The sequence below is a fragment of the Streptomyces sp. NPDC058307 genome, from assembly GCF_042880295.1.
Lineage (GTDB): Bacteria > Actinomycetota > Actinomycetes > Streptomycetales > Streptomycetaceae > Streptomyces.
The window spans coordinates 57672-115342 of record NZ_JBHVYZ010000022.1; the positions used below are offsets into that span (position 1 = coordinate 57672).

Here is a 57671-nt window from a genome sequence, read left to right on the forward strand (position 1 = left end):
GCAGGGTAAGGGCCGCGTAGCGCAGGAGCTCGCGGTCGGCCCCGGTACGCACGTGCGGGGCAGCACGCAGTCCGTACGCCACCGCCGCGACCCGCCGCGCCGGCCGCTCGTCGTGCGCCCACCGGTCCACGGCCCGGCACACCGCCGACGGCTCCTCCTCGGCCAGCACGGCGAGCAGTTCGTCGGCCCGCGGGTGCGCACAGCCCACGAGCACCTCCGCGAGGTCGTCCAGGGCCCGGGTCCGGTGCGTGTGCAGCAGCGCCTGGGCTGCCTTCGCCACGGTGGCGTGGGGGGTCGCGGGCAACGGCCGCTCGTCGTCGAACCAGCGCGTGAGCTGCGGTTGTACGGCGGTGGGGTCGGCGGCGAGCAGATCCGCGACGGCGTCCAGGAACCGGGGACCGGGTTCGTGCGGCGGCCCGTCGGCGAGGACGAGACGGCGGAGCAGGTCGAAACGGGTCCCCTGCGGAAGCCGCAGGGCGGTCCAGAAGGCGGGACCGAACGCGGCCGGGACCGGTTCCCCCCGGCGGCGCCGGGCCACCAGACGGTCGGTGAGCTGCCGCAGGACATCGGTGTACGGCGTGGCGTCGGGCACGCGCAGCAGGGTCTCGGTGAGCAGACGGGCCGCCCACCAGGAGTCGGGGTCGGCGTCGAGGGCGTGCAGCAACTCCTCAAGCCGGTAGGCCAGTTGCGGTGCGCCGTGCTGGCGGGCGACGAGGAGCAGGGCCTCGACGACGGGTCCGATGCGGTGGTGCGGGACGGGCAGGGGGTGTCGTCGGCCGGTGCGGCGGTGGACCAGGGCGCGCAGGGCCTCGTCCAGGTCCAGGTGCATGCCCTGGAGCCAGTCGGCGAGCTCCTCGTGGGCGAAGCGGTAGCCGCTGCCGGCGGGGACGAGGAGACCCTCGGTGAGGACGGCGGAGGCCCAGCCGGTGCCGCCGAGCCGCTTCGGGGCCGGGCCCCAGGGGAACACCGCCTCGAACGACTCCCGGTCCAGTTCGCCCTGGCCGGGGCCGAGGCTGCGGCGGGCGGCCTCATGGACCTGCCCGGAGACCTTCGCGGCGAGCCGGCGGACGGCGGCGCCGCGCAGGCCGCTCGGGGTGGCCAGCCGTACCGCGATGCGCAGGCACATCAGGTCGAGGTGGGCCTCGAAGACCTGGTCGCGGTCCGCGGGGGCGTGGGGCGCGTCCGGGAGTGCGGTGCGGACCTCGGAGAGGAGGCGGAGGGTGAGGGGGTGGCGGGCGTCGGAAGCGGCGAGCGTGCCGTCCGGGAGGGCGTAACGGGCCCGGGCGCGGCGGGCCTCGTCGTCGGTGAGGTCGCCGAGCCGTACGCAGGGCGGGAAGTCCCCCTCCGGATCGCCGTGCAGCAGTTCCTTCGGGAAGGCGGCCCCCTCCCAGTGCTCCGCCCGGCACGCCACCACCAGCCGCGCCCCGGTCTCCCCCAGCCACTTCGCCGTGCCCTCGGTCCACTCGGCGAGGCGGTGGGCCAGGACCGGGGGCATCTCCTCGGGTCCGTCGAGGAGGAGGAACAGGGGGCGCCCGGCGGTGCCGGAGAGCCGGGCCAGCCGCTCGGGGGTGATGTCGCCCAGGTCGGCGGGGACGGTGTCCGTCGAGGCCGCCACGATCCGGGCCGCCCTGGTGAGCGCGCGGCGGGCCGCGTCGGCCACCGAGGTGTCGGTGTCCTCCAGGTCGGCGCCGCGCAGCCAGAGCGTGGGCGCCGGGGCGGGGCCGCGGTGGCGGTCGGCGGCGAGGGCCGCGAGCTGTGTCGTACGGCCGCTGCCGGGCGGTCCGACGAGACCGAGGACGGGGGCCGGTCCCTCGGTGAACGCGGCGAACTCCCGGGTGACCGCGGCCCGTTCGACCGGTGCTGTCTGGTCGTCCGGGGATCCGTGACCGGCAGGGCCGTCCTGACCCACCGAGGTGGCCGTCAGCTCCAGCACACCGGCGAGGTTGAGGTCGGCGCCGTACGCCGGGACCGTCGCGGCGTTCTCCGCGAGCAGGTCGGCGAGGGGGCCGGTGCGGAGGGAGCCGATCGGGACCGCGTAGCCGCTGTCGCGGTGGGCGCTGTGCAGGGCGGTGCCGAGGACGGCGACCACCGCGCCGGTGGCGGCGTCGAGCACGGGTCCTCCGGCGGCCCCGCCGCCCAGCCGCAGCGCGTCCCGTCCCGCGGTGCCGATCGCCAACTCCAGTGCTCCTTCGAGGAGATGGCAGCGGTCGGTGGCCGTGTAGGTCACGGCGGCCGCACCGAGCACCCGGGCCTCGCGCCAGCAGCCGGCGGGAAGCCTCACATAGGCGCCGGTCTCGACGGTGTCGCGCACGGAGACGGGCAGCGGGTCCACGCCGAGGCCCTCGGTCCGCACGAGCGCCAGGTCCAGCTCGGGCAGCGGGGTCACGGCATCGGCGGCCACCACACAACTGCGGTCTCCGGCCTGCAGTACGAGCCGGGCGAGCCCGTCGACCGTCTCGTGACTGGTGACGACGGTGCCGTGCTGGTCGGCGACGAAGCCGGTTCCGCGCAGCCGCCCCGCCAGATCGTGAATCCGCACGAGCTCAGCGTCCCGCCCGACTGCGGAATCCTGCTCCTGGCCCCCGGTCCGCCGCCCCCCAAGATGCCGGGAGCGACCGCCCTTCCCGTCGGCCCGAGCCTGCTCACACTCACGCCCGCCGGCCAGACCGGCATCGCCAGGTCCCTTGGCCCGGCCCGCGCCCCCGCTCCGGCCGGACCGCGTGGTCGTGACTGCCTCGCGATGCCCTTGCCCAGGCTCGCGACGGACGTTTCCGGCGGTCCCGCCCGTCTCCCCGTCCTCCCGGGCCGCCTGCCGGGCCTCCGGCCCCGACTCACGGTCACCACGCCAAGTGGCCCGAGCCGGCTCCCCCGCCGTACGGCCACCCCGGCCACCCCGGTCGGCCCGTCCGTCGGTCTCGTCCGCCGTCCCGTGCCCCGGTCGCACCGGTCGAGCCGGGTCCCCCACAGCCCGTTCCCCCCGGCCCTGGCTCTCCCCGTCGGAGCCGGAGACGAGAGGCACTGTTCCCTCGACGGAGTCACCCCCTGCCGCCATGGCCGAACCTCCCCGCCGTACGCACGTTCCTGTTTCGACGGTAGGCGTGTGGTGATCGGCGGGACAGATCGCGTGGTGAACGCGCCCCCTTCCGCTCCCCCGGTTCACTCCGAGCGCCTGCCCGCGCGGGTGAATGGAAGGGGGACGGCGGATACACCCTAGGGGTGGGGGAACCGAGGGGGGACCGTGGAGCGGCGGCACAACCCCGTGATCGCCGCTCCACGGGCAGACTGCCTCGGTGCCCCCCAGGGTCCGGTGTCAGCCGAAGACGGCCAGGCTCTTCGCCTTGCCCTTGTGCTCCTCGACCAGCGCCAGGAAGTGGCCCTCGGCGTCGAAGACGGCCACCGTGCCGGCGCCGGCGTACTCGTCGGGCATGTCGAGCCGTACGCCGTTGGTGAGCAGCTTGGCCCGGTGGCCGTCGACGTCCCAGCGCCGGAAGGCGGCTGCCGCGGCCTCGGCGATCGGCATCACCGTCAGCTCCTGCTGGAGCTGGTCGAGGGTCCTGGCCGAGTCCAGTTTGTACGGGCCCACGCGCGTGCGGCGCAGAGCCGTCAGATGGCCGCCCACGCCCAGGCCTGCGCCCAGGTCCCGGGCCAGGGCCCGGATGTAGGTGCCGGAGGAGCAGACCACCGACACGACCAGGTCCAGCACGGCCGTGCCGTCGTCGGCGACCGCGTCCCGGACGTCGTGGACAGCGAAGGACGAGACGGTGACGGGACGGGCGGGGATCTCGAACTCCTCGCCCTCCCGTGCCCGCTTGTACGAGCGCACCCCGTCGATCTTGATGGCGCTGACCTTGGACGGCACCTGCATGATGGCGCCGGTCAGCTCGGCGATCCCGGCGTCGACGGCGTCGCGGGTGACCTTCGAGGCGTCGACCGACCCCGTGATCTCGCCCTCGGCGTCGTCGGTCAGGGTCGTCTGGCCGAGCCGGATCGTGCCCAGGTACTCCTTCTCGGTCAGCGCGAGGTGCCCGAGGAGCTTGGTCGCCTTCTCGACACCGAGGACCAGCACACCCGTCGCCATGGGGTCGAGGGTGCCGGCGTGTCCGACGCGGCGGGTCCTGGCGATCCCGCGCATCTTGGCGACCACGTCGTGCGAAGTGAAGCCCGACGGCTTGTCGACGATGACAAGGCCGTCGGGCGTCCGGTTCTTCTCGGTCATTCGGCGGCGTCGTCCGTCTCGTCCTCGTCGTCCGGCTTCCGGTACGGGTCGGCGTCGCCGGCGTACTTGGCGCCGGCCGAGACCTCGCGCACCTTCTCGTCGGACTGGCGCGCCTTGTCGAGGAGGTCGTCGATGGTCTTGGCGGTGTCGGGCAGTGCGTCGGCCACGAAGGTCAGCGTGGGGGTGAACTTCACGCCCGCCGCCGCGCCGACCGCGGAGCGGAGCACGCCCTTGGCGCTCTCCAGTCCGGCGGCCGCGGCCGCCCGCTCCTCGTCGCCGCCGTACACCGTGTAGAAGACGGTCGCCTCCCGCAGGTCACCCGTGACCCGGGTGTCCGTGATGGTGACGTGTGAGCCGAGCCGCGGGTCCTTGATCCCGCGCAGCAGCTTCTGGGCCACCACCTCTCGGATGAGGTCCGCCAGCCTCTTGGCGCGCGCGTTGTCGGCCACTGGTCCGTCTCCTTAAGTACTTACTTGTTGCTTCAGTCTTCGTCGCTGTGGAGCCTGCGTCGAACCGCGAGCAGTTCCACCTCGGGCCGCGCCGCGACCAGCCGCTCGCACCGGTCCAGTACGTCGGTGAGGTGTCCCGTGTCCCCGGAGACCACCGCGAGCCCGATCTCGGCCCTGCGGTGGAGGTTCTGGTTGCCCGTCTCCGCCGCGCTCACCGCGTACTTGCGCTGGAGCTCGGCCACGATCGGACGGACGAGAGAGCGTTTCTCCTTCAGCGAGTGCACGTCGCCGAGGAGCAGGTCGAAGGACAGAGTCCCCACATACATAGGTGTCCGGATGTCCCGCCGGTTCGGGGTACGGGCGCCACGCTTCGACGCCGATACGACCGTACACGCAACGGCCGGGGCCGATCGACGGATATTACGTCCGCCGACCGGCCCCGATCGCGTGCTGTGACGGTCAGCCGCGCGGCTTCTCGCGCATCTCGTACGTCGCGATGACGTCGTCCACCTTGATGTCGTTGAAGTTTCCGAGGTTGATACCGCCCTCGTAGCCTTCGCGGATCTCGGTGACGTCGTCCTTGAAGCGACGCAGACCGGAGATGGTGAGGCTCTCCGCGATGACCTTGCCATCGCGCAGCAACCGCGCCTTGGTGTTGCGCTTGACCTCGCCGGAGCGGACCAGCACACCGGCGATGTTGCCCAGCTTGGACGAGCGGAAGACCTCGCGGATCTCCGCCGTACCGAGCTCGACCTCTTCGTACTCCGGCTTGAGCATGCCCTTGAGGGCTGCCTCGATCTCCTCGATCGCCTGGTAGATGACCGAGTAGTACCGGACGTCCACACCCTCGCGCTCGGCCATCTGCGCGGCACGACCGGCCGCACGGACGTTGAAGCCGATCACGATGGCGTCGGAGCCCATCGCCAGGTCGACGTCCGACTCCGTGACCGCACCGACACCGCGGTGCAGGACGCGGATGTCGACCTCTTCGCCGACGTCGAGCTGGAGCAGCGAGGACTCGAGAGCCTCCACCGAACCGGACGCGTCGCCCTTGATGATGAGGTTGAGTTCCTGCACCAGACCGGCCTTGAGGGCCTCGTCCAGGTTCTCCAGGGAGAACCGGACGCCCCGGCGGGCGAAGTTGGCGTTCCGCTCACGAGCGGCGCGCTTCTCGGCGATCTGGCGGGCCGTACGGTCCTCGTCGACGACGAGGAAGTTGTCGCCGGCGCCCGGGACGTTGGTGAGACCGAGGACGAGGACCGGAGTCGACGGACCCGCCTCTTCCAGGTGGTCGCCCTTGTCGTCGAGCATCGCGCGGACTCGGCCGTACGCGTCGCCGACCACCATGGTGTCGCCGACCCGCAGAGTGCCTCGCTGGACCAGGACGGTCGCGACCGCACCACGGCCGCGGTCGAGACGGGACTCGATCGCAATACCCTGCGCGTCCTGCTCCGGGTTGGCCCGCAGGTCGAGCGAGGCGTCCGCGGTGAGGACCACGGCCTCCAGAAGAGCCTCGATGTTGAGGCCCTGCTTGGCGGAGATGTCGACGAACATGGTGTCGCCGCCGTACTCCTCGGCCACCAGACCGAACTCGGTGAGCTGACCGCGCACCTTGGTCGGGTCGGCGCCCTCGACGTCGATCTTGTTGACCGCGACCACGATCGGCACATCGGCCGCCTTGGCGTGGTTCAGCGCCTCGATCGTCTGGGGCATCACACCGTCGTTGGCCGCCACCACGAGGATCGCGATGTCGGTCGACTTGGCACCACGCGCACGCATGGCGGTGAACGCCTCGTGACCGGGGGTGTCGATGAAGGTGATCTTGCGCTCTTCGTCGTTGACCTGAGTCGTGACCTGGTACGCACCGATGTGCTGCGTGATACCGCCGGCCTCGCCCGCGACGACGTTCGTCTTGCGGATGGTGTCGAGGAGGCGGGTCTTGCCGTGGTCGACGTGACCCATGACGGTCACGACCGGCGGACGCGCGACGAGGAACTCCTCGCCACCCTCGTCCTCGCCGAACTCGATGTCGAAGGACTCGAGCAGCTCGCGGTCCTCCTCCTCGGGGCTGACGATCTCGAGGACGAAGTTCATCTCGTCCGCGAGGAGCCTCAGCGTCTCGTCGGAGACGGACTGCGTGGCAGTGACCATCTCGCCGAGGTTCATCATCACGCCGACGAGCGACGCCGGGTTGGCGCCGATCTTCTCGGCGAAGTCGGTCAGGGACGCACCACGCGACAGGCGGACGGACTGTCCGTTGCCGCGAGGCAGCATCACGCCGCCGACCGACGGGGCCTGCATGGCCTCGTACTCCTGGCGCCTCTGCCGCTTCGACTTGCGACCGCGACGCGCGGGACCGCCGGGACGACCGAAGGCGCCCTGCGTGCCACCACGGCCACCGGGACCACCGGGACGACCACCGAAGCCGGGACGACCGCCGCCGCCACCGCCGGGACCACCCGGACGGCCGGCGAAGCCGCCGCCACCGCCACCGGGACCACCGGGACGACCGGCGAAACCGCCGCCACCGCCACCGGGACCGGCCGGACGACCGGCGAAGCCGCCGCCGCCGGGACGACCGCCGCCACCGCCACCGGGACGACCTGCGCCGCCCGGACCGCGACCCCCACCGGGGCCACCGCCGGGACGCGGGCCGGCAGCGGGACGCTGCGGCATCATGCCGGGGTTGGGACGGGCGCCGCCGGGACCGCCGCCGGGACGGGGACCGCCCTGCGGACGGGGCATGCCGCCCGGGGTGGGACGGGCGCCGCCCGGGGACTGCGGACGGGGACCGCCCGCCGCGCCCTGGGGACGGGGACCGCCCTGGCCCTGGCCCTGCGGACGCGGAGCGCCGCCGGGACGCTCACCGGGGGCACCGGGGCCACCGGGACGCGGGGCACCGCCCGGACGGGGCGCCTGCGGGCGCGCCATGCCGGTGGAGCCACCAGAGGTGAAGGGGTTGTTGCCCGGACGGGGACCGGCCGGACGAGCACCGGGACGAGCGCCCTGGCCGCCCTGACGCGGAGCGCCGGGACGGTCGCCGCGCTCACCGCGACCCTGGCCGCCCTGACCGGGACCGGCGGCCGGACGCGGGGCGCCCGGACGCGGGGCCTGGCCGGCCGGACGCGGAGCACCGGGACGCGGGCTGGAACCCTGGCCCTGGCCCTGACTCTGGCTCTGGGGGGCCGGTGCGGCGGGAGCCGACGGCGGTGCCGTGAACTCGGGCGTGGTCGGAGCCGGGGACGCCGGGGCGGGCCGCGGCGCGGGCTTCGGGCCCGGGGTGGGACGGGGGCCGGAGGAGGCCGGCGCGGCGGGAGCCGCGGGCGTCTCGGCGGCGGCCGGCTTGGGGGCCGGCGGGCGCGGGGCGGCCGGACGGGCGGCCTGCGCGGGAGAGGGGGCCGCCGGACGAGCCGGGGCGGCCTTGCGTGCGGAGGCGGGCTTGCCGCCTCCGTTGCCCTGCTGGAGGGCGTCCGTCAACTTACGGACAACGGGCGCTTCGATGGTCGAAGACGCCGAACGGACGAATTCACCGAGTTCCTGGAGCTTGGCCATGACGACCTTGCTCTCCACTCCGAACTCCTTGGCGAGTTCGTATACCCGGACCTTAGCCACTTCGCTCCTTTTAGGTCCGGGTTGCGTCCGGACCGTCGCTACTTCATGGGCGTACTCATCGCGTGCTCATCGAGTGCTCATCGCAATCTCGACCTACTTCCAACTCGCGGGGTACCTGGGCCGCACGGGGGTTCCGCGCGACGCTTCTTACGGTGTTGCCTGCTCAGCAACTGTCTGTCTGCTCGACGTACTGGCGCAACGCCTTTGTGTCGAGTGCTCCCGGGGCGCGCAACGCCCGCGTGAACACCCGGCGGCGTACCGCCTGGTCGAGACAGACCAGGGCGGGGTGGATGTACGCACCCCGGCCGGGCAGCGTACCGCGAAGATCAGGGACGCATGCGTCCTCGATCGCCACGATGCGCAGCAGATCGGTCTTGGCCGCTCGCTGCCTGCAACCCACACAGGTGCGTTCAGGGCGTGCTCGGGCGGGCGTCCGGCCAGACACTCTTAAGTCTACCTCCCCGAAGCGACCTCACCCCTTGGGGGCAGCGATCGAACGGTTGTTGTCGTGATCTAAGCCACGTGCGGCTTGGATCTATTCCCCGACGCTGGTCCCGGCGCCGGTCCCGGCGCTAGTCGCCGGCCTGCTCGGTGTCCGGCCGGATGTCGATCCGCCAGCCGGTGAGCCGGGCCGCGAGCCGGGCGTTCTGCCCCTCCTTGCCGATGGCGAGGGAGAGCTGGTAGTCGGGGACCGTCACGCGCGCGGAGCGGGCGGCCATGTCCACGACCTCGACCTTGGAGACGCGGGCCGGCGAGAGGGCGTTCGCCACCATCTCGGCCGGGTCGTCCGACCAGTCGACGATGTCGATCTTCTCACCGTTCAACTCACCCATGACATTGCGCACACGGCCGCCCATGGGGCCGATGCAGGCGCCCTTGGCGTTCAGACCCGAACGGGTGGACCGTACGGCGATCTTGGTGCGGTGGCCGGCCTCACGGGCGATCGCGGCGATCTCGACGGACCCGTCGGCGATCTCCGGCACCTCCAGGGCGAAGAGCTTCTTCACCAGATTGGGGTGCGTGCGCGACAGGGTGACGGACGGACCGCGGACACCCCTCGCCACCCGTACGACGTACGACCGGAGCCGCATGCCGTGCGGGTAGGTCTCCCCGGGGACCTGCTCCTGCACCGGCAGGATGGCCTCCAGCTTGCCGATGTCCACGAGCACGTTCTTCGGGTCGCGGCCCTGCTGGACCACGCCCATGACGATGTCGCCCTCACGCCCCGCGTACTCGCCGAGCGTCGCGTCGTCCTCGGCGTCGCGCAACCGCTGCAGGATGACCTGCTTGGCGGTGGTGGCGGCGATACGGCCGAAGTCGGACGGGGTGTCGTCGAACTCCCGCGGCTCCTGGCCCTCTTCGAGGTCCTCGGGGTCTTCCTTCGCCCACACCACCACGTGCCCGGAGTCCCGGTCGAGTTTCACGCGCGCGTGGCGGTGGCTTCCCTCGGTGCGGTGGTACGCGATGAGGAGGGCCGACTCGATCGCCTCGACCAACAGGTCGAAGGAGATCTCCTTCTCCCGAACCAAGCCCCGCAGGGCACTCATGTCGATGTCCACGGCTACGCCTCCTCTTCCTGCTCGTTCTCGTTCTTGCTGTCCTTGCGGCTGAACTCGACCTGCACGCGCGCCTTGTCGACGTCGGAGAAGACGAGTCTGCGGGCGGTGGCCTTGCGGCCCTTCACGCCGGGTACTTCGACATCGAGGCCCTCGTCGTCGACCTTCAGGATCCTGGCGACCAGCTCGTCGCCCTCGGTCAGCTGGAACCTCACCAGCCGGTCCACGGCGCGCACATAGTGCCGGTGCTCCGTGAGAAGGCGCTCCGCGCCCGGGGTGCCGACCTCGAGGGTGTACTCCCCCGCGCCCATCGCGTCGGTCTCGTCGAGCTTCGCCGAGAGCGCGCGGCTCACATCGGCGATCTGGTCCAGGTCGGCACCGGTGTCCGAGTCGACGACGACGCGCAGCACTCGCTTTCGTCCTACGGAGTCCACTGCGATCTCTTCGAGATCCAGACCCTGGGAGGTGACGAGCGGTTCCAGGAGCTCTCGCAGCCTCTCGCTCTGGGTGGTGCTCATCCGGGTGACTCCTCGGCCGCGTGTGCTGTTGTGGGTAGGTCGCGTGTCTGGTCAAAGGGTATCCGGTCGCGGAGGGTGTTGCCGTCCAGGTGACACCGGATGCGCGGGTACCGTGATCGCCGGCGGGCCCGACCTCCCGCCCGTGTGTTCGTTACAAGCTTTTGAGGACGTCTGTCGTGCCGTACCCGCCTTCGCCGCGCGTCCCCCCGGGACCCCGCAGAAGATCCCTGCTCGCCTCGGTCGCCGGGGGCGCCCTTCTCGTCGGATGCTCCGACGGGACCGGGAGCGGCGAGGAGGGCACCGCCGGCAGCCCGTCCGTCGTCGAGCGGGCACGCGCGCGTGCGGCCCGGGACAGTCAGGGGATCGTCGGGCGGTACGACGCCGTCCTCGCCGCCCATCCGGCGCTGGCGGGACTGCTGGGGCCGTTGCGGTGGGAGGCCGCGCGGCACGCCGAGGCGTTCGGGGCAGGCACCGCCGCTCCCACGGCCACTGCTTCCCCGACCCCGACCCCGACCCCGGCCTCGTCCCCGCCCCCGGCCTCGTCCCCACCGGTGGCTGTTCCCGCGACCGAGAAGGACGCCCTCGCCGAGCTCGCCGCCGCCGAGCGGGCGCTCGCCGACCGGCGGGCCAGGGCCCTGCTGGAGGTGCCGGGTGAGCTGGCCCGGCTGCTGGCCTCCGTGGCGGCGGCCGGCGCGGCGCACGCCTATCTGCTGACGGAGGGTGCCCGATGAGCGAGAAGCAGGAGCTGGAGGCCCTCCAGAAGGCACTGGCCGCCGAGCACGCCGCCGTCTACGGCTACGGCGTCGTCGGCGGCCGGATCCGTGCGGGCCGGCGCGTGGAGGCCAGGGCCGCCTATGACGCCCATCGGGCCCGCCGGGACGCCCTGGTGCGCGTGGTGCGGGGCCTGGGCGGGACGCCGGTGGCCGCCGCGGCGGCGTACGCGCTGCCCTTCCCGGTGCCGGACTCGGCCGCGGCGGTACGGCTCGCCGCCGACCTGGAGGACCGGGTGGCCGGGGTGTACTCCGACGTGGTGCGGGCAACCGGGGGCGGGCGGCGGAGCACGGCCGCCGAGGCGCTACGGGAGGCCGCGGTGCGGGCCGTGCGCTGGCGCGGCGAGAGCGTAGCCTTCCCTGGACTCGCCGAGCGGGCGACCACGGGGTCGCCCTCGTCCTCCGCCTCGGTTTCTTAGGAAGGGAACGACTCGCGCATGGCTTTCGAACCACCGCAGCGGTTGGTGCGGGCGCTCGGCGAGAGCGTCCCGGACGCCGACGACTGGGTGGACAAGCTGCCCGAGACCGCCCGACAGGCCGTCGCGCGGCGCGAGTTGACCGTGGAACGGGTCCAGGTGCCCGGCGGGCGCAGCAGCCTCGTCGTGCTCGTGCGGCGGCCCGACGGCACGCCGGCCGTGCTCAAGCTGGCCCCGCCCCGGGCCCGGCCCGAGAGCGAGCGGGCGGCTCTCGCGCACTGGGACGGGCGGGGGGCCGTACAGCTGCTGGAGCCGTTCGCCGCCGAGGGGGTGCTGCTGCTCGAGCGGCTGCATCCCGATGTCTCCGTGCGGTCGCTGCCGGAGGCGAAGGCACTGCTGGAGGCGGCGGGGGCGCTGCGGCGGCTGTGGGTCCCGCCGCCCGAGGGGCCGGTCTTCGAGACGGTGGCCGAGCGGACCGGGCGCCAGGCCGCCGCCATGCGCGGTGCTCCCGCGCACGTGGCGGGGCTGGTGGACGCGGCTCTCTCGGCCCGGGAGGAGCTGCTGTCCGCACCGCCCGAACTGCGGTTGCTGCACGGGACGTTCCGGCAGAGCAAGGTACTTGCGGGCGAGCGGTCTCCCTGGCTGGCCGTGGGACCGGATCCGGTCGTCGGGGAGTGCGCGTTCGACCTGGCCCGGCTCGTGCGGGACCGGGTGGAGGACCTGATCGCCACGCCGTCGGGGGCGGCGACGACCCGCCGGCGGATCAAGCGGCTCGCGGAGTCGCTGGAGGTGGATCAGGACCGGCTCCGGGGATGGACCCTGTTCCGGGCCGTGGAGTCGGGGGTCCGGGCACTGCGGGTGGGGCGGCCGAAGGATGCCGAGCTGCTGCTGGAGTTCGCCGGCTGGCTCTGAGGCCGTGGGGCGGCGACCGCCGCCCCACGCTCTTTCTCAGGCGGTCAGGCGGTCAGGCGGGCGATCGCCTCGTCCACCGTCAGCTCCTCGCGCTCGCCGGTGCGGCGGTCCTTGAGCTCCAGGACCCCCTCGGCGGAACGGCGGCCCGCGACCAGGATCTTCGGTACGCCGATCAGCTCGGAGTCCGTGAACTTCACGCCCGGGGAGACACCGGCGCGGTCGTCGACGAGGACCCGGAGGCCCGCCTCGCGCAGCTTCTCGGAGACGTCGAGGGCCAGTTCGATCTGCAGGGCCTTGCCGGCGGCGACAACGTGCACGTCGGCCGGGGCGACCTCGGCGGGCCAGCACAGGCCCTTGTCGTCGGCGGTCTGCTCGGCGAGGGCGGCGACCGCGCGGGAGACGCCGATGCCGTAGGAGCCCATGGTCACGCGGACCGGCTTGCCGTGCTGGCCGAGGACGTCGAGCTTGAGGGCGTCGGCGTACTTGCGGCCCAGCTGGAAGATGTGGCCGATCTCGATGGCGCGGTCCAGCGTGAGGCCGGTGCCGCACTTCGGGCACGGGTCGCCCTCCTGGACGACCACGACGTCGACGTACTCGTCGACCTCGAAGTCCCGGCCGGCGACGACGTTCTTCGCGTGCGTGTGCTCCTTGTTGGCGCCGGTGATCCAGCCGGTGCCGGGGGCCACGCGCGGGTCGGCGATGTACTTCACCTTCTCGCCCAGGCCCTGCGGACCGACGTAGCCGCGGACGAGGTCGGGACGGCCGACGAAGTCCTCCGCCGTCACCAGCTCCACGGCGGCGGGCGCGAAGTGCGCCTCGACCTTGCCCAGGTCGACCTCGCGGTCACCAGGAACGCCGACGGCCACGATCTCGCCGTCCACCTTCACGAGGAGGTTCTTGAGGGTGGCGGAGGCCTCGACGCCGAGGTGGGCGGCGAGCGTCTCGATGGTCGGGGTGTCCGGGGTCGGGATCTCTTCGAGAGCGGGGACGGAGGCGCCGTCCACCGGCTTCAACTCGTACGTGATCGCCTCGGTGTTGGCCGCGAAGTCGCAGTTCGGGCAGTCGGCGAAGGTGTCCTCGCCGGCCTCGGCGGGGGCGAGGAACTCCTCCGACTTGGAGCCGCCCATCGCGCCGGCGGTGGCGGCGCAGATGCGGTAGTCGAGGCCGAGGCGCTCGAAGACCTTCTGGTAGGCCTGGCGGTGCAGGGCGTAGGACCGGGCCAGGCCCTCGTCCTCGGTGTCGAAGGAGTAGGAGTCCTTCATCAGGAACTCGCGGCCGCGCAGGATGCCGGCCCGGGGGCGGGCCTCGTCACGGTACTTGTGCTGGATCTGGTAGAGGATGACCGGCAGGTCCTTGTAGGAGGACGCCTGGTCCTTCACCAGCAGGGTGAAGATCTCCTCGTGGGTCGGACCGAGGAGGTAGTCGCCGCCCTTGCGGTCCTGGAGCCGGAACAGCTCGGGGCCGTACTCGTCCCAGCGGCCGGTGGCCTCGTACGGCTCCCGCGGCAGGATGGCGGGGAGCAGCACCTCCTGGGCGCCGATCGCGTCCATCTCCTCGCGGACGATCCGCTCGACGTTGGCCAGCACCTTCTTGCCGAGCGGCAGCCAGCTCCAGATGCCGGCGGCGGTACGTCGGACGTACCCGGCGCGCACGAGCAGCTTGTGGCTGAGGACCTCGGCGTCCGCCGGGTCGTCGCGCAGCGTCTTCGCCATCAACTGGGACATGCGCTGGACCGGTGCGTTGGCCATGGTTCTCGTACTCCTGCCGGAAAAGGGTGATGGGTGTCGGACACCCCCCAGGAGGTTAACCGGGGGCCCGGTGCCGGTGGAAATCGGTTCAGCGGCGGCGCAGCGGGAGGGGGGCGCCCATCACGGCGTACGGCCTCGGGGCGCTCGGGAAGAGGACCTGGCGGGCCAGGTCCTGGTAGCCGAGGGAGTGGTACAGGCCGCGGGCCGGGCTGTCGGTGTCGATCGCGGAGAGGATCGAACGGGGCTCGGTGGCGCTGTCGGTGATCGTGGTGATCAGGGTGCGGCCGATGCCGCGGTTCTGGTGCTGTGGGTGGACGTGCAGCTCGGTGATCACGAAGGAGTCGTCGAGCCAGATGTCGTTGTGCTGGGCGCGCAGGTAGGGCTCGACGACGGTGGACCACCAGTGCGTGCGGTCGTTGGGCATGCCGTACACGAATCCCACGAGCGTGCCGCCGACCGTCGCGCCGAGGGCTCTGGCGCCGGGGTAGGTCATGTGGCGGAGGACGATCTGGCGGCGGACCGCTACCTCGTCGGCACCGAGGCCGAAGGCGACGGCCTGTACCGCGAGGGCCTCGTCCACGTGGGCGGACAGGTCCAGGGGGCCGATGACGAGGTCCATGCGGGGAGCGTACAGGGCAGTTCCGGTCGCGTGCCGGGTGCGGGTGGCCGCGGGCCGGTCGGTGGCTGCGGGCCGGTTCAGAACAGGACGCTCATGAAAGCGCCCACTTCCCGGAAGCCCACCCTCTTGTACGTCCTTCTCGCCGCGGTGTTGAAGTCGTTGACGTAGAGACTGACCACCGGGGCCACGTCCGCGAGGGCGTAGCGCAGTACCGCCGCCATCCCCGGGGCGGCCACTCCCCTGCCCCGGTACTCGGGGGCCACCCACACGCCCTGGATCTGGCAGGCCCGGTCCGTCGCGGCGCCGATCTCGGCCTTGAAGACGACCTTGCCGTGCTCGTCGAGGCGGGCGAACGAGCGGCCGGAACCGACCAGTTCGGCGACCCGGGCCTGGTAGAGCAGGCCGCCGTCGCCGGCCAGCGGGGAGACGCCGACCTCTTCCGTGAACATCGCCACGCACGCCGGCATGATCGCCTCCATCTCGTCCTTGCGGATGCGGCGGACGTACGGATCCGGGGCTATCTCGGTGGACATGCGGTCGGTGACCATGAGGGGCTGGTGGGCGCGGACGTCCCGGGCCGGGCCCCAACTGGGTTCCAGCAGACGCCAGAGCTGGGCGGTGGGTTCGGCGGGACCGACGATGGAGGAGCACCGGCGCCCGGCCCTTCTCGCCCGGTCGGCGAAGGCACGCACCGCTCGCGGGGTCGCACCGATCGGGACGAGGTTGGCGCCGGCGTAGCAGAGGGACGTGAGCATGCCGTCCTCGTACCAGCCCCACATCTCGCCGCCGAGTCGCCAGGGGTCGAGTCCGGCGACCTGGACCCTCGATGTCACGAAGGCGTTCGCGACCGGATCGCGGTCCAGGACGGCGAGCGCGGCGTCCAGGTCGCTCGGTTCGAGGACCCGGGAGGTCGTCTGGGTCAACACGGGCGGGCCTCACACTGGGGTCTGCTGATCTCCGCACTGTACCTGCGGAAGCCGAGCCGTGCCGCCCTGCGTTCGGTTACCGCCCGCTCAGCAGCGGCCCCGGGAGCCGTACCGCCTGAGGGCCGCCGCCCCCGGACGCTCGGGTCAGCCCGCGACCGACACCGAGGGCTCGCCGGAGGAGACGCCCTCCGCCTCCATCTGCTCGGCCAGCTTCATGGCCTCCTCGATGAGGGTCTCCACGATCTTGGACTCGGGAACGGTCTTGATGACCTCGCCCTTGACGAAGATCTGCCCCTTGCCGTTGCCGGAGGCGACACCGAGGTCGGCCTCGCGGGCCTCGCCGGGGCCGTTGACGACACACCCCATGACCGCGACGCGCAGCGGGACGTCCATGCCGGTCAGGCCAGCCGTGACCTCCTCGGCCAGCTTGTAGACGTCCACCTGGGCACGGCCGCAGGACGGGCAGGAGACGATCTCCAGGCCGCGCTGCTTGAGGTTCAGGGACTCCAGGATCTGGTTGCCGACCTTGACCTCCTCGACCGGGGGTGCCGAGAGGGAGACGCGGATCGTGTCGCCGATGCCCTGGGAGAGCAGCGCGCCGAAGGCGACCGCCGACTTGATCGTGCCCTGGAAGGCGGGGCCGGCCTCCGTGACGCCCAGGTGGAGCGGGTAATCGCACTGCGCGGCCAGCTGCTTGTACGCCTCGATCATGATGACCGGGTCGTTGTGCTTCACCGAGATCTTGATGTCACGGAAGTCGTGCTCCTCGAAGAGGGATGCCTCCCACAGGGCCGACTCGACGAGCGCCTCGGGCGTCGCCTTGCCGTACTTCTGGAGCAGGCGGCGGTCCAGGGAGCCCGCGTTGACCCCGATCCGGATCGGCGTGCCGTGATCGCGCGCGGCCTTCGCGATCTCCTTGACCTTGTCGTCGAACTGCTTGATGTTGCCCGGGTTCACCCGGACCGCCGCGCAGCCCGCCTCGATGGCGGCGAAGACGTACTTGGGCTGGAAGTGGATGTCGGCGATCACCGGGAGCTGCGACTTGCGGGCGATCGTGGCGAGGGCGTCCGCGTCGTCCTGGGTGGGGCAGGCCACGCGGACGATCTGGCAGCCGGAGGCCGTAAGTTCGGCGATCTGCTGGAGGGTGGCGCCGATGTCGGACGTACGGGTCGTCGTCATCGACTGGACCGAGACCGGGGCGTCACCGCCCACCGCGACCGTGCCGACCTGGATCTGCCGGCTCTTCCGGCGCTCGGCGAGCTTGGTCGGAACGGACGGCATGCCGAGAGAAATCGCAGTCATCTGCTGTGCAACCCCAAGTCGTGGATCAAGGTCCAGGTCCCGTCAGCGGCGGGCTCCAGGCTTCGAGATTACGGCACCGACCGGGCCGCGAGCACCTCACGGCCGTCAAACCCACCCAAGGGATGGTGGTCCGGCATGGAACACACCGGGCCACCGCCAACGCCGTACGCCTAGGAGATTCTCACCGGGGCAACGGCGCGGGCACCCGGCGAGATACTCGACCGTGGCTCAGCACCGGAGTGCTTTCTCCTTTCTCACCGAGGACCTCCACGATCTGCGCTGGAGCGCAGCAACTCCTCGATGCGGGCCCCCAGACTGTCCGTGAGCCCCGGCCCTTGTCTCCGCACCTGCTCCGTACGAACAAGCCTCGCCTTTCCCCCGTGTGAGCTACACGAGCGAAAGGCGAGGCACTATCACCAGCGTGATAGAAAATGACCGATTCTCAGCTTATTTTGACCGGATTAACCACATCCGCGATCAAAACGAGGACTGTAAAGCAGATGAAGATCCCCGCCACCACATAAGCCACCGGCATCAGCTTCGCCACGTCGAACGGGCCCGGGTCCGGGCGCTTCAGGACCTTCGCCAGGTTGCGGCGCAGGGACTCCCACAGGGCGCCCGCGATGTGGCCGCCGTCCAGGGGCAGCAGCGGGAGCATGTTGAAGAGGAACAGGGAGAGGTTGAAGCCCGCGACCAGCATCAGGGCCATCGCCAGTTGCTGGGTCGGGGGGATGTCGAGGGTGAAGATCTCGCCGCCGACGCGGGCCGCGCCGACCACGCCCATCGGGGAGTCCGGCTCGCGCGGGGCGTCGCCGAAGGCCGCGTTCCACAGGGCCGGGATCTTGCCGGGCAGGGCGGCGAGGGAGTCGACGGCGTCGCCGACGCGGTCGCCCATCCACACCACCGAGTCGCCGAAGTCCTGCTTGACGATGCCGGTGGCGGCGCTGAAGCCGAGGAAGCCGGCGGTGACGTACTCGCCCTGGACGTACTGACCGCTGGAGTCCTTCTTGGCGACCTGGTTGCTGGCGAGCTTCGCGGTGAGGGTGACGTCCTTGCCGTCGCGCTCGACGATTATCGGGACCGTCTTGTCGGGGTTGGCGCGGATGAGGTCGGAGAGCTTGTTCCAGTCATCGGTCTTCACGCCGTTGAACGCGATGATCTTGTCGCCCGCCTTGAGGCCGGCGGCCGCGGCCGGGGAGGCGGGGTCGGAGGCCTTGCAGTTCTCGCGGTTCTGGCTCTGGGCGATCACACACTTGGAGACCGAGCTGACCGTGTTGGTCTGCTGGGAGATGCCGAAGCCCATGAGGACCGTGAGGAACAGTGCCACGGCGAGGACCAGGTTCGCGAAGGGGCCCGCGAACATCACGATGACGCGTTTCCACGGCGTACGGGTGTAGAAGAGGCGCTTCTCGTCGCCGGGCTGGAGCTCCTCGAAGGCGGCCGAACGGGCGTCCTCGATCATGCCGCGCCAGGGGGACGTCGAGCGGGCGCTTATACGGCCGTCGTCGCCGGGCGGGAACATGCCGATCATGCGGATGTAGCCGCCGAAGGGGATGGCCTTGATGCCGTACTCCGTGTCGCCCTTCTTGCGCGAGAAGACGGTCGGGCCGAAGCCGACCATGTACTGCGGCACGCGGATGCCGAAGAGCTTGGCGAAGGACAGGTGCCCCAGCTCGTGCCACGCGATCGACACCAGGAGGCCGAAGGCGAAGAGCCCTATGCCGAGGATGAACATCAGGGTCGTCATGCACGGGCCTCCGCCGTCTGTACCGTCAGTTCCCGGGCCCGGGTCCGCGCCCAGGTCTCCGCTTCGAGGACGTCCGCGACGGTGAGCGAGGTTCCCCTTCGCGGGGTGCCGTGCTCGTCCACCACCCGGGTCACGGTCTCCATGATCCCGTTGAACGGCAGTGCGCCGGCCCGGAAGGCCTCGACGCACTCCTCGTTGGCGGCATTGAACACCGCCGGGGCCGTACCCGCGAGCTGTCCGACGTGTCTCGCAAGGTTGACCGAGGGAAACGCGTCGTTGTCGAGGGGGAAGAACTCCCAGGTCGACGCCTTGCTCCAGTCGAAGGCGGGTGCCGCGTCGGGGACGCGCTCGGGCCAGCCGAGACCGATGGCGATCGGCCCCCGCATGTCGGGGGGCGTCGCCTGGGCGATCGTGGATCCGTCCGTGAACTCAACCATCGAGTGGACATACGACTGGGGATGCACGACCACCTCAATGCGGTCGAAGGGAATGTCGTAGAGGAGGTGCGCCTCGATGACTTCGAGACCCTTGTTGACGAGGGTCGCGGAGTTGATCGTGATGACCGGGCCCATGGCCCAGGTGGGGTGGGCGAGGGCGTCCTCGACGGTCACCTGGGCGAGGTCGGCTTTCGTACGGCCGCGGAAGGGGCCGCCGGACGCCGTCACGACCAGCTTGCGTACGTCGGCCCGCGTCCCGGAGGCCAGTGCCTGGAAGAGGGCCGCGTGCTCGGAGTCGACGGGGATGATCTGCCCGGGCTTGGCGAGGGCCTTGACCAGCGGGCCGCCCACGATGAGCGACTCCTTGTTGGCGAGCGCGAGGGTGCGGCCCGCCTCCAGGGCGGCGAGGGTGGGGGCGAGTCCGATGGAGCCGGTGATGCCGTTGAGGACGGTGTGCGCGTCGGAGGCGGCGAGCTGCGTGGCCGCCTCCGGGCCGGCGAGGATCTCGGGGAGCGGTTCGCCCGTGCCGTAGAGACTGCTGAGCGCCTCGCGGAGCTGCGGTACGACGTCCTCGCGGGCGACCGCGACGGTCCGTGCCCCGAGCCGGTGCGCTTGCTCGGCGAGGAGCGCCACGCGCCCGCCGTTGGCGGAGAGGCCGGTCACCCGGAACCGGTCGGGGTTGCGCAGCACGAGGTCGATGGCCTGGGTGCCGATCGAGCCGGTGGAACCGAGGATCACCACGTCCTGGGGACCGTCGCCCGCTACGGGGTCGTAGACCAGATGTGGGTCGGCGAGGGGGGCTGGACTGTCGCTCATCCCTCCATTGTGGCCGTAAGAGCGGTGTAGGAGGACAGCGCGTCCCTCTCGGGGAGCGCGCTGTCCTTGCGTCGTCACCGGATCGGGCGGTGGACGTTCTCCTTCTCGGAGGGGCCGGGGGTGGTGTCCGCGATCCAGACGCCTTCGCCGGAGGGGTCGACGATGCCGTCCTCCAGCCAGGTGTAGGTGCCGGACATGACGCCCTTGACGACCTTGCGGTCCTGGTCGTCGGTGTTGTTCCACAGGCGGCCGAAGAGTTCCTCGACGCGCAGGCGGGACTGGTGGCAGAAGGCGTCGGCGAGCTGGTAGGCCTCGCGGCCGTGGGACTCGGTGGTGTACAGGAGTTCGGCGCGTACGCAGGCCGCGCTCATCGCGAACAGTTCGGCGCCGATGTCGACGATCCGGCCGAGGAAGCCCTGCTTGGTCTCCATGCGGCCCTGCCAGCGGGACATGGCGTAGAAGGTGGAGCGGGCGAGTTTGCGGGACGTTCGTTCGACGTAGCGCAGGTGCGCCGAGAGGTCCACCTCGCGCTTGAAGTCGGCGTAGGAGGTGGGGAGTTGTCCTGGTCCGGCGACGAGCTTCGGGAGCCACTTGGCGTAGAAGACGCCCGCGTTCGCGCCCGCCTTCGCCTTGTCGCCGAGGGACTTCTCGGGGTCGATGAGGTCGCCCGCGACCGAGAGGTGGGCGTCGACGGCCTCGCGGGCGATCAGCAGGTGCATGATCTCGGTCGAGCCCTCGAAGATGCGGTTGATGCGCAGGTCGCGCAGGACCTGTTCGGCGGGGACCGCCTTCTCGCCGCGGGCCCTGAGGGAATCGGCGGTCTCGAAGCCCCGGCCGCCCCGGATCTGGACCAGTTCGTCGGCGATGAGCCAGCCCATCTCGGAGGCGTAGAGCTTGGCGAGGGCGCCCTCGATGCGGATGTCGTTGCGGTTCTCGTCGGCCATCTGGGAGGACAGATCGAGTACGGCCTCCAGGGCGAAGGTCGTCGCCACGATGAAGGAGATCTTGGAGCCGACGGCCTCGTGGTGGGCGATCGGCTTGCCCCACTGTTCGCGGGCCGCGGACCATTCGCGGGCGATCTTCAGGCACCACTTGCCGGCGGCCACGCAGGAGGCGGGCAGGGAGAGCCGGCCGGTGTTGAGGGTGGTCAGGGCGATCTTCAGGCCCGCGCCCTCGGGGCCGATGCGGTTCGCCGCCGGGACCCGGACCTGGTGGAAGCGGGTGACGCCGTTCTCGATGCCGCGCAGGCCCATGAAGGCGTTGCGGTTCTCGACGGTGACGCCGGGTGAGTCGGTCTCCACGACGAAGGCGGTGATGCCGCCCTTGTGGCCCTCGGACTTCGGCACCCGGGCCATGACGACGAGCAGGTCGGCGACCACGCCGTTGGTCGTCCACAGTTTCACTCCGTCGAGGACGTAGTCGTCCCCGTCGGGCACCGCGCTGGTCGCGAGGCGGGCCGGGTCGGAGCCGACGTCCGGCTCGGTGAGGAGGAAGGCGCTGATGTCGGTGCGGGCGCACCGGGGCAGGAACTTCTCCTTCTGCTCCTGGGTGCCGAACAGCTTCAGCGGCTGCGGTACGCCGATCGACTGGTGGGCCGAGAGCAGCACACCGATCGCGGGGCTCGCGGAACCCGCGAGGGCCAGCGCCTTGTTGTAGTACACCTGGGTGAGGCCGAGGCCGCCGTACTTGGTGTCGATCTTCATGCCGAGGGCGCCGAGCTCCTTGAGCCCGGCCACGACGTCGTCGGGGATCCGGGCCTCGCGTTCGATGAGGGCGCCGTCCACCTTGGTCTCGCAGAAGTCGCGGAGCTTGGCGAGGAACGCCTCGCCGCGCCGGGAGTCCTCCTCGGGGGGCATCGGGTGCGGATGGATGAGGTCGAGCCGGAACCGGCCGAGGAACAGTTCCTTGGCGAAGCTGGGCTTGCGCCAGTCCTGCTCCCGGGCGGCCTCCGCCACCTCGCGGGCCTCGCGCTCGGTGACGACGGGCTGGGTGGACGGTGCGGACATCAGGCTCACCTCGTCGTGAATCGGGATCATGGGGGCCGTATGGTTACCGACGGGTGCTACCCGATCGTTGGTACCCGATCCGGGGCGAGGCCACCACCCCTCGCGCGGCCGTTCGGCCGATGTCGACGGAATACGACCGGGTGTCCAGTGAGCCCCCGCCGTCCACCCCCGCCACGCGCGCGTGGCGGGTCGGTTCGCCGGCCGGGCTCCGCGCGTCCGGTCCATGGCTCCCGGCGGCCGGTCGTGGTAGGCAGGAGGCTCAGGCCCACGGAGGACGGGAAAGGCCGGGCCGGGGCAGGTCTGCCGCCTTCGGATCGCCCTTCCTGCGGCGCGCGCCTCGCGGTCCTTGTCGAAGCGCTTCGACAACCTATGGACACCCACTCCCGGGGGAGCTACTGTCGAACCACCCCCACCCGCACCTGTTCGCACTGCGCACTGTCGAAGCGCTTCACAAAGCTTGGAGAGCTGGATGGTCACCCTCGCCGAGGTCGCCCAGCACGCCGGAGTCTCGGCGAGCACGGTGAGCTATGTCCTCAGTGGCAAGCGGTCCATCTCGACGAGCACCCGGCAGCGGGTCGAGGAGAGCATCCGCGAACTCGGCTACCACCCGAACGCCGGCGCCCGCGCCCTCGCCAGCAGCAGGTCGAACATCATCGCGCTGATGATCCCGCTCCGCACCGACATGTACGTGCCGGTGATGATGGAGATCGCCATCGCGGTGGCCACCACCGCGCGGACGCACGGGTACGACGTCCTGCTGCTCACCGGCGAGGAGGGCCCCGACGCGGTACGCCGTGTCACCGGCAGCGGGCTCGCCGACGCGATGATCCTGATGGACGTCGAACTCGACGACGAACGGCTGCCGTTCCTGCGCGGCACCGACCAGCCCTCCGTACTCATCGGCCTCCCCGCCGACACCTCCGGGCTCACCTGCGTCGATCTCGACTTCCGGGCCACCGGCGCCCTGTGCGTCGAGCACCTCGCGAAGCTCGGTCACCGCGACATCGCTGTCATCGGCGAGGCCCCCGCGGTCTACGAACGGCACACCGGTTTCGCCGAGCGCACTCTGGACGGACTCCGGTCGCGCGCCCAGGAGTTGGGCGTGCGGCTGCTGCACCGGCCCTGCGAGGGCGGGTACGACGCGATGGCCGTGACCCTCGCCCGCATCCTCGACGAGCGCCCGTCCACCACGGGCTTCGTCGTGCAGAACGAACAGGCCGTCGAGCCGCTGCTCGCGCTGCTGCGCCAGCAGGGCCGGGCCATCCCCGAGGACGTCTCGGTGGTCGCGATCTGCCCCGAACAGGTCGCCGTGCAGGCCTCGGTCCGGCTGACGTCGGTCGCCATCCCCGCCCAGGAGATGGGCCGGCACGCCCTGGAGCGGCTGGTCGCCAAGCTGGAGGGCCGCGGCGAGGACGAAGTCGTCCTGATCGAGCCCGAGTTGACGGTCCGGTCGAGCACGGGCCCGGCACCTTCGGTGTCCTGACACCTCACCACCGGACAGCTCGTACACCGGACACCACCAGACACCTCGCACACCGGACACCACAAACATCACGCATGCCGTGCCTGTGCGGCACGCCCCTGTCTGCATTCCCTCAGGAGCACTCCTCGTGAATCAGCCTGCCGAAATCCAGCCCAAGGTCAGCCTCGCGCAGTCGTCCCCCACCGTCGGCACCTTCCGGGAGCGGGACGGCGCGCTGGAGTGGAGCGGGCGCCAGGAGACCGTGCGCATCGAGCCCTGGGGCCCGGACGCCGTGCGGGTGCGTGCCCGGCTCGGCGGGCCGATTCTGGAGGGGCTGCCGGGCGCCCTGCTGGACGAGCCGCCGGCCACCGAGAGCACGGTCAAGACCGGTGACGGTGAAGGCTGGTTGACGGTGGGCTCGCTCACCGTCCACGTCGACGCCGAGGGACAGCTCCGCTTCCTGCGCACCGCGGACTTGGCCGAACTCCTCGCGGAGGCCCGCGCGCACTTCTGGTGGCCCGGCTCGCGTCTGTACACCGCCGTCGGCAACGGCCACCACCGTCTGGAGCAGCGCTTCGCCGCCTACGACGACGAGAAGCTGTACGGCCTCGGCCAGCACCAGCACGGCAAGCTGGACCAGAAGGGCCTGGTCCTCGATCTGATCCAGCGCAACGCCGAGGTCGGCATCCCGGTCCTCGCCTCCAGCCGCGGCTACACCCTGCTGTGGAACAACCCGGCGATCGGCCGCGTGGAGCTCGCCCGCAACGGCACGCGCTGGGTTGCCGACTCGGCCCGCCAGATCGACTACTGGATCACCGCGGGCACCCCGGCGGACGGCCAGCGCCGCTACAGCGCGGTGACCGGCCGTACACCCATGCTGCCGGAGTGGGCGGCGGGCTTCTGGCAGTGCAAGCTGCGCTACCGCACCCAGGAGGAACTGCTGTCGGTGGCGAGGGAGTACAAGCGGCGCGGGCTGCCGCTCTCCGCGATCGTCTGCGACTTCTTCCACTGGACGCACCTCGGCGAGTGGAAGTTCGACCCGGCCGAGTGGCCCGACCCGGCGGCGATGGTCCGTGAACTGGAGGAGCTGGGCGTCAAGTTGGTGGTGAGCGTCTGGCCGTCGGTGTCGCCGCTCAGCGAGAACCACGCCCTGATGGAGCAGCGCGGCCACTTCATCGGCACCCAGTACGGCCCGATGGCGCACGCCGACTGGCCCGACAAGGGGGTCGCCTCCACCGTCCAGGTCGCCTTCTACGACGCCACGAACCCGGAGGCCCGGGAGTTCATGTGGTCGAAGATCCGTGACAACTACCTTGCCCCGTACGGCATCACGGCCTTCTGGCTGGACGCCTGCGAGCCGGAGCTCAAGCCCGGCTTCCAGGAGAACCTGCGCTACTGGGCGGGTCCCGGTCTCGAGGTCGGCAACATGTACCCGGCGGAGAACTCCCGCACCTTCCACGAGGGGCTGACGGCCGCAGGCGAGGAGGTCATCACCCTCAACCGCTCGGCCTGGGCGGGCAGTCAGCGCTACGGCGCCGCCCTGTGGTCCGGTGACATCGGCACCGACTTCCCGACCCTGCGCGAGCAGATCGCGGCCGGTCTCAACACCGCGATGTCCGGTATCCCGTGGTGGAACACCGACATCGGCGGCTTCCACGGCGGCGATCCGGACGACCCGGCGTACCGCGAGGTCATGGTCCGCTGGTTCCAGTTCGGCGCGCTGTCCCCGCTGATGCGGCTGCACGGCTTCCGCGACCCGGGCATGCCGCTGGGCCCGGAGATGACCGGCGGCCCGAACGAGGTGTGGTCGTACGGCGAGGAGGCCGGCGCGATCCTGGAGAAGTACCTGCGGCTGCGCGAGCGGCTGAAGCCGTACGTCCTGAAGGTCATGCGCGAGGCCCACGAGGAGGGCCTGACGCCGATGCGCCCGCTGTTCCTGGAGTTCCCGGACGACCAGGCGGCCTGGACGGTCGACGACGCGTATCTCTTCGGCGCGGATCTCCTGGTCGCCCCGGTGCTCACGGCGGGGGCGACGGCCCGTACGACGTATCTTCCGGCGGGCGCGAGCTGGACGGACGCGTGGACCGGTGAGACGTACGAGGGGGGTACGACGGTGACTGTGGACGCGCCGCTGGACCGGATTCCGTTGTTCCTGCGGGACGGGGCGCGGTTGCCGGTGGCGGAGTAGCGATACCGACAGCGGCCGGTCCCACGGGGTGGGCCGGCCGCTTCGTCGTGTGGGGTCAGGCTCCGCAGACGGAGCGCAAGGCACGCACCAGGGCTCTGGTGTGCAGGGCGTCGAGGTGGTCCTCGTGGTGGACCTGGAGGCCGGCCAGTGCCAGTTCGGGGCGGCAGGTGAACGCGCCGCGGTCGTCGGCGGTGGTGGCGAGGGCCTCGACCAGGGCGCTGGTCACACGGTTGATCTCCTGCCGCACGACGCTCAGGTCGGGCTTGGTCGTCGGCGCCTGGTCGGGGTGGTCGGTCCAGCGCTGGAACAGGCCCCGCTGGACGAGCTTGTTGGCCTCGATCTGGTCGCGGAAGATCACGCGGATCTCGTCCGGGTCCGCGCCGAGCTGCTGCGCCTGGGCGGCGACGTTGTCGAGGACCTGCTGTTCGCGGGCGGGGTCGTCGATGGGGCTGTCGGTGCCCCACTTGGCGGCGGCGACCAGGTCGGCGGTGGCGAGGCGTTCGGCGGCGAGTGCGACGACGGGATGCAGGGCGGAGAGGGAGTGGGCGGCGGCGTGGGGTGCCGCGGCCGTCCCGGAGACCGGAACCGCGACCGCGGAACCCGTCGCGGTGAGAACGACGGCCGCGGTCGCGGTCACGGTGAGCAGGGCACGTCGGAGGGGGGTGGTGGTACGCATGTCCCCATCAAACCCGACGCTGCCCCACGATCAGGTCAACTGCTGCTGACGGTCAGGTTGTTGGCGGTGAAATTGAGGCCACCGGACGAGCTGGTGATCTCGAAGCCGAACTGCACGTCACCGATGGTCTCGTTGCCGAACCAGCCCTTGGTGTCCTTGATCCACTTCAGGATCGGGAGGACGTTGACCGTGCCGGAGGTGGAGTTGGAGGTACGGACGAAGGAGAAGACCTGGTTCGAGCCGTTGGTGCCCTTGTAGACGGTCCAGGTGTGGCCGCCGAGCGTCACGTTGCCCTGCGAGGTGCCGAGCGGGCCGACGGCTCCGGTCTTGTTGACCCAGAGCATGATCTCGTACTTGTAGCCGGTGTCCCAGATGTCGTACGACGTGTTGTACGCGCCGGACGACGGGACCGAGACGTTGTAGCTGCTGGAGAGCGAACCCAGCGAGGTGATCGACTTGTTGATCACCTTCTTGGAGTTGGGGTAGGACTTGATGCCGCCGGTGTTGGGGTGGTTGGCGTTGACGCCCCAGTTGGTGCCGGAGTTGGCCCAGATGCACTGGCTGCCGGCGCCGGAGCCCCAGATGTTGTTGTAGAGCGTGTAGCCGTTCAGGCTGGTGTTGGCCCACTGGTCGCAGGAGCTCCAGACGGCGGCGGACGCGGGGGCGGAGGCGAGTCCGACGGTGGCGCCGATGGCCATCGCCGGGGCCAGTACGGCCATGGTGATCTTGCGCAGGGTGCTTGCCATGGTGTCCCTTTCCATGGGTGGGGGGAAATGCGGGGGGAGTTACCACGCCTCCAGACGGATGACGTGGTCTTCTCCGGCGACGAGGTCGAGCGGCTCCGTGCCGGAGGAAGTCCTCAGTTCGACGCGGCGGGTGCGGGTGGGGCGCAGCACCGCGGTTACTTCGGTGGGGCTCCAGGTGAGGTCGAGTGCGGCCCCGAACCTGGTGCGGATGCCCCGTAGGTGACCCCGGGGGCAGCTGGTGGGGAGCGCCGGGAGGAGCACCAGCCGGTCCGGTGTCGACTGCACGAGCATCTCGACGAGGACGGCGGGCAGCGTGTGGGCGGCGTCCGCGTTGTAGACGTTCCGGTCCGGGTAGTGCGCGCTCATCAGCGAGGTGTGGAAGAAGTCGCCCTTGAGGACCTGGCCGAGGGCGTGTGCGACGCGTTCGCCGTCGCGCAGGCGGGCCGCGACGAGGGCGTGGTGCAGGTGGCCGTGGGCCGAGTCGTTCTCGGAGCCGCGCAGTTCGAGGGCGCGGTGGGCCGCACGGGCGAGGTCGGGGGTGTCGTAGGGGGTGATCTCGTCGAGCGGCCAGACGCCGTAGAGGTGGCTGAGGTGGCGGTGGTCGTAGGTGTCGTCGAGGCCGGGCCAGGCCCATTCGGCGAGGGCGCCGTCGGCGTTGATCCGGTGCGGGGGGAGCCGGTCGGCGAGGGGCCGCCAGGCCTGTGCCTTCTCGGGGTGGTAGGCGGCGGCCGTGAGCAGGGCGTGCCGGGCGGCGGAGAGGTCCATGGCCGCGTTGATCGCGCCCCAACCGGCGTTCGCGGGGCGGTTCTCCGGCGAGTAGGAGGGCACGACGACGAGATGGCCGTCGGCGTCCGTGCGGGTGAGGAAGTCCTCGTAGAAGAGGGCGAGTTCGGCGAGGAGGCGGGCGGTGCGCGGGTCCTGTTCACCGCGGGTCTCGTCGTGGTCGACGAGGGGCTTGAGCAGCCAGTCGGCGCCCGCGGTCCACAGGTGCAGCGGGTATTCGCGCTCGAAGTGGTACGTCAGCCCGGACTCGCCGTCGGAGTGCGGCGGGGCGACGACACCCCGGGCGCCGAAGATCTCGCGGGCGTTGTCCTGCCAGTCGGGCAACTGGCGGTGGATCAGGGAGGCTAGGGCTTCGGTGACCTCGGGGAGGGCGGCGTACGCGGCCGAGGCGGTCTGGAGGTTGACGTTGGCGTCGTTGGTGAAGGCTCCCGACCATGCCGTGTCCCAGTCGCCGGTCCACAGGCCGGTGAGGCGGGGCGGGAAGAGGCCGCTGGAGGAGAGCAGGTGGTAGCGGCCGGCGGCGAAGAGGCGTTCCAGGAGGGCGGGGCTGTCAGGCCGCGTCAGCAACTCCGAGCCGGGCAGGGCGCGTTCGGCGGGGTCGGCGGCGAGGTCGAGGGTGACGCGTTCGTAGGCGGTGCGGTGGAGGGAGGTGTGTCTGTCGAGGAGCCGGGCGTACGTGACGGACCCCGGCCCGGACCCGGACCCGGACCCCGACCCGGATTCGGTCTCGGACTCGGTCTCGGGGGCCAGGTCGCGCAGGGCCTCGATGTGGGGTGCCGTGTCCAGTTCGCCGGTGTGGCGTACGACGCGGGTCAGCAGGAGGACGGACTCGGCGCCGGTGACGTGGGCGCCGGGCGGGATGAGCGCGGTGCGGCCGCCCGTGGGGACGAGCAGGGTGATGCCGGTGTAGCGGCGGACGCTGTCGGGGTAGCGGACGCGGAGGGTGAGGAGGGCCCCGTCGGCGGCGCGGACGATGCTCTGGCCGATCATCAGGGTGCCGGGGGCGCCGGGAAGCCGGTGGTCCAGCGAGACGACCAGGTCCGCCGCCTCGACGTGCTGGACGATGACGTCGTCCGCGCGGGAGACGAAGACCTGTCCGCGCCACTGCTCGCACTCGGTGCGCAGGACGCCGGTGGTGAAGTCGACGGACCTGCGGTAGCCGGCGACGGCGGCGCGCGGACGGCGCAGCCGGATGTGGAAGGCCGGGTGGAAGGGCTGCACCCACTGCAGCGGGCGTCCGTCGGTGAAGCGCTCGGCGGCGTCGAGCTCACCGGCGAGCAACCGGTCCTGCAGCGCGGGGAGTTCGGCGGCGAGACGGGGCGGGCGGGCGTGTTCGGAGCCGTTGGGACGGACCAGGGTGTGATGGGTGACGACGACCCGCTCGTCGTGCGCGTCGCCGTACAGGAGGGCGCCGTGGTGGCCGTTGCCGCTGAGGAAGCCGTCCTCCCAGCGCGCGGCCGGTTCGGGTTCCCAGGTGCCGTGGACGGGTCCGTCGGTCATGGCCGGAGCACCGCCACTCCGTAGCGGCCCAGGGTGACCTTGTCCGTGAGGGAGCGGCCCGTCAGCAGGTCCTGGTGGGTGCCGGTCACGTCGACCGTCACCGGCTCGCGGCCGTGGTTGAGCAGGAAGAGCAGGTCACCGCGGCGGACGGCCTCGACCTGGTCGGGCAGTCCGTCGAGGGCCGGTCGGGCGCCCGCGTCCGTGGCGATCCCGGTGAGCAGCTCGCGCAGGGCGCCCGGCTCGGGCAGCGTCGAGAGGTACCAGGCGCGGCCCTTGCGCAGCACGGCGGGCAGTCCGTCGAGCTCACCGCCCTTGTAGGAGGCCTCGGCGGTGGCGTCCTCGGTCTTGTCGATCTCCTCCGACCACAGGGTGCCGTGGAATCCGCCTGCCGGGCCGTCGCATTCCGCGTGCTCTCCCGCGTCCAGCGGCCACCACTCGTGCAGGACGCGGATGCCGAACAGTTCGCGCAGCCGGGCGTCCATGCCGCCGGGGCGCACCCGGTCGTCCTGGTCGGAGACGCCGGTGAGGAAGCCGGAGACGAGGGTGCCGCCCTGGCGGACGTAGGCGAGGAGGTTGTCGATCGCCGCGTCGGTGAGGGCGTAGAGCTGGGGGACGACGACCAGCTTGTAGGCGGTGAGGTCGTGTTCGGGGTGGGCGAAGTCGGTGGTGAGGTGGGCCTCCCACAGGGCACGGTGCCAGGCCCGGAGGACGTCCGGGTAGTCGGCCTCGTGGGAGAGCCGGCCGTCCTGGGCGCCGGCCCACCAGGAGTGCCAGTCGTGCAGGACGGCGATGTCGTTGGCGGTATGACTGTCCGTCACGTACCCCGATATGGCGGCCAGTTCGGCGCCGAGCTGCTTGACCTCCTGGTAGGTCCGCCCCTCCTCCCCCGCGTGGCTGACCATCCCGGAGTGGAACTTCTCCGCGCCCTGCCGGGACTGGCGCCACTGGAAGTAGCAGACGGCGTCGGCGCCGCGGGCGACGGCCTGCAGGGACCAGAGGCGGTTCAGGCCACGGGGTTTGGGGTGGTTCACGCCCCGCCAGTTGACCGGCCCCGCGGCCTGCTCCATCAGCATCCACGGCCCACGGGCCTGCGAGCGGGTCATGTCCTGGACGAGAGCGCCCTGTTGTGCGCCCAGCGGATCACGCGGGTCGGGATAGAGGTCGACGGAGACGACGTCCTCCTCCTCGGCCCAGCGCCAGGCGTCCTGGCCGACCCACAGCGGCATGAAGTTGGTCGTCACAGGGATGTGCGGGGTGACCCGGCGGACGATGTCCCGCTCGGCGAGGTAGCACTCCAGGAGCATGTCGGAGGTGAACCGCTTGAAGTCCAGCACCTGGGTGGGGTTCTTCATGTAGTGGGCCTGGCGGGGTGTGTGGATCTCGGCCCAGTCGCCGTAGCCCTGGCTCCAGAAGGCGGTGCCCCAGGCGGAGTTGAGGGCGTCGAGCGAGCCGTAGCGGTCCTGCAGCCAGGTCCGGAAGCGGGCGGCGGCCTCGTCGCTCCAGTCGTAGGTGCAGTACTCGTTGTTGATGTGCCACAGGGTGAGGGCCGGGTGGCCGCCGTAGCGGGCGGCGAGGTCCTCGGTGATGGCGGCGGCGTGACGGCGGTAGGTGGCGCTGGAGTGCGAGAAGTGCTGGCGCCCGCCCCAGTACTCGGTGCGGCCGTCCTCGGTGACCGGCAGGGTGTCGGGGTGCAGGTGGCCCAGCCACGGCGGCGGCGAGGCGGTGGGGGTGGCGAGGACGACCCCGATGCCGTTGTCGTGCATGAGGTCCATCAGCCGGTCCAACCAGCCGAAGTCCCGCTCCCCCGGCCGCGGTTCGAGCTTCGCCCAGGAGAAGACGCCGAGCGTGACGGAGTTGACGCCGGCGGCCTTCATCAGCCGGACGTCCTCCTGCCAGGTCTCCTCGGGCCACTGCTCGGGGTTGTAGTCGCCGCCGTAGAGGATGCGGCCGTCGGTCACCGCGCTCAGCCCGGCCATCAGACGGGCTCCCCGTACTGGATGCCCCGGCCGTTGGTGGCGATGTAGACGCGGCCGTACACCCGCGGGTCGGCGGCGATGGTCGCGCCGATCCAGCCCCACTGGTGCCGGCCGTCGTTGACGCGCACCCAGGTCTTCGCGCCGTCGTCGGAGCGGTACACGCCGGTGATCGACTCGGTGGAGCCGACCATGTAGATCGCCGGGTGACCGGCGCCCTTGGCCGCCTTGCCGAAGGCGAGGGTGTGCGAGGCCCAGCAACTGGTGAGCTTGGTGAAGGTGGCTCCGCCGTCGGTGGACCGGTACAGGCCGTTGGTCTTGGTGCTCAGCCACAGGTCGCCGGAGCGCCCCGGGGCCGCGGTCAACTGGAACTGGCTGTCCCCGGAGGGCAGTCCGCTCGCGCGCCCGGTGAAGGTGAGGCCGCCGTCCGTGCTGGCGAACAGGGTGCCCGTGTCGGTGTCGTACGCGTAGAAGCGCGTGGGGTCGGCCGGGTCGGCGAGCGGGGTGGCGCCCTTGGGGTAGCCGGCGACCTCGGACCAGGTCGTTCCGTTGTCGGTGGAGCGCTGGGCGGGGTACTTGGTGCCGTCCCAGTGCACGAAGGTCCACAGCAGCACGCTGCCGTCGGTGTTGGCGGCGATAGGGCCCGGTGAGTCCTTGGCCTGAGCCGGCTGGGCCGCGAAGGGCGCCCAGGTCCTGCCGCCGTCGTTCGAGAAGGCGCCGTTTCCATGGTCGCCGAAGCCGGTGCGGACGACGTACGAGGGCTTGGCCGCGGCCTGGGCGAGTCCCGTCGCCGACCCGAACACGGGGTTGCTCGCCATGCCCCGTGACGGTGATGCCGTGAGCCGCTCGTGGTACATCACCCCGATGTCCCCGAGCCCGCTGAGCAGGTGAGCCTGTCCGGTCGGGGGCGAGATCAGCTGCCGTACGGAGGTCTCCTCCAGGCCGCGGATCTGCGGGGCCCAGTGCTTGAGGTCGCGGGTGCCGTAGAGGGTGGCGCCGGTGCCGTAGACGATGTGCTTCGAGTCGTACGGGTCGACGGCGACGGCCTGGATCCACCAGCCGAACTTGGGCGCGTCGGCGCCGAAGGTGAGGAACGGGGTCTCGGAGACGTCGAGGACCGCGGAGTCCTTCAGGGACGCCCAGGTGCGGCCGCCGTTCGTGGTCCGGTACAGGGTGTCGACGGCCGCCCAGCGGTTGTTGGTGGAGACGACGACCGTGCCGGGGCGGCGGGCGTCGACGGCGACGCCGCCGTAGGCGAAGGTGTCGGAGGAGCCGTCGGGGGTGGTGCCCCCCGGCCTCACCGGCGTGACGTCGGTCCACTTGCCGCTCGCGGTGGACAGCTTGTGGACGCTGCCGTCGGACTGTCCGTTGGGGCCGGGTGCGTTGGCGTAGGTGACGTACAGGTCGCGGGTGTGGCAGTCGTAGGCGGCCCGGATCGGCACCTTGGCGGAGGTACCGGAGGGCTGCTCGGGGACGGCTTCCCAGGTGGTGCCGTCAAAGGTGCGGTACAGGTTGGCGGCGGTACCGTCGGAGTCGCCCCAGCCGGCGTAGACGCTGCGGCCCGCGGCGACGAGGAGGGTGACGCCCTGACCGGTGGCGCTCGGGGTGGCCGGGAAGCTCACGGCCTTCCAGGTCGCGCCCCGGTCCGTGGACCTGAGCAGCCCGTCGTGTCTGGTCCCCAGCCACAGCGTGTCACTGTCCCGAGGATCGACGAGCAGCCGTTCCCCGGTCCCCCGCCCGTCCTCGTTCCCGCCGAGCTTCACGGTGAGATCGGTACGGGCCCAGGTGGCACCCCGGTCCTCGGACCGCAGCACGGCCCCGTTGCCGGCCCAGGACTGGGCGTAGGTGCCGAGGGCGAGGTAGACCCGGTCGGGGTGGGCGGGGTCGACGGCCATGGCCTCGACGCCGAGGAGGTTCCAGTCGTCCCAGCCGAGATCGTCGTTGAGCGGAATCCAGCGCGCGCTCCGGTCGTCCCACCGGTAGGCCCCGCCGATGTCGGTACGGGCGTAGGCGAGTCCGCGGACGGAGGGGTGGAAGAGCACACCGGTGACGAATCCGGTTCCGCCGATGGCGACTTGGCGCCAGCGGTAGGTGGGGGTGGCGGAGGTCGCTGCCTCTGCCCGTCCCTCGACGGACGGAAGTGTCGTGAGCGCGGCGACAGCCGCGGTCCCGGCAAGAACAGCACGACGACTAGGCCCGGACGCGCGCATGACACATACCTCGCTGATCGAGAAAGGGGGAGATACCTACCTGGGGGCGCGGGGAACTGCGCGCCCAGCCACAACGAACCCGCAGCCGCCGTCCGACAGAAGCACCCCTGCGGGATGGCGAACTGTCAGCCCTTTACCGCTCCGGTCAACATGCCCTTCTTGAAATGCCGCTGCACAAACGGAGAAGCAATCGCCACCGGAATCAACGCCAGCACCATCACGGCCATCTGCAAGCCCAGCGCCGACAACTGCCCCGTACGCACCGCCTGCTGCAACCCCGTCGGATTCGCCGTGTTCTTCTGCACCAGCTGAATGAGCACGTTCTGCAACGGCATCATGTCCTGGTCGGTCAGGTAGATGGACGCGTTGAACCACGCACTCCAGTACCCGACCGCGTAGAACAGCGAGATCACGGCCAGCACGGCCCGGGACAGCGGCATGATGATGGTCAGCAGGATCCGCATGTCCCCGGCCCCGTCGATCCGCGCGGACTCGGTGAGCTCGGGCGAGATCCCCATGAAGAAGGCCCGCAACACCAGGATGTTGAAGACGCTGACGGCGCTCGGCAGGATCAGCGACAAATACGTGTCCGTCAGTCCCAACGACTGCACCAGCAGGTACGTCGGAATGAGCCCGGCGCCGAAGAACATCGTCGCCATCATGGTGACCAGGAAGAACCGGTGTCCCAGACTCCCCGGCCGCGACAGACCGTAGGCCGCCAGCACCGACACCGCCATGGAGAACACCGTGCCGGTGAGCGTGACCCCGACCGAGACCATGATGGCCCGGCTGACCTGGCCGCCGCTGAGCAGTTCGGTGTAGTTGACGAAGGTGATGCCCTGGGGGATCACGACGAGGCCGCCGACCCGGTCGATCACCGGCTTCGGGGAGAGGCTGGTGACGATGACGATCCACAGCGGACCGAGCACCCCCAGGCAGCACAGGAGAAGGAAACCGCTCTTCGCGGTGATGCCGGCCTTGCTGGGCGGCTCCTCCCACACCGGGCGGGCGGGGGCCTTGAGGCTGCGGACGAGCTGCGTGTTGAGGCTCACTTCTGGTACACCCCCTGCTCGCCGAGCAGGTGCGCGAACTTGTTCGCGCCCAGGACGAGGCAGATTCCAATGACTCCCTTGACGAGGCCGACCGCGGCCGCGTAGCTGAAGTCGCCGTTCTGGATACCCATGTTCCACACGTAGGTGTCGAGGACCTCGCTGGCCCCGGCCCCGACCGCGTACCGCTGGAGCAGGAACTGCTCGAAGCCGACGCTGAGCGCGTCGCCCACCCGCAGGACCAGCAGCAGCGCGATCACCGGGCGCAGCGCGGGCAGCGTCACGTGCCACATGCGGCGCCAGCGCCCGGCGCCGTCCATCGCGGCGGCCTCGTACAGGTCGGTGCTGACGGCGGCCAGGGCGGCGAGGAAGACGATGATCCCCCAGCCGGAGTCCTTCCACACGGCCTGCGCGGTGACCAGGTACTTGAAGAGGCCCGCATTGGTCATCAGGTCGAAGCCGGTCCAGCCGTGGTCCTCCAGGGTCTGGGCGATGATGCCCGCGCCGCCGAAGATCTGCTGGAACACGGTGACGACGAGGACCCATGAGAAGAAGTGCGGCAGGTACATGATCGCCTGCGCCACGGCCCGGACCCTGGGCCGGATCACGCTGTTGATGAGCAGCGCGAGGGCGATGGGGATCGGGAAGAACAGCACCAGCTGGAGCACGAACAGCACGATGGTGTTCTTGGCGGCGCTCCAGAAAAGCGGGTCGTCGATCATCCGCGAGAACTGCTCGACGCCGACCCAGGGGCTGTGGAAGATCGCGGTGACGCCGTTGCTGGAGATGTACGGGTCGTATTCCTGGAAGGCGACGACATTGCCGAGCAGCGGGACGTAGTTGAAGAGCAGGAGCAGGACCATGACCGGCAGCGTCATCAGGATGAGCGTGCGGTCGCGGCGCAGCCGGATCCGGAAGGGGACCTTGCCGGCCTTGCTCGCCCTGCGCGGTATCCGCTCCCTGGCCACCGCGGCGGTGACCGCGGCCGTCGGTTCCTCGACGGCCGCGGGAGGACGAGTCCCGTCGGGCCTGCTCCCGGCCGTGAGAGACATCAGTTGCCGCTGCCGTTCTTGTCGATGAGCTGCTTGTACCAGTCGCGCAGCTTGTCACCGCCGGAGGACTTCCAGGTGGAGATGGCCGACTGCACGTCGGACAGTTTCTTGTGGCCCCGGACGTAGTCGATCTCCAGCTGCTCGAACTGGCTGGAGAGGTTGGCGTAGCGGGTCGGCTCGACGATGTTCATGCCGAACGTGGACGTCTTCTTCATGAAGGCGCCCATCCGCTGCTGCCACTCGACCTGCTTGCGGGCGACCTCGGGGAAGTCGGGGTGGGCGTAGTAGGCGGCCGGCGCGGCGAGCATCACCCAGGCGTTGAGCACCTCGGAGTTGCCGAGGTCGTTCTTGACCGGGACGCCGTCCTTGACCGTGTAATGGGTGCCCTCGACGCCGTAGTCGACGAGCATCCGCTCCTTGGTGCCGTAGGGCGCGGCGGAGAAGTTGGCGGCGGCCAGCGCGTTCTCGATCGTGGTCTTCGAGGCACCCTTGCGGATCAGCGACCAGATGGTGGCGGGCTGGGACGCGTACAGCTTCGGGTTACCGCCGTCGGCGCCGAAGATGTCCATGGCGTCGATCACGAGGTCCGGGTTGGACTGGGCCTGTTCGGAGACCTTCCCGTACCAGTCGGCGATGTTGGTGCACCAGACCAGGGTCTGCCCGGCGGTGAACCGCTGGCCCGGGTCGCCCGAGCGCGCCTTGTCGTCGGGGTGGACCACACCCGCGTCGTACAGCTTGCGGACCCACTCCAGGGCTTCCAGGTACTCGGGCTGCTCGACGCGGTACGTCAGCTTGCCGTCGGAGCCGATGTCCCAGCCGATCGTCCCGGAGCCGCGGACGCCGAAGATGTTCCACGCCGACCAGGTCATGTCGCCGCAGGCCCACACCTTGGCCTTGGAACTGGTGGCCTCCTTGGCCCAGCTCATGAACTCGTCGGCCGACTTGGGTACCGAGTAGCCCTTCCTGTCGAAGATGTCCTTGCGGTACAGGGACGCGATCCAGTTCGCGGTCGCGGCGGGCATCGGAATGCCGCGCAGCGCACCGCCGAAGATGCCCATGCGCCAGGCGTCGGAGGGGATCGCGGCCAGGTTCGGGTACTTCTTGACCTTGTCGCCCGCCAGGTAGGGGCCGAGGTCCATGAACTTCGCGGTGACCGCGTTGGAGATCTTGCCGACCAGTTCCCAGCCGGGCACGACCACCATGTCGGGTATGGAGCTGGAGGCGAGGACGGCGCCGAGCTTCTCGCCGTAGGTGTTGCCGTCCTGGTTCTGCCAGGTGATCTTGGTGCCCGCGGCGGCGTCGAGCGCCTTGTAGTAGGCGCAGCCGGCCTTCGGCGGGGAGCCCCAGAACGGGGACATGACCTTGAAGGGGGCGCCGGTGCCGAGCTTGTCCGGGACCGAGGCCTTCAGGGCGGCGAGGTCGACCTTGCCGGTGTAGCCGGCCGCCGAGCCGTTCTTGGACGGCAGGTCCGGGTTCGCGACCGTGCTGGCGACGAACGCCGGCAGCAGCTTGTCCGCGGCCTTGCCCGACGTGGTCCCCTCGCGCTCGCCACCGCCCGAGTCCCCGCAGGCGGCTAGCAGCGGCATCCCGCCCGCCACCGCGGCGGTGGCGACCGCCGTCGAGGCGAGGAAGCTTCTCCGGCTCGGCCCGGAGGAGGCGGAAGCGGCGTTCGGCGTCATTGCGTCAACCCTTCATGGCGCACCAGGACACCCGGCGGTGGAGCCGTCGGCTGCGGTGTCTTGAGTGGAACTGGCTGAGCTGAAGCGATGCATCGACCATTGCGACGGAATCCCGTAGTCGAAGCGCTTCGATGTTGCTGTGAGGTTAAGTGAACACCCAGGGGTGCACAAGGGTCGATCCCAAGATTCCTCGGAGGTAGAAGAGGTGACCTTTTCTTATGCACCGCTTGAAGTGACGGTGTGGATCTCTTGACACCCACCCCGAAGTCGAATGAGCATCGAAGCGCTTCGAAAGCATCGAACCGATCCATCACAAGGGGATCCCCACGTGACCGCACACCCGCCGCACACACCGCCATTTCGCGATCCGCACCTGCCGTTCGCGAAGCGCATCGACGATCTGCTGTCGCGGCTGACCCTCGACGAGAAGATCGGATTCCTGCACCAGTTCGCACCGGCCGTCGAACGGCTCGGCATCGCCGCGTTCCGCACCGGCCAGGAGGCGCTGCACGGCGTCGCGTGGATGGGCCCGGCGACGGTCTTCCCGCAGGCGGTGGGCCTGGGCGCGACCTGGAACACCGAGCTGGTACGGCGGATCGGCGAGGCGGTGTCCAAGGAGGTCCGGGCGATGCGCGCCCGCGACGACAGGGTCGGCCTCAACATCTGGGCGCCGACGGTCAATCTGCTCCGCCATCCGCTGTGGGGCCGTAACGAGGAGGGCTACTCGGAGGACCCGAAGCTCACCTCGGCCATCGCCACCGCCTACACCCAGGGGCTGCGCGGCGACCACCCCACGTACTGGCGCACGGCCCCGGTGCTCAAGCACTGGCTGGCCCACAACAACGAGACGGACCGGGCCACCTCGTCGAGCTCGGTGCGCCCCCGGGTGCTGCACGAGTACGACCTGCGCGCCTTCCGCGAGGCGGTCGAGGCGGGCGCGGTGGCCGGCGTGATGCCGGCGTACAACCTGGTCAACGGCCGCCCCAACCACGTCTCGCCGTATCTGCGCGAGCAGCTGCGCACCTGGACCGAGGAGGAGCTGCTGGTCTGCTCGGACGCGGGCGCGCCCTCCAACCTGGTCGATCACGAGCACTACTTCGACACCCACGAGGAGGCCACCGCGGCCTCCCTCAGGGCCGGGGTCGACAGCTTCACCGACCACGGCACGGACGGCTCGCAGATCACCGCGCGCATCCAAGGGGCCCTTGACCAGGGTCTGTTGACCGAGGCCGAGATCGACACCGCGGTCCGCCGCCAGCTCTCGGTCCGCTTCCGGCTCGGCGAGTTCGACCCGCAGCAGGACCCGCACGCCGACGTCCGGGACTTCGACACCCCGGCGCACCGCGCGCTCGCCCAGGAGGCCGCCGAGCAGGCGATCGTGCTGCTCAGGAACGACGGCGTGCTGCCGCTCGCCGCGGACACCCGGCTCGCCGTGGTCGGTCTGCTCGCCGACGAGTGCAAGCGCGACTGGTACAGCGGCACGCTCATCCACCGCTCCACCCCGCTGGAGGGGCTGTACGAGCGGTTCGGCGCCGAGCGGGTGGAGTTCGCGGAAGGCGTGGACCGGGTCCGGCTCAAGACCTCCGCCGGGACGTTTCTGCACGTCCTGGCCTCCGAGGACGGCGAGGACGAGGTGCGTGGCGCCGAGGGCGCCCTCGACCCGGCGCTCCTCGCGGGCCGCACGGACCTGCCTGCGCTCACGACCGACGCGATCGGCACCGAGTTCGCCCTGATCGACTGGGACGAGGGCGTCCTCACGCTCCGCGCCCCCGACGGCCGCTATCTCTCCGTCGCCGAGGACGGCTACCTGCGCGCCTCCGCCGACCAGCCGGGCGGCTGGGTCGTCCAGGAGACGTTCCGCCTGGAGCAGCACGGCAGCGGTCACCTCCTCAGGCACATCGGTACGGGCCGCCACGTCACTGTCGCCGCGGACGGAGTGAAGGTTGCCGACGAGAACCCGGAGCACGGGGGGAAGCCGGAAATCTTTGAGCTGATCATCGCCGAACGCGGCGAGGACGCAGTGACCCGGGTCACGTCCGAGGCCGACGTCGTCCTGGTGGTCGCGGGCAACGACCCGCACATCAACGGCCGCGAGACCGAGGACCGCGCCTCCCTGCGGCTGCCCGCCCACCAGGAGCGCCTGCTGCGGGCGGCACGTGCCGCGAACCCCCGCACGGTCCTGGCCCTGGTCTCGGCCTACCCGTACGCGGTCGACACGTCCGGCCTGGCCGCGGCCCTGTGGACGGCCCACGGCGGCCAGGCGGCCGGCACCGCCCTGGCCCGCGTCCTGGCCGGGGACGTCTCCCCCGCCGGCCGCCTCCCGCAGACCTGGTACGAGAGCGACGCGGACCTGCCCGGCCTCCTCGACTACGACGTCATCGGCAGCCGCCAGACCTATCTCTACTTCGAGGGCACGCCCCTGTTCCCGTTCGGCCACGGGCTGTCGTACGCGTCCTTCTCGTACGGCGACCTGGAGGTGCGGATCGACGACGGGACCGTGCACGTCTCGTTCACGATCACGAACACCGGTGACGTCACCGCCGACGAGGTCGCCCAGCTCTACACCCGCGCGATCGACCCGGCGCTGCCCCGCCCGCGCCGCGAGCTGGTGGCCCACCGGCGCGTGACGCTCGCCCCGGGCGCGACGGAGGAACTGTCCTTCGACGTCCCGCTGCACTGCTTCGAGTTCTGGGACGTGGCGCAGGGGCGGTGGCGTCTGGAGCCGGGCCCCTACGAGCTCCTGGCCGGTGCCTCCAGCGAGGACATCCGGCTGCGGACGACGGTGGTGCTCGACGGCGAGCCCGGCGCGCCGCGTCCGGTGCTTCAACGGGGGCTTGAGGGCGCGGACTTCGACGAGCAGAGCGGTGTCGAGATCGTCGACCGGGCGAAGACGGCGGGCGACGCGGTGACGGCCGCCGAGGGCCGCACGGGTGAACTCGTCTACCGGGACTGCGACTTCGGCACCGGCGTCAGCGAGGTGACGACGACGGTGTCCGGCGCGGGCTCGGTCGAGCTGTCGCTGGCCGGGGGCGCGGTGCTCGCCGCGTGGGAGGTGGAGGAGTCCGGCTCGGGACCGTACGACTACACCACCGTCGGCGCCGGATTCACCGCCGAGGGCGTGCACGACGTCCATCTCAGGCTGCGCGGCCCGTTGCGGCTCGCGCGGGTCGGCTTCTCCGGTTGAGGGACCGGAGCGGCCGGCACACAAGAAGGGGCCCGGCACCGGAAGGCATCGGTGCCGGGCCCCTTCGAGACCCTATATGAAAATGGTTCCCATTAGCTAGAGTGCGAGCCCGGTCAGCACCAGCACCCGCTCGTACGTGTAGTCGTCCATCGCGAACTTCACGCCCTCGCGGCCCACACCGGACTGCTTGACGCCGCCGTACGGCATCTGGTCGGCGCGGTAGGAGGGCACGTCACCGATGACCACGCCGCCGACCTCGAGGGCGCGGTGGGCGCGGAAGGCGGCCTGCAGGTCGTGGGTGAACACCCCTGCCTGGAGGCCGTACTTGGAGGAGTTGACCGCGGCGAAGGCCGCCGCCTCGCCGTCCGCCTTCTGCACGGTCAGGACGGGGCCGAAGACCTCCTCGCAGGAGATGGTCGTGTCGGCCGGGACGTCGGCGAGGACGGTCGGCGCGTAGGAGGCGCCGTCGCGGTCGCCGCCGGTGAGCAGGGTGGCGCCCGCCTCGACGGCCTCCTTCACCCACGCCTCGACGCGCACCGCCGCGTCCTCGCTGACCAGCGGGCCCACGTCGGTCTTGTCGTCGGCCGGGTCGCCGGTGACCTGGGCCTCGACGGCGGCGACGATCCGGGGCAGGAGCCGGTCGTACACCGACGCGTCGGCGATCACCCGCTGCACGGAGATGCAGGACTGGCCGCCCTGGTAGTTGGAGAAGGTCGCGATGCGGGTCGCGGCCCAGTCGAGGTCGGCGTCGGAGGCGTAGTCGCCGAGGACGACCGCTGCGCCGTTGCCGCCCAGCTCCAGCGTGCAGTGCTTGCGGGGCACCGAGTCCATGATCGCGTAACCGACCTTCTCGGAACCGGTGAAGGAGATCACGGGCAGGCGCTCGTCCTGGACGAGGGCGGGCATCCGGTCGTTCGGGACGGGCAGGATGCTCCAGGCTCCGGCGGGCAGCTCGGTCTCGGCGAGGAGCTCGCCGATGACCAGCCCGGACAGCGGGGTCGCGGGGGCCGGCTTCAGGATGATCGGCGCGCCGGCCGCGATGGCCGGGGCGATCTTGTGGGCGCAGAGGTTGAGCGGGAAGTTGAAGGGCGCGATCCCGAGCACGACCCCCTTGGGGAAGCGCCGGGTCAGCGCGAGACGGCCCTGGCCGCCGGGGTCGGTGTCCAGGCGCTGGGCCTCACCGCCGTTGAACCGCCGGGCCTCCTCCGCGGCGAACCGGAACACCGAGACGGCACGGCCGACCTCCCCCCGGGCCCACTTGACCGGCTTGCCGTTCTCCGCGGAGATCAGCTGGGCGATCTCCTCGGTGCGCTCGACGAGCCTGCGGCTGACGTGGTCGAGGGCGGCGGCGCGGACGTGGGCGGGCGTGGCGGCGAACTCGTCCCGTACGGCGTACGCGGCGGCCACGGCCTCCTCGATCTGCTCGTCGTCCGGCACGGCGACCTTGCCGACGAGCCGGCCGTCCCACGGGGAGGTGACGTCGAAGGTGTCCTCGCCGGTGACCTGGCGGCCGGCGAGCCAGAAGGCGTGGGTGGAAGTCATGTCCCCACGGTAGGCCCGCGGGGGCCGGATCGAATTTGTCCGGGGTGGCGCAGCGGAGCTCTCGGACACTCCGGTTCGGCACGCCCGGGAGCCCGGGTCCGGGGCGTGCATGGCCCGGACGCTTCCGGCGGTGTCTACTCCGCCGATGCCGTCTTCAGCGCCAGCCACAGCTCCATCCGTACGTCGGGATCGTCCAGCGACCGTCCGAGGATCTCCTCGACCCTGCGCATCCGGTACCGCAGGGTGTGCCGGTGGACGCCCAGGTCGGCGGCGGCCGCGTCCCACTGGCCGTGCCGGGAGAGCCAGGCCCGCAGCGAGGCGACCAGGTCGCCCCGGCCCGTCGCGTCGTGCTCGTAGAGCGGCCGCAGCAGCCCGTCCGCGAAGGCCCGTACCGCGTCGTCGGCGAGCAGCGGCAGCACCGATCCGTCGGCCAGCTGTTCCTGGCCGACGTACACCCGGCCCCGCCGCCGGGCGACCGAGAGCGCCTGTTCGGCCTGCCGGTAGGCGGCCGCGGCGGCGATCGGTCCGGCGGGGGCCGAGACGCCGACGACCAGCTCTCCCTCGTCCCCGGCGCCCGCCTGCTCGCGCGTGCGCGCCGCCTCCAGTGCCACCGCGTACTCCCCGCACGCGGTGAGGGCGGCTCCGCCGTCCGCGGCCAGCACCACCAGGCGTTCCCGCTCGGGCACCACGAGCACGGTCTCGCCGGAGCGGGCCGCCGCGGACTCCACGATCTCGGTGAGCGCGCCGAGCGGATCGCCGTGCGTGTCGGCGGCCGCGGCGAGGGCGGCGGCGGAGGGGACCCGGGCGGGGGCGTCGGCGGCGATCCGCACGGACGACACGGCGACCGTCTCCGCCACGATCAGCCGGAAGGGCGCGTCCAGGAGGCCGCCGTACAGATCGCCCGCGACCGTGCGGGCGTGCTCCGGCTCCGCCGCGAGCAGCATCCGCAGCACGGCAGCCCCGATCCGCTGCTCGGCGGCGTGCAGGGAGCGGGAGCGCTCGGTGGTGAGGGTCAGCAGCGCGATCGCCGAGTGCACCGCGTACCGCTCCGCCGTACCGAGGGCGGCGGCCGTCCCCACCGCCAGCGCGGCGCGTGGCCGTCGCCCGGTGCCCAGGGAGTGCAGCTCCACGCGGTCGTCGTTGTCGGGGGTGCCGGCTCCCCCGACCACGGCGGAGGCGGGCGCGGGCCGCTCCCGCAGCCGTTCCACGTCGGCGGTGATGCGCGCGGCCCGGCGCCCGGCCCACTCCGGCGCGGCGGCGACGACGGCGCCCGAGGCGTCGTAGAGCGCCGCCCAGCCGTCCACCTGGGAGGCGAGCGCGGCGAGCAGCCCCTCCGGGCCGTCGGTCAGGGCCTGCCTGGTCAGTTCGCGCTGGGCGGCGAAGCCCGCGGTGACGGAGCGGTACTGGTCGGCCGCGATCGCCGCGGACACGGCCTTGCTGATGGCGAGGAAGGGGGTGCGGCGCGGCACTTCGAGCAGCGGGAGCCCCTCGTCGCGGGCGGCGTCGACCAGGGCCTCGGGGATCTCGTCGTAGCTGACGCCGACGGCGAACCCGAGCCCGACCACCCCCGCCCCGGCCAGCCGTTTCACATACCGCCGCATCGCCTCCGGATCCTCCGCGTCCAGCTTGAGCGCGGTGATCAGCAGCAGCTCCCCGCCCTCCATGTAGGGCACGGGATCGGCGAGCTCGCTGACATGCGCCCAGCGCACGGGCACGTCCAGCCGGTCCTCGCCCGCGCGCACGGTCAGCTTGAGCGCGGAGTGGTGGACGAGCGAGGCGAGGGTGGGTGGCATGGGGCCCAGGACCTTAGGAGAGGGGTGCGCAGAGGTGTGATCTTTTGGCCGGTGTGTATGAACGGCCTGTGACGATTCTGCCTCACCGTACGGTCCTCGGGTCACGCCATCACGTCGTCATCCCCGCAGATCCACCAGCAGCGGCGGCGCGTGCTCACCCGTCACCGTGGTCAGCGACAGCACCGCGTGCCCGGGCGGTACCCCGTGCGCCAGCTCGGACGCGGACCACCGCTCCCGCTCGACCTGGCGTACGGTCACCGCCCGCGCGGTCGGCGCCTTGCCGGTGATGACCCGGCGCACCGCGTGCAGCGCCTTGCCGGCCGGGGTCTCGGCGATGATCTGCCGGTCGGTGACGTCCCGCGCCTCGATCCACTCCTTGCCCCACACCTCGGCGAAGTCCTGCCCGTCCCACGGGGTGAGCCCGGACAGCGCCATCCGGCATCCGATGGCGCCGAGCAGGGGCCCGCGCAGCGGCCGCGGTACGTCGTCCAGGGTCCGCAGCGTCAGCACCACTCCCGCATTGCCCGAGCGCAGCCGCTGCACGCCCCGTACAGCCTCCGGCGTCACGATGCCGGTGGCGTCGTCGACGACCAGGCAGGCGAACAGCGACCGGTCCTCACGCACCGCGACGCTCGCGGTGAACTGCGCGAGCACCAGCCGCGCCAGGATCCGGGAGGCGTCGGCGTGCCCGCGCTGGGGCAGGTCGATCCGGACCCGGACGGGGTGGTCGAGGGCCTTCAGCGAGAAGGGCCGGGACTGCCCGGACGCGTCGGGGCCCGCGCTCTGGAAGAACGTGGCGAAGGCGGGCCGGTCGAGCAGCGCGACCCGGTCCGCGAGGATGCCCCCCACGTCCCCCGGGTTCCCCATCTGCCGCTCCCGCGCGTCGAGTTCGCGCAGCAGCGACTCCTGCCCGGAGTCCTCCAGCCCCTTGCGCAGCGCGGCCATCGGCCCTCGCGCGCCGTCGAGCAGCTGCCGCAGCTCCGGTACGGAGGGGAAGCGGCCGTGGACCGCCCAGAACGGTCCGAGGAGCTGGGCGAGCACGGTGGTGGACCGCCGGGTGTCGCCCCCCTGATGAGGCTCGGCGAGGTCCCCGACGAGCGCCTCGGCGAGCACGGCCGCGGCTTCGTCCGGATCGGTCGTCCCCCCGTACAGGTCGAGGTCGTACACCGACTCGGGATTCCCGATCTGTACGACGACGTCGTAGGCGTCGGCCGGCCCGAGCCCCGCGCCCGCGGCGCCGACCACCACGACGGCGGCCCGCCCGGCGAGCGCGTGCAGACACAACGACTCGGCGATCGGTCTGACGACGGTCCCGGTCTTCCCGGACCCGGCCGGCCCGACGGCGAGCAGCGAGGTCCCGAGCAGCTCGGGATCCAGCCCGAGGCCGGCTCCCCGATAGGCGTACGGGTTGCGGGCGTCGTCGGCGGTGGTCCCCAGCCGCACCTGGCCCGTGAGGAGGTCATGCCGGGCGAGCCGCGCGGGCAGATCCCGCTCCCCTGAGGGGTGCACACAGGCGGCGGCGCCCTCCTGGAGCACGGCACGGGTGAACGTGGCGAGGCTGAACCGGCCACCGCGCACCCCCTGCCAGGCCCGCGTGATCCGGGCATGGTCCACGTCCCGCATCAACCCGGCCCTGGCCTCGGCAGCCAGCCGCTCGGCAGCGTCGACGGCACCGGCGGCGCGCAGATCGGGGTATGCGGCGGGGTCCTCGGCCGGGACCGGGACGGGCGGCTGCTGCTGCTGCGGCCTGCGGCGCAGGTGCGGCAGGACGAAGCGACGCCACACCTCACCCCAACGGCCGAGACGGCCCACGACGATCATGATGGCCAGAGCGACGATCAGCTCGTACCCCGCGTACAGGAGGTAATTGCCGACGCCACTGCCACCGCCGCGCCAGGCATCGGGGATCAGCAGCTTGAACGGCAGGAGCCACCAGTCGCCGACATAGCCGTTCTGCAGCAGCGACCACGCGAGCCAGCCGACGAGGAACGCGATCAGCGCGCCGCTGATGAGCTGGCGGCCGGGGATGAGCTCCGGTTCCGCCTCCGGCCGGGGCCGGTGTCCGAACCGCCACACCCCGGGCAGCGTCTCGGGCCGCGGCGTCCGCAGCCACGTCAGGAACGCCGAGCTGTCCGGCGGTGGCACCGAGGGCGCCTGCGCGGGCATCGGCGGCATCACGGACCGTGCCCGTGGCACAGGATTCGCATGCGTACCCCGCGCGTCCTGCGTCCCGTCGCTGTCCATCGCCCCTGCTCCCTGACCAGCCGTTCCGTCCACCGTCAGCGGTCAATCTAACGCCCCGGCCAAGGGAGTTCACTGCTTACGCGGCCGGGCGTCGTGGCCGGCGCCATGTCCACCGCGGACAACCCGATCTCCTGACAACGCCCACATGGAGCATGCCCACTCCCCGATCCCCGGCCTAGCCTGCGAGAAGAGAACGTAAGCGCCCGCACCACCCCAGGAGCCCCTCATGACCGCACTTCCGCAGGAGCGCCGCGTCGTCACCGCCATCCCCGGCCCCAAGTCGCAGGAGCTGCAGGCCCGCCGGGTCGCCGCGGTCGCGCAGGGTGTGGGGTCCGTGCTGCCCGTCTTCACGGCGCGCGCGGGCGGCGGGATCATCGAGGACGTCGACGGGAACCGGCTGATCGACTTCGGTTCGGGCATCGCCGTGACATCCGTCGGCGCCTCCGCCGAGGCCGTCGTACGCCGGGCCACGCAGCAGCTCGCCGACTTCACCCACACCTGTTTCATGGTCACCCCGTACGAGGGCTATGTCGAGGTCGCCGAGGCCCTCGCCGAGCTCACCCCGGGTGACCACGCCAAGAAGTCGGCCCTGTTCAACAGTGGCGCCGAGGCCGTCGAGAACGCCGTGAAGATCGCGCGGGCGTACACCAAGCGCCAGGCCGTCGTCGTCTTCGACCACGGCTACCACGGCCGCACCAACCTCACCATGGCGCTGACCGCGAAGAACATGCCGTACAAGCACGGCTTCGGGCCCTTCGCCCCCGAGGTCTACCGCGTCCCCGTCGCCTACGGCTACCGCTGGCCCACCGGCCCCGAGAACGCAGGGCCCGAGGCCGCCGCCCAGGCCATCGACCAGATCACCAAGCAGGTCGGCCCGGAGAACGTCGCCGCGATCATCATCGAGCCCGTCCTCGGCGAGGGCGGCTTCATCGAGCCGGCCAAGGGCTTCCTGCCGGAGATCGTGAAGTTCGCCGAGGACCACGGCATCGTCTTCGTCGCCGACGAGATCCAGTCCGGCTTCTGCCGCACCGGCCAGTGGTTCGCCTGCGAGGACGAGGGCATCGTCCCGGACCTGATCACCACCGCCAAGGGCATCGCCGGCGGTCTCCCGCTCGCCGCCGTCACCGGCCGCGCCGAGATCATGGACGCCGCCCACGCCGGCGGCCTCGGCGGCACCTACGGCGGCAACCCGGTCGCCTGCGCCGGCGCGCTCGGCGCCATCGAGACCATGAAGGAGCTCGACCTCAACGCCCGGGCGAAGACCATCGAGACGGTCATGAAGGCCCGCCTCACCGCCATGGCGGACAAGTTCGACGTCATCGGCGACATCCGCGGCCGCGGCGCCATGATCGCCATCGAGCTCGTCAAGGACCGTACGACCAAGGAGCCGAACCCGGAGGCGACCGCCGCGCTCGCCAAGGCCTGCCACCAGGAGGGCCTGCTGGTCCTGACCTGTGGCACCTACGGCAACGTCCTGCGGTTCCTGCCCCCGCTCGTCATCGGCGAGGACCTCCTCGACGAGGGCCTCGACATCATCGAGCAGGCCTTCACCCGCATCTGAGCGCACAGGGAATTCCGGGGCTGCGGTGGCCAGCGGCAGAGGGTGTGAAGAAGGTGTGCGAGGTGGCTGTGAGGATGCGATTCCGCCTGTCGTACCCCGTCGCCCTGCCGTAGGTTCTACCCAGATGAGAGATACACCCCGCCCACAGGGGACTGTGGGCGACATCAGGACGGGGCCTCCCCAGCTTCGCCCTGGTCGTGCCCTCGCGCACACTGGAGCCTCTGGCTCCGAATCTCCTCACCGATCGGACAGTCGCCCGCCCCAAACCCCCCGGGGCGGCCGACCATCCGATCCGATCGGCCGCCCCGGAACCACCCCCCCTGTTCCGGGGCGGCCGGCCTTCCTCGTTCTCCTTCTCGCAATTCCGGCCCTCCTCTTCGCCCTGATCACCTGGCAGGTCGTCGAGGACGGGCCGCTTCTGCGTGTCGACGAGCGGGTCAGCCGCGCGCTGGTCCATCCGGACCGCGTCTCGGCGGCCCTCGCCGACCTGGGCAATGTCGAGATCGCGGTCCCGGTCCTCGTCGTGGCCCTCCTCTACGCGGCCTGGCGGGCTCGCGGTACCGGTACGGACCGGTGGTGGCTGCCGTCGGCCGCGGCGGCCGTCCTGATGGCCCTGGTCCCGGCCCTGGTCGTCCCCCTCAAGGAACTCACCGACCGCCCGGGCACCGCGGTCTCACCCGGGACCGGTTACTACCCCTCCGGCCACACCGCCACGGCCGCGATCGCCTACGGCGCCGCCACCCTCCTCGTCCTGCCCTGGCTCCGGTCCACCCGGATCCGCCGCACGCTCGTCACCGTCTACGGCCTCCTCGTCCTCGGCGTCTCCTTCGGCCTGGTCCGCCGCGGCTGGCACTGGCCCCTGGACGTGGTGGGCAGCTGGTGCCTGTGCACGGTCCTGCTGCTCGGCTTCCGGCTCTTCCTGGCACGACTGGACCGTCGCTGACCTCCTGGGCACACTGGGCGTCGTCGCTGCCGGCGGGGGACGCCCGCAGCGCCGTACTCCCGCTGTGCCGAGGAGCCGTCGGGTCCGCGCCGGCCGCACGGGCGGCCGACGAGAGCGTGGGGGAACCGTCAGGTCAGCCGTCGCCCTCCGTCGCCAGGCCCGCCGCCGCCTCGTGCATCGCCAGTTCGAGCAGCGCCGGATCGACGAGGATGCCGGAGCCGTCGGGCGGGACCAGCCAGCGCACCCCTCCCCCGGCCACCCGGCCCGGGTACGGCACGACGATCCAGGTGCCGGCACCGGCCGTACGGACACCGGTGCCGAGCCAGCGGGCCGCGGTGCCCGGCGGCACGAAGAACCCCATCCGTGCGTCGCCGAAGTCGACGAGCACCGGGCCGAGCCGGTCGAGGATGCGGGTGAGGACGTCGAGCGTCGGATAGCCGAGCTCACCCGGCAGGATCAGTACGTCCCAGGCCCTGCCCGCCGGAAGCAGGGCGACCCCCAGGGGGTTGCGCTCCCACTCCCAGCGGCAGGCCTCGGGATCCGGTGCGACGGATGCCAGCCACTCGACCGCCGTCTTCGCCCCTGTCATGAGAAGACCTTCCTCTCTCTCGTCGACGCTGGTCGCGTCACACGGGAGAGAAAGGTCTCCGTCGAGCATTACGCGGGTTCTGACCACTCGTTGGAGTGAATCGATCACCTACGATCGTTCAGCTGTCGAATCCCAGACCGAGCTTGTCCATGGTCCGCAGCCACAGGTTGCGCCGCCCGCCGTGCGCGTCGGCACGGGCCAGCGACCACTTGGTGAGGGCGATGCCGGTCCACGCGAAGGGTTCCGGCGGGAACGGCAGCGGCTTCCTGCGGACCATCTCCAGCGAGGTCCGCTCGGTGGCCTCGCCGGCCAGCAGGTCCAGCATCACGTCCGCCCCGAACCGGGTCGCCCCGACGCCGAGACCCGTGTAGCCGGCCGCGTACGCCACCTTGCCCTGGTGGGCGGTGCCGTAGAACGCGGAGAACCGCGAGCAGGTGTCGATCGCGCCGCCCCACGCGTGCGTGAAGCGGACGCCCTCCAGCTGCGGGAAGCAGGTGAAGAAGTGCCCGGCGAGCTTGGCGTACGTCTCCGGCCGGTCGTCGTACTCGGCGCGCACCCGGCCGCCGTACGGGTAGACCGCGTCGTAACCGCCCCACAGGACGCGGTTGTCGGCGGAGAGCCGGAAGTAGTGGAACTGGTTGGCGCTGTCGCCGAGTCCCTGGCGGTTCTTCCAGCCGATCGACGCGAGCTGCTCCTCGCTCAGCGGCTCGGTCATCAGCGCGTAGTCGTAGACCGGCACGGTGTACGCCCGGACCCGCTTGACCAGGTTCGGGAAGATGTTCGTGCCGAGCGCGACCTGCCGGGCCCGGACCGAGCCGTACGGAGTGCGTACGGCCATGCCGGCGCCGTACGGCCGCAGGCTGAGCGCGGGGGTGTGCTCGTAGATCCGGACGCCGAGCCGCAGGCACGCCCGCTTCAGGCCCCAGACGAGCTTGGCGGGGTTGAGCATGGCCACGCCCCGGCGGTCCCACAGCCCGGCCTCGAAGGTCGGTGAGGCGACCTGTTCGCGCACCGCGTCGGCGTCCAGGAAGTCGACGCCGTCGGCGAGACCCTTCTGCTGGAGCTCCTCGTACCAGTCGCGCAGTTCCGCTGCCTGGTACGTCTCGGTCGCCACGTCGATCTCGCCGGTGCGCTCGAACTCGCAGTCGAGGTCGTGCCGGGCGACCGCCTTCTCGATCTCGTCGAGGTTGCGGGCACCCAGCTCCTGGAGCTGGTGGATCTCGTCCGGCCAGCGGGTGAGCCCGTTGGGCAGGCCGTGGGTGAGGGAGGCCGCACAGAAGCCGCCGTTGCGACCCGAGGCGGCCCAGCCCGTCTCACGGCCCTCCAGCAGGACGACATCCCGCCCGGGATCACGCTCCTTCGCGTTCAGCGCGGTCCACAGCCCGCTGTAGCCCCCGCCGACCACCAGCAGGTCGCAGGTCTCGGCGCCGGTGAGGGCGGGCTCGGGGTGGGGCCGGCCGGGGTCGTCCAGCCAGTAAGGGATCGGCTGGGCCTCGGAAAGGGCCTTTGTCCAACGGCTCATGGACTACGCCTTTTGCTTGTTGCGGCGATTGCTGATGACCATGGACGTCAGGACCAGGAGTACGGCGACGAGGAACATGGTCGTACCGATGACATTGATCTGGACGGGCGTTCCGCGCTGTGCCGAACCCCAGACGAACATGGGGAAGGTGACGGTCGAGCCCGCGTTGAAGTTGGTGATGATGAAATCGTCGAACGAGAGCGCGAAGGCGAGCAGCGCGCCGGCCGCGATTCCGGGGGCAGCGATGGGGAGCGTGACGCGGAGGAAGGTCTGCAGCGGTCCCGCGTAGAGGTCCTGCGCCGCCTGCTCCAGCCTCGGGTCCATCGACATCACGCGCGCCTTGACCGCCGTCACGACGAAACTCAGGCAGAACATGATGTGGGCGATGAGGATCGTCCAGAAGCCGAGCTGCGCGCCCATGTTGAGGAACAGGGTGAGCAGCGAGGCCGCCATGACCACCTCGGGCATCGCCATCGGCAGGAAGATCAGCGAGTTCACGGCGCCTCGGGCACGGAAGCGGTAGCGTACCAGCGCGAAGGCGATCATCGTGCCGAGGACGGTCGCGCCGACCGTCGCCCAGAACGCGATCTGGAGGCTGATGGACAGCGAGCCGCACATGTCGGCGACCCCGCAGGGGTCCTTCCAGGCGTCCGTGGAGAACTGCTGCCACTCGTAGTTGAAGCGCCCCTTCGGTTTGTTGAAGGAGAACACCGTGACGACGACGTTGGGCAGGAGGAGATATCCGAGCGTGATCAGTCCCGCGATGACGACGAGACGACGCTTGAGCCAGTTGACGAAGGCCATTTAAACCAGATCCTCCGTGCCGGACCTACGGATGTAGAACGTGACCATGAAGAGAATCGCGGCCATGAGGATGAAGGAAAGGGCCGCGGCCGTCGGGTAGTCCAGAATGCGCAGGAACTGGGTCTGGATGACGTTTCCGACCATGCGGGTGTCCGTGGAGCCGAGCAGATCGGCGTTCACGTAGTCGCCGGCGGCCGGGATGAAGGTCAGCAGCGTCCCGGAGACCACGCCCGGCATGGACAGCGGGAAGGTGACCTTGCGGAAGGTGGTGACGGGCTTGGCGTACAGGTCGCCCGCCGCCTCGTGCAGCCGTCCGTCGATGCGCTCCAGCGAGGTGTACAGCGGCAGGATCATGAACGGCAGGAAGTTGTACGTCAGACCGCACACCACCGCGAGCGGCGTGGCCAGCACGCGGTCGCCGGTGGTCCAGCCGAGCCAGTTGGTGACGTCCAGGACGTGCAGCGTGTTGAGGGCGCTCACCACCGGGCCGCTGTCCGAGAGGATCGTCTTCCAGGCGAGGGTGCGGATCAGGAAGCTGGTGAAGAACGGCGCGATCACCAGGACCATGATCAGGTTCCGCCAGCGCCCCGCGCGGAACGCGATGAGGTAGGCGAGCGGATATCCCAGCACCAGACAGAGGACCGTCGCGGCACCGGCGTACAGGATCGAGCGCAGGAACTGCGGCCAGTAGTTGGCCAGCGCGTCCCAGTAGGTCGCGAAGTGCCAGGTGACCTTGTAGCCCGTCTCCAGGGAACCCGTCTGCACGGACGTGGAGCCCTGGTAGATCATCGGCAGCGCGAAGAAGACCAGCAGCCACAGGATGCCGGGCAGCAGCAGCCAGTACGGCGTGAGGCGGCCCCTTCTGCGCGGGGGCTTCTTCTCGGGCGCGGTCGGGGTCAGAGGCGGTGGCGCCTCGGTGAGCGTCGCCATCAGACCGTCGCCTCTTCCTGGATACCGGCGTCGATGTCCTGGTCGGCGTCCAGGCCGAAGGTGTGGGCCGGGTTCCAGTGCAGGACGACCTCGGCGCCGGGCACGAGCCGGTCGTCGCGGTCGATGTTCTGGGCGTAGACCTCGAACTCGGGGCAGACGGGGCTGTCGATGACGTACTGCGTGGAGACGCCGATGAAGGAGGAGTCGGCGATCTTCCCGGTGATCCGGTTGCGCCCGTCCGGGATCTCCCCGGCCTCGTCGGCGTGGGTGAGGGAGATCTTCTCGGGCCGGACGCCGACCAGCACCTTGCCGCCGGTCGTGGCCGGTCCGGCGTACCGTGCCTCGGGCAGCACCAGCTTTCCGCCGCCCGCCTTCAGGACGATGTCGCCGCCGCTCGTGGAGTCGACCTCGGCCTCGATGAGGTTGGAGGTGCCGAGGAAGTTGGCGACGAAGGTGGTGTTCGGGTTCTCGTACAGGTCGGTCGGTGAGCCGAGTTGTTCGACGCGGCCCGCGTTCATCACGGCGACCGTGTCGGCCATGGTCATGGCCTCCTCCTGGTCGTGCGTGACGTGCACGAAGGTGATGCCGACCTCGGTCTGGATGCGCTTGAGTTCCAGCTGCATCTGGCGGCGCAGTTTGAGGTCGAGGGCGCCGAGCGGCTCGTCGAGGAGCAGCACCTTGGGGGTGTTGATGAGCGCCCGCGCCACGGCGACCCGCTGCTGCTGGCCGCCGGAGAGCTGATGCGGCTTCTTGCGCGCCTGCTCCCCGAGCTGCACGAGCTCCAGCATGTCCTCGACCTGCTTCTTCACCGACTTGATGCCACGCCGGCGCAGACCGAAGGCGACGTTCTCGAAGATGTCGAGGTGCGGGAAGAGGGCGTACGACTGGAAGACGGTGTTCACCGGCCGCTTGTAGGGCGGCAGCCGGGTCACCTCCTGGTCGCCGAGGTGCACGGTGCCCGTCGTGGGCTCCTCGAGGCCGGCGATCATGCGCAGGGTGGTCGTCTTGCCGCAGCCGGAGGCGCCGAGCAGGGCGAAGAACGAGCCCTGGGGCACGGTCAGGTCGAGCGGCTGTACGGCGGTGAAGCCGTTGTCGTACGTCTTGCTGATGCCGGAGAGGCGGACGTCTCCGCTGTTGTCTGTGCTCTTGTTCGTCACGGTGATCACGCCCCAGTCAGCTTCGCGAACTTCTCTTCAAAGGCCGTCTCTTCCTTCGCGCTCAGGGAGCGGAAGGAGTGGGACTTCGCGGCCATGGCCTTGTCGGGGATGATCAGCGGGTTGTTCGCCGCACCCTGGTCGATCTTCTCCAGCTCGGGCTTCACACCGTCGACCGGAGACACGTAGTTGATGTACGCGGCGAGCTCGGCGGCCGGTTTCGGCTGGTAGTAGAAGTCGATGAGCCGCTCGGCGTTCGTCTTGTGCCGGGCCTTGTTGGGAATCAGCATGTTGTCGGTCGACGTCATGTATCCGCTGTCCGGGATGACGAAGTCGATGTCCGGACTGTCCGCCTTCAGCTGGACGACGTCACCGGCCCAGGCGACACAGGCCGCGAAGTCACCGCTGGTCAGGTCGGAGGTGTAGTCGTTGCCGGTGAAGCGGCGTATCTGCCCCTTGTCGACGGCCTTCTGGAGCCGTGCGATCGCCGCGTCGTAGTCGTCGGCGGTGAAGTGCGCCGGGTCCTTGCCCATGTCGAGCAGGGTCATGCCGATACTGTCGCGCATCTCCGACAGGAAGCCGACCCGCCCCTTGAGCTTGGCGTTGTCGAGCAGGTCGGAGATCGACTTCACCTCCTGGCCGTCGAGGGCCTTCTTGTTGTAGGCGATGACGGTCGAGATGCCCTGCCACACATAGGAGTACGCGCGCCCCGGGTCCCAGTCCGGGTCACGGAACTGCGCGGAGAGATTGGCGTAGGCGTGCGGGAGATTGGAAGCGTCCAGTTTCTGGACCCACCCGAGCCGGATGAGCCGGGCGGCGAGCCAGTCCGTCAGCACGATGATGTCGCGCCCGGTGTCCTGCCCGGCCGCCAGCTGGGGCTTGATCTTCCCGAAGAACTCGACGTTGTCGTTGATGTCCTCGGTGTACTTGACCGAGATGCCGGTCTGCTTCTTGAACTGGTCGAGCGTGGGGTGGCGCTTCTCGCTCTCGTCCACGTCGATGTACTCGGTCCAGTTGGAGAAGTTGACGGTCTTCTCCTTGGCCGAGTGGTCCTCCGCGGAGACGCCGCCCTGGGTGGTGCCGGCCGCGGGGATTCCGCAGGCGCTCAGTGTCCCGAGGCCGCCGACCGCGAGCGCGCCGCCCGCGGAGGCACGCAACAGGGACCGCCGGGTCATGGCGGCCCGGCCATTGCGGAAGCTGCGCCGCACGGCGGCCACTTGGGCCGGTGACAGGCGGTCGGGCTCGTACTGCTCCATGCGCTGGTGCCCTTTCGGGAAGGTGGGCGGCCGCGGGTCGGGCGGCCTGAGTACGGCTATCGGTCCCCGAAGATCGTGCGGTGCCAGTCCTTCCTGACAACCGCCGTATTGTCGAACATAACGTGCTTGATCTGGGTGTACTCCTCGAACGAGTACGAGGACATGTCCTTGCCGAAGCCGGACGCCTTGTATCCGCCGTGCGGCATCTCGCTGATGATCGGGATGTGGTCGTTGACCCACACGCACCCGGCCTTGATCTCCCGGGTGGCCCGGTTCGCCCGGTAGACGTCCCGGCTCCAGGCGGAGGCGGCGAGCCCGTAGGGCGTGTCGTTGGCGAGCCGAATGCCCTCGTCGTCACTGTCGAAGGGCAGCACCACGAGCACCGGCCCGAAGATCTCGGACTGGACGATCTCGCTGTCCTGGGCGGCGTCGGCGACGAGCGTGGGCTTGTAGTACGCCCCCTTGGCGAGCTCCCCGCCCGGCGCCTCTCCGCCCGCCACCACGCGCGCGTAGCCACGCGCACGGTCGATGAACCCGGCGACCCGGTCCCGCTGGACGTGCGAGATCAGCGGCCCGAGATCGGTACCGGCGGCGAACGGGCCCCCCAGCCGCACGCTCTCCATCAGGGCCGCGGTCCTCTCGACGAACGCCTCGTACAGCGGGCGCTGTACATACGCGCGCGTGGCGGCCGTGCAGTCCTGCCCGGTGTTGATGAGCGCGCCGGCGACGGCCCCGTTGACGGCGGCCTCCAGGTCGGCGTCGTCGAAGACGAGGAAGGGAGCCTTGCCGCCGAGCTCCAGGTGCAGCCGCTTGACGGTGGCGGTGGCGATCTCGGCCACCCGCTTGCCGACGGCCGTCGACCCGGTGAAGGAGGTCATGGCCACGTCGGGATGCCCGACCAGCCGCTCCCCGGCCTCCTTGCCCGTCCCGGTGACGATGTTGATCACACCATCCGGAATCCCGGCGTCGGTGGCGGCCTGGGCGAACAGAAGCGAGGTGAGCGGGGTGATCTCGGCAGGCTTCAGGACGATGGTGTTCCCGGCGGCGATCGCCGGAAGGATCTTCCAGGCGGCCATCTGCAGCGGATAGTTCCAGGGCGCGATGGACCCCACGACACCGATGGGCTCACGCCGCACGTACGAGGTGTGATCCCCGGAGTACTCGCCGGCGGACTGCCCCTGAAGATGCCGGGCGGCACCGGCGAAGAAAGAGGTGTTGTCGATGGTCCCGGGGACGTCGAACTCCCGGGTCAGCTTCAGCGGCTTCCCGCACTGCAGCGACTCCGCGCGGGCGAAGTCCTCGGCACGGTCGGCGAGCACGGCGGCGAACCGGTGCAGGGCGTCGGACCGCTCACCGGGAGTGAGGGCCGCCCAGCCCGGGAAGGCCGCACGGGCCGCGGCGACGGCGGCGTCAACGTCCTCGACGCCCGCCAGTTCATAGGTGAAGACCTCCTCACCGCTCGCGGGATCGACGACCGCGTGCGTACGACCAGAGGTCCCCTTGGTGAGACGCCCTCCGATGAACTGCGCGCCGTCGGCGAACCGCTCCTGTGCCGCGAACCGGTCCGGGATGGAACTGCCCGGCTTGTGCATGTCGCTCTCCTCCGCCGTCACCCCGCGGCTACCGCGGGCGGGTGGCGTAGCTCCAGCTCGATTTGAGTGCCGATCCTGGCAGAGCAATGGCACTCATACAAGGGATTCCGTTGTTGCCTTTGGGTTACGCGACGGAATCTGTCGACCAGGTGTCGAGTCGGCCCCGAAAAGAGAGGACGGAGTGTCAGTGGTTCCTGCCAGACTCGGGTGCATGGGGGAGATCACGGGGACGATCGATTCACAGGATGCCCTGGTCACGCAGGTCAGGGCCGGAGTGAAGATCAAGTATCTGCACTTCTGGGGCCACCGCCCGCGCCCGGACGGCCGGGTCGGCGCGAGCTGTCTGAGCCAGTGGCGGCCGTCACCGTTCGTGGTCGACGGAGTAATCTACGCGACCGCCGAGCACTGGATGATGGCGGCGAAGGCGCGCCTTTTCGAAGACGAGGAGGCGGAGCGCCGCGTACTGGCCGCCGGCCACCCGTCCCAGGCCAAGAACGCGGGCCGCCTGGTCCGCGGTTTCGACGAGCAGACCTGGCGGCGCGAGCGCTTCGGAATCGTCGTCGAGGGCAGCGTCCACAAGTTCACGGCCCACGAAGACCTTCGTGCGTTCCTGCTGAACACCGGAGAGCGGGTCCTGGTGGAGGCCAGCCCGGTGGACCGGGTCTGGGGCATCGGGCTCGCGGCGGACGACGAGGCGGCGAACAACCCCGAGCGCTGGCGGGGCCCGAACCTCCTGGGCTTCGCGCTGATGCAGGCGAGGGACCGCCTCAGAAACGCCTGAGGGGACCACCGGATCCCGGCGGTCCCCCTTGTCCGGCTGTTCGACGGTTGCTACGCCACCGGGGCGACCGCCACGACAGCGAGGGACCCGTCGTAGTAGTCGGACTCGTCATCCGAGTTGATCGCGGCGGTGATCCCGATGGCGAGCAGGACGATCACGGCGACCCCGAGGATCGTCCCGATGATCCCCGTGATGAACCCGGCCTGCGCCTGCCCGCGGTTGGTGGCCTCACCGCGCTCGGCCCGCTTGCGCCCCTTGATCCCGAACACGATGGCAAGGACCCCGAGCACCAGCGAGAGAACGCCGTACATGCAGAACAGGGCGCAAGACAGGATGCCCAGCACCATCGCGGCGACACCCATGCCGTTCTGCGGCGGCATCGGCGGGGCCCAGCCGCCGTACCCCTGC

The 57671-nt window shown here is 70.9% G+C and carries 43 protein-coding genes (2 of these 43 cut by a window edge); 9 read left to right on the forward strand and 34 right to left on the reverse strand.

Translation table 11 applies throughout. The features are described from left to right. From ACFVYN_RS18090 to rimP, 8 genes are all read right to left on the reverse strand, one after another. A protein-coding gene (locus tag ACFVYN_RS18090) for a trypsin-like peptidase domain-containing protein (RefSeq protein ID WP_389999253.1) crosses the window boundary here: on the reverse strand, positions 1–2539 show its 5' portion. Its footprint begins 797 nt before the window's first position; the window shows 2539 of its 3336 coding nt (coding positions 1–2539); it begins with the start codon at positions 2537–2539; the stop codon falls past the left edge of the window. A 771-nt stretch (positions 2540–3310) separates the two neighbouring features. Continuing rightward, the gene (gene truB / locus ACFVYN_RS18095) at positions 3311–4216 is read right to left on the reverse strand and encodes a tRNA pseudouridine(55) synthase TruB (RefSeq protein WP_389999256.1); all 906 of its coding nucleotides are present in this window, start codon (positions 4214–4216) and stop codon (positions 3311–3313) included. Next, a complete protein-coding gene (gene rbfA, locus ACFVYN_RS18100; protein ID WP_352389516.1) occupies positions 4213–4665 on the reverse strand; it encodes a 30S ribosome-binding factor RbfA in 453 nt (150 codons plus the stop codon). Before rbfA ends, truB begins: the two co-directional genes overlap by 4 nt. A 32-nt stretch (positions 4666–4697) precedes the next feature. Further along, positions 4698–4991 carry a DUF503 domain-containing protein gene (locus ACFVYN_RS18105; RefSeq protein ID WP_389999259.1) on the reverse strand — a complete coding sequence of 98 codons (294 nt, stop codon included), beginning with the start codon at positions 4989–4991 and terminating at the stop codon, positions 4698–4700. Positions 4992–5124: 133 nt separating this feature from the next. Further along, positions 5125–8277, reverse strand: a complete 3153-nt coding sequence (infB, locus tag ACFVYN_RS18110; RefSeq protein WP_389999262.1) for a translation initiation factor IF-2 — start codon at positions 8275–8277, stop codon at positions 5125–5127. 163 nt (positions 8278–8440) lie between these two features. Then, positions 8441–8722 (reverse strand): YlxR family protein, encoded by a 282-nt coding sequence (locus ACFVYN_RS18115; protein WP_389999265.1) that lies wholly within the window; start codon positions 8720–8722, stop codon positions 8441–8443. Positions 8723–8849: 127 nt separating this feature from the next. Next, a complete protein-coding gene (gene nusA, locus ACFVYN_RS18120) occupies positions 8850–9836 on the reverse strand; it encodes a transcription termination factor NusA (protein ID WP_007385049.1) in 987 nt (328 codons plus the stop codon). Between the two features lie 2 nt (positions 9837–9838). Next, positions 9839–10351, reverse strand: coding sequence for a ribosome maturation factor RimP (gene rimP, locus ACFVYN_RS18125; protein WP_389999268.1), 513 nt, complete (start codon positions 10349–10351; stop codon positions 9839–9841). A gap of 176 nt (positions 10352–10527) precedes the next feature. Here rimP and ACFVYN_RS18130 point away from each other — a divergent pair, with 176 nt between their 5' ends. From ACFVYN_RS18130 to ACFVYN_RS18140, 3 genes are read left to right on the forward strand one after another with little or no spacing between them, the layout of a single operon-like run. Next, the gene (locus tag ACFVYN_RS18130; protein WP_389999271.1) at positions 10528–11082 is read left to right on the forward strand and encodes a hypothetical protein; all 555 of its coding nucleotides are present in this window, start codon (positions 10528–10530) and stop codon (positions 11080–11082) included. Further along, positions 11079–11540, forward strand: coding sequence for a ferritin-like domain-containing protein (locus ACFVYN_RS18135; RefSeq protein ID WP_389999274.1), 462 nt, complete (start codon positions 11079–11081; stop codon positions 11538–11540). Before ACFVYN_RS18130 ends, ACFVYN_RS18135 begins: the two co-directional genes overlap by 4 nt. A gap of 18 nt (positions 11541–11558) precedes the next feature. Then, positions 11559–12449: an aminoglycoside phosphotransferase family protein gene (locus ACFVYN_RS18140; protein WP_389999277.1), complete on the forward strand. Its 891-nt coding sequence runs from the start codon at positions 11559–11561 to the stop codon at positions 12447–12449. A 44-nt stretch (positions 12450–12493) separates the two neighbouring features. Here ACFVYN_RS18140 and ACFVYN_RS18145 read toward each other — a convergent pair whose 3' ends face one another. The 7 genes from ACFVYN_RS18145 to ACFVYN_RS18175 form a co-directional block, all read right to left on the reverse strand. Then, positions 12494–14197: a proline--tRNA ligase gene (locus tag ACFVYN_RS18145; protein WP_389999280.1), complete on the reverse strand. Its 1704-nt coding sequence runs from the start codon at positions 14195–14197 to the stop codon at positions 12494–12496. 88 nt (positions 14198–14285) lie between these two features. Beyond that, positions 14286–14816: a GNAT family N-acetyltransferase gene (locus ACFVYN_RS18150; RefSeq protein ID WP_389999283.1), complete on the reverse strand. Its 531-nt coding sequence runs from the start codon at positions 14814–14816 to the stop codon at positions 14286–14288. A gap of 77 nt (positions 14817–14893) precedes the next feature. After that, entirely contained in the window at positions 14894–15742 is an 849-nt protein-coding gene (locus ACFVYN_RS18155) for a GNAT family N-acetyltransferase (protein WP_389999285.1), read from the reverse strand. Between the two features lie 144 nt (positions 15743–15886). Continuing rightward, positions 15887–17044, reverse strand: a complete 1158-nt coding sequence (gene ispG / locus ACFVYN_RS18160; protein WP_389999288.1) for a flavodoxin-dependent (E)-4-hydroxy-3-methylbut-2-enyl-diphosphate synthase — start codon at positions 17042–17044, stop codon at positions 15887–15889. A 442-nt stretch (positions 17045–17486) separates the two neighbouring features. Next, on the reverse strand, positions 17487–18779 hold the full coding sequence (locus tag ACFVYN_RS18165; protein ID WP_389999361.1) for a M50 family metallopeptidase: 1293 nt from the start codon (positions 18777–18779) through the stop codon (positions 17487–17489). Positions 18780–18787: 8 nt separating this feature from the next. Then, positions 18788–20044: a 1-deoxy-D-xylulose-5-phosphate reductoisomerase gene (gene dxr, locus ACFVYN_RS18170; RefSeq protein ID WP_389999290.1), complete on the reverse strand. Its 1257-nt coding sequence runs from the start codon at positions 20042–20044 to the stop codon at positions 18788–18790. Between the two features lie 74 nt (positions 20045–20118). Next, a complete protein-coding gene (locus ACFVYN_RS18175; RefSeq protein WP_389999364.1) occupies positions 20119–22050 on the reverse strand; it encodes an acyl-CoA dehydrogenase family protein in 1932 nt (643 codons plus the stop codon). 469 nt (positions 22051–22519) lie between these two features. On the opposite strand from ACFVYN_RS18175, the gene ACFVYN_RS18180 reads away from it, so the two are divergent. Both ACFVYN_RS18180 and ACFVYN_RS18185 read left to right on the forward strand, forming a co-directional pair. After that, positions 22520–23533 carry a LacI family DNA-binding transcriptional regulator gene (locus ACFVYN_RS18180; protein ID WP_389999293.1) on the forward strand — a complete coding sequence of 338 codons (1014 nt, stop codon included), beginning with the start codon at positions 22520–22522 and terminating at the stop codon, positions 23531–23533. 127 nt (positions 23534–23660) lie between these two features. After that, positions 23661–25700 (forward strand): TIM-barrel domain-containing protein, encoded by a 2040-nt coding sequence (locus ACFVYN_RS18185; RefSeq protein ID WP_389999296.1) that lies wholly within the window; start codon positions 23661–23663, stop codon positions 25698–25700. 55 nt (positions 25701–25755) lie between these two features. Here ACFVYN_RS18185 and ACFVYN_RS18190 read toward each other — a convergent pair whose 3' ends face one another. The 8 genes from ACFVYN_RS18190 to ACFVYN_RS18225 all read right to left on the reverse strand — a co-directional run bounded on the left by ACFVYN_RS18190 (position 25756) and on the right by ACFVYN_RS18225 (position 37368). After that, complete coding sequence (locus ACFVYN_RS18190) at positions 25756–26376, reverse strand: chorismate mutase (RefSeq protein WP_389999300.1); 621 nt, start codon at positions 26374–26376, stop codon at positions 25756–25758. Between the two features lie 35 nt (positions 26377–26411). Continuing rightward, complete coding sequence (locus ACFVYN_RS18195) at positions 26412–27122, reverse strand: hypothetical protein (protein ID WP_389999303.1); 711 nt, start codon at positions 27120–27122, stop codon at positions 26412–26414. A gap of 39 nt (positions 27123–27161) precedes the next feature. Then, positions 27162–29405, reverse strand: coding sequence for a glycoside hydrolase N-terminal domain-containing protein (locus tag ACFVYN_RS18200; protein WP_389999305.1), 2244 nt, complete (start codon positions 29403–29405; stop codon positions 27162–27164). After that, positions 29402–31381, reverse strand: a complete 1980-nt coding sequence (locus ACFVYN_RS18205; RefSeq protein ID WP_389999308.1) for a beta-galactosidase — start codon at positions 31379–31381, stop codon at positions 29402–29404. The genes ACFVYN_RS18200 and ACFVYN_RS18205 overlap by 4 nt, the downstream gene beginning before the upstream one ends. Then, positions 31381–33588: a WD40/YVTN/BNR-like repeat-containing protein gene (locus ACFVYN_RS18210; protein ID WP_389999311.1), complete on the reverse strand. Its 2208-nt coding sequence runs from the start codon at positions 33586–33588 to the stop codon at positions 31381–31383. The genes ACFVYN_RS18205 and ACFVYN_RS18210 overlap by 1 nt, the downstream gene beginning before the upstream one ends. A 125-nt stretch (positions 33589–33713) precedes the next feature. Next, a complete protein-coding gene (locus tag ACFVYN_RS18215; protein ID WP_389999313.1) occupies positions 33714–34640 on the reverse strand; it encodes a carbohydrate ABC transporter permease in 927 nt (308 codons plus the stop codon). Further along, positions 34637–35689, reverse strand: coding sequence for an ABC transporter permease (locus ACFVYN_RS18220; RefSeq protein ID WP_389999315.1), 1053 nt, complete (start codon positions 35687–35689; stop codon positions 34637–34639). The genes ACFVYN_RS18215 and ACFVYN_RS18220 overlap by 4 nt, the downstream gene beginning before the upstream one ends. Then, positions 35689–37368 (reverse strand): extracellular solute-binding protein, encoded by a 1680-nt coding sequence (locus tag ACFVYN_RS18225; RefSeq protein WP_389999318.1) that lies wholly within the window; start codon positions 37366–37368, stop codon positions 35689–35691. Before ACFVYN_RS18225 ends, ACFVYN_RS18220 begins: the two co-directional genes overlap by 1 nt. A 328-nt stretch (positions 37369–37696) precedes the next feature. Here ACFVYN_RS18225 and ACFVYN_RS18230 point away from each other — a divergent pair, with 328 nt between their 5' ends. Then, the gene (locus ACFVYN_RS18230; RefSeq protein WP_389999320.1) at positions 37697–40552 is read left to right on the forward strand and encodes a glycoside hydrolase family 3 C-terminal domain-containing protein; all 2856 of its coding nucleotides are present in this window, start codon (positions 37697–37699) and stop codon (positions 40550–40552) included. Positions 40553–40648: 96 nt separating this feature from the next. On the opposite strand, the gene ACFVYN_RS18235 is transcribed toward ACFVYN_RS18230, so the two are convergent. From ACFVYN_RS18235 to ACFVYN_RS18245, 3 genes are all read right to left on the reverse strand, one after another. Continuing rightward, positions 40649–42094, reverse strand: a complete 1446-nt coding sequence (locus ACFVYN_RS18235; RefSeq protein ID WP_389999323.1) for an aldehyde dehydrogenase family protein — start codon at positions 42092–42094, stop codon at positions 40649–40651. A gap of 134 nt (positions 42095–42228) precedes the next feature. Further along, entirely contained in the window at positions 42229–43887 is a 1659-nt protein-coding gene (locus tag ACFVYN_RS18240; RefSeq protein WP_389999326.1) for a PucR family transcriptional regulator, read from the reverse strand. A 117-nt stretch (positions 43888–44004) separates the two neighbouring features. Next, positions 44005–46131 carry an ATP-binding protein gene (locus ACFVYN_RS18245; protein WP_389999328.1) on the reverse strand — a complete coding sequence of 709 codons (2127 nt, stop codon included), beginning with the start codon at positions 46129–46131 and terminating at the stop codon, positions 44005–44007. Between the two features lie 226 nt (positions 46132–46357). On the opposite strand from ACFVYN_RS18245, the gene gabT reads away from it, so the two are divergent. Together gabT and ACFVYN_RS18255 are read left to right on the forward strand one after the other, a co-directional pair. Beyond that, complete coding sequence (gene gabT / locus ACFVYN_RS18250; RefSeq protein ID WP_389999331.1) at positions 46358–47692, forward strand: 4-aminobutyrate--2-oxoglutarate transaminase; 1335 nt, start codon at positions 46358–46360, stop codon at positions 47690–47692. A 154-nt stretch (positions 47693–47846) separates the two neighbouring features. Continuing rightward, entirely contained in the window at positions 47847–48635 is a 789-nt protein-coding gene (locus ACFVYN_RS18255; protein ID WP_389999367.1) for a phosphatase PAP2 family protein, read from the forward strand. Between the two features lie 133 nt (positions 48636–48768). Here ACFVYN_RS18255 and ACFVYN_RS18260 read toward each other — a convergent pair whose 3' ends face one another. The 7 genes from ACFVYN_RS18260 to ACFVYN_RS18290 form a co-directional block, all read right to left on the reverse strand. Then, complete coding sequence (locus tag ACFVYN_RS18260) at positions 48769–49224, reverse strand: hypothetical protein (protein WP_389999334.1); 456 nt, start codon at positions 49222–49224, stop codon at positions 48769–48771. Between the two features lie 118 nt (positions 49225–49342). Beyond that, entirely contained in the window at positions 49343–50746 is a 1404-nt protein-coding gene (locus ACFVYN_RS18265) for an NAD(P)/FAD-dependent oxidoreductase (protein WP_389999337.1), read from the reverse strand. 3 nt (positions 50747–50749) lie between these two features. Then, the gene (locus ACFVYN_RS18270) at positions 50750–51550 is read right to left on the reverse strand and encodes an ABC transporter permease (protein WP_389999340.1); all 801 of its coding nucleotides are present in this window, start codon (positions 51548–51550) and stop codon (positions 50750–50752) included. Further along, complete coding sequence (locus ACFVYN_RS18275; RefSeq protein WP_389999342.1) at positions 51551–52480, reverse strand: ABC transporter permease; 930 nt, start codon at positions 52478–52480, stop codon at positions 51551–51553. Then, positions 52480–53646: an ABC transporter ATP-binding protein gene (locus ACFVYN_RS18280; protein WP_389999345.1), complete on the reverse strand. Its 1167-nt coding sequence runs from the start codon at positions 53644–53646 to the stop codon at positions 52480–52482. The genes ACFVYN_RS18275 and ACFVYN_RS18280 overlap by 1 nt, the downstream gene beginning before the upstream one ends. Further along, positions 53643–54890 carry a PotD/PotF family extracellular solute-binding protein gene (locus ACFVYN_RS18285; protein ID WP_389999348.1) on the reverse strand — a complete coding sequence of 416 codons (1248 nt, stop codon included), beginning with the start codon at positions 54888–54890 and terminating at the stop codon, positions 53643–53645. The genes ACFVYN_RS18280 and ACFVYN_RS18285 overlap by 4 nt, the downstream gene beginning before the upstream one ends. Positions 54891–54946: 56 nt before the next feature. Beyond that, positions 54947–56482 carry a gamma-aminobutyraldehyde dehydrogenase gene (locus ACFVYN_RS18290; RefSeq protein ID WP_389999350.1) on the reverse strand — a complete coding sequence of 512 codons (1536 nt, stop codon included), beginning with the start codon at positions 56480–56482 and terminating at the stop codon, positions 54947–54949. 211 nt (positions 56483–56693) lie between these two features. On the opposite strand from ACFVYN_RS18290, the gene ACFVYN_RS18295 reads away from it, so the two are divergent. Further along, the gene (locus tag ACFVYN_RS18295) at positions 56694–57263 is read left to right on the forward strand and encodes an NADAR family protein (RefSeq protein ID WP_389999353.1); all 570 of its coding nucleotides are present in this window, start codon (positions 56694–56696) and stop codon (positions 57261–57263) included. Positions 57264–57313: 50 nt separating this feature from the next. Here the strand turns inward: ACFVYN_RS18295 and ACFVYN_RS18300 are convergent, their stop codons facing one another. Continuing rightward, on the reverse strand, positions 57314–57671 hold the 3' portion of the coding sequence (locus tag ACFVYN_RS18300) for a DUF4190 domain-containing protein (protein ID WP_389999355.1). The gene runs 323 nt beyond the window's last position; the window shows 358 of its 681 coding nt (coding positions 324–681); its start codon lies beyond the right edge, outside the window; the stop codon is at positions 57314–57316.

Excerpts from the sequence above, each read along its gene's own strand:
- ACFVYN_RS18195 (WP_389999303.1), bottom strand. The coding sequence starts at position 27,122 with ATGGCAAGCACCCTGCGCAAGATCACCATGGCCGTACTGGCCCCGGCG.
- ACFVYN_RS18150 (WP_389999283.1), bottom strand. The coding sequence starts at position 14,816 with ATGGACCTCGTCATCGGCCCCCTGGACCTGTCCGCCCACGTGGACGAG.
- gabT (WP_389999331.1), top strand. The coding sequence starts at position 46,358 with ATGACCGCACTTCCGCAGGAGCGCCGCGTCGTCACCGCCATCCCCGGC.
- ACFVYN_RS18270 (WP_389999340.1), bottom strand. The coding sequence starts at position 51,550 with ATGGCCTTCGTCAACTGGCTCAAGCGTCGTCTCGTCGTCATCGCGGGA.
- rimP (WP_389999268.1), bottom strand. The coding sequence starts at position 10,351 with ATGAGCACCACCCAGAGCGAGAGGCTGCGAGAGCTCCTGGAACCGCTC.
- ACFVYN_RS18205 (WP_389999308.1), bottom strand. The coding sequence starts at position 31,381 with ATGGCCGGGCTGAGCGCGGTGACCGACGGCCGCATCCTCTACGGCGGC.
- ACFVYN_RS18190 (WP_389999300.1), bottom strand. The coding sequence starts at position 26,376 with ATGCGTACCACCACCCCCCTCCGACGTGCCCTGCTCACCGTGACCGCG.
- ACFVYN_RS18165 (WP_389999361.1), bottom strand. The coding sequence starts at position 18,779 with ATGTTCATCCTCGGCATAGGGCTCTTCGCCTTCGGCCTCCTGGTGTCG.
- ACFVYN_RS18275 (WP_389999342.1), bottom strand. The coding sequence starts at position 52,480 with ATGGCGACGCTCACCGAGGCGCCACCGCCTCTGACCCCGACCGCGCCC.
- ACFVYN_RS18175 (WP_389999364.1), bottom strand. The coding sequence starts at position 22,050 with ATGTCCGCACCGTCCACCCAGCCCGTCGTCACCGAGCGCGAGGCCCGC.
- ACFVYN_RS18145 (WP_389999280.1), bottom strand. The coding sequence starts at position 14,197 with ATGGCCAACGCACCGGTCCAGCGCATGTCCCAGTTGATGGCGAAGACG.
- truB (WP_389999256.1), bottom strand. The coding sequence starts at position 4,216 with ATGACCGAGAAGAACCGGACGCCCGACGGCCTTGTCATCGTCGACAAG.
- ACFVYN_RS18200 (WP_389999305.1), bottom strand. The coding sequence starts at position 29,405 with ATGACCGACGGACCCGTCCACGGCACCTGGGAACCCGAACCGGCCGCG.
- ACFVYN_RS18240 (WP_389999326.1), bottom strand. The coding sequence starts at position 43,887 with ATGCCACCCACCCTCGCCTCGCTCGTCCACCACTCCGCGCTCAAGCTG.
- dxr (WP_389999290.1), bottom strand. The coding sequence starts at position 20,044 with ATGAGCGACAGTCCAGCCCCCCTCGCCGACCCACATCTGGTCTACGAC.
- ACFVYN_RS18285 (WP_389999348.1), bottom strand. The coding sequence starts at position 54,890 with ATGGAGCAGTACGAGCCCGACCGCCTGTCACCGGCCCAAGTGGCCGCC.
- ACFVYN_RS18135 (WP_389999274.1), top strand. The coding sequence starts at position 11,079 with ATGAGCGAGAAGCAGGAGCTGGAGGCCCTCCAGAAGGCACTGGCCGCC.
- ACFVYN_RS18245 (WP_389999328.1), bottom strand. The coding sequence starts at position 46,131 with ATGGACAGCGACGGGACGCAGGACGCGCGGGGTACGCATGCGAATCCT.
- ACFVYN_RS18235 (WP_389999323.1), bottom strand. The coding sequence starts at position 42,094 with ATGACTTCCACCCACGCCTTCTGGCTCGCCGGCCGCCAGGTCACCGGC.
- ispG (WP_389999288.1), bottom strand. The coding sequence starts at position 17,044 with ATGACTGCGATTTCTCTCGGCATGCCGTCCGTTCCGACCAAGCTCGCC.
- ACFVYN_RS18220 (WP_389999315.1), bottom strand. The coding sequence starts at position 35,689 with ATGTCTCTCACGGCCGGGAGCAGGCCCGACGGGACTCGTCCTCCCGCG.
- ACFVYN_RS18265 (WP_389999337.1), bottom strand. The coding sequence starts at position 50,746 with ATGAGCCGTTGGACAAAGGCCCTTTCCGAGGCCCAGCCGATCCCTTAC.
- ACFVYN_RS18105 (WP_389999259.1), bottom strand. The coding sequence starts at position 4,991 with ATGTATGTGGGGACTCTGTCCTTCGACCTGCTCCTCGGCGACGTGCAC.
- ACFVYN_RS18295 (WP_389999353.1), top strand. The coding sequence starts at position 56,694 with ATGGGGGAGATCACGGGGACGATCGATTCACAGGATGCCCTGGTCACG.
- ACFVYN_RS18260 (WP_389999334.1), bottom strand. The coding sequence starts at position 49,224 with ATGACAGGGGCGAAGACGGCGGTCGAGTGGCTGGCATCCGTCGCACCG.
- ACFVYN_RS18140 (WP_389999277.1), top strand. The coding sequence starts at position 11,559 with ATGGCTTTCGAACCACCGCAGCGGTTGGTGCGGGCGCTCGGCGAGAGC.
- ACFVYN_RS18180 (WP_389999293.1), top strand. The coding sequence starts at position 22,520 with ATGGTCACCCTCGCCGAGGTCGCCCAGCACGCCGGAGTCTCGGCGAGC.
- ACFVYN_RS18225 (WP_389999318.1), bottom strand. The coding sequence starts at position 37,368 with ATGACGCCGAACGCCGCTTCCGCCTCCTCCGGGCCGAGCCGGAGAAGC.
- ACFVYN_RS18210 (WP_389999311.1), bottom strand. The coding sequence starts at position 33,588 with ATGCGCGCGTCCGGGCCTAGTCGTCGTGCTGTTCTTGCCGGGACCGCG.
- ACFVYN_RS18290 (WP_389999350.1), bottom strand. The coding sequence starts at position 56,482 with ATGCACAAGCCGGGCAGTTCCATCCCGGACCGGTTCGCGGCACAGGAG.